Source organism: Pseudomonas sp. I2, from assembly GCF_040984075.1.
GTDB lineage: Bacteria > Pseudomonadota > Gammaproteobacteria > Pseudomonadales > Pseudomonadaceae > Aquipseudomonas > Aquipseudomonas guariconensis_B.
In genome coordinates this window covers 1-57,671 of record NZ_JBCGFQ010000033.1, presented here as the reverse complement: position 1 = coordinate 57,671, position 57,671 = coordinate 1, and the positions used below count along the sequence as shown (strand labels likewise).

Below are 57,671 nucleotides of genomic sequence, written 5' to 3'. Positions count from 1 at the left end.
TCCTTCACGCCGACCATTCGCTGGAGGTCTGCGACGACGGCCGTGGCATGCCGGTGGACATCCACCCCGAGGAGGGCGTGTCGGGGGTCGAGCTGATCCTCACCAAGCTGCATGCCGGCGGCAAGTTCTCCAACAAGAACTACCAGTTCTCCGGCGGCCTGCACGGTGTCGGTATCTCGGTGGTCAACGCCCTGTCGAAACAGGTGCGCGTGCGCGTCAAGCGCGACGGCAACGAGTACCAGATGACCTTCGCCGATGGCTACAAGTCCAGCGAGCTGGAGGTGGTCGGCACGGTCGGCCGGCGCAATACCGGCACCAGCGTGTTCTTTTCCCCCGATCCGAAGTACTTCGACTCGCCGAAGTTCTCCGTCAGCCGCCTCAAGCATGTGCTCAAGGCCAAGGCCGTGCTCTGCCCCGGCCTGCTGGTCAGCTTCGAGGACAAGGCTAGCGGCGAGAAGGTCGAGTGGCACTACGAAGACGGCCTGCGCTCCTACCTGGTCGACTCGGTCAGCGAGTTCCTGCGCCTGCCCGACGAGCCGTTCTGCGGCAGCCTGGCCGGCAACAAGGAAGCCGTGGACTGGGCCCTGCTGTGGCTGCCCGAAGGCGGCGACAGCGTCCAGGAGAGCTACGTCAACCTGATTCCTACCGCCCAGGGCGGTACCCACGTCAATGGCCTGCGCCAGGGCCTGCTGGATGCGATGCGCGAATTCTGCGAGTTCCGCAACCTGCTGCCGCGTGGCGTGAAGCTGGCGCCCGAGGATGTCTGGGAGCGCATCACCTTCGTGCTGTCGATGAAGATGCAGGAGCCGCAGTTCTCCGGGCAGACCAAGGAGCGCCTGTCGTCCCGCGAGGCGGCGGCGTTCGTCTCCGGTGTGGTCAAGGATGCCTTCAGCCTGTGGCTCAACGCCCACCCCGAGCTGGGCATGCAACTGGCCGAGCTTGCCATCAGCAACGCTGGCCGGCGCCTGAAGGCGAGCAAGAAGGTCGAGCGCAAGCGCATCACCCAGGGCCCGGCGCTGCCCGGCAAGCTGGCCGACTGCGCCGGCCAGGACCCGATGCGCGCCGAGCTGTTCCTGGTCGAGGGCGACTCGGCAGGCGGTTCGGCCAAACAGGCACGGGACAAGGAATTCCAGGCGATCCTGCCGTTGCGCGGCAAGATCCTCAACACCTGGGAGGTCGATGGCGGCGAGGTCCTGGCCAGCCAGGAAGTGCACAACATCGCCGTGGCCATTGGCGTCGACCCGGGGGCCACCGACCTGTCCCAGCTGCGCTACGGCAAGATCTGCATCCTCGCCGACGCCGACTCCGACGGCCTGCACATCGCCACCTTGCTGTGCGCCCTGTTCGTCCAGCATTTCCGCCCGCTGGTGGAGGCAGGCCATGTCTACGTGGCCATGCCGCCGCTGTATCGCATCGACCTGGGCAAGGAGATCTACTACGCCCTCGACGAGGCCGAGCGCGATGGCATCCTCGATCGGCTGGTGGCCGAGAAGAAGCGCGGCAAGCCGCAGGTCACCCGCTTCAAGGGGCTGGGTGAAATGAACCCGCCGCAGCTGCGTGAAACCACCATGGACCCGAACACCCGGCGCCTGGTCCAGCTGACCCTGGACGATCTGCAGGGCACCACCGAGATCATGGACATGCTGCTGGCCAAGAAGCGTGCGGGCGATCGCAAGAGCTGGCTGGAAACCAAGGGCAACCTGGCCGAGGTACTGGTTTGATCCGTCTGCTGCTCGCGGCGTGCCTGACGTTGCTCGCCATGCCGAGCCTTGCCGGCAACTGGCCGGAGCTCAAGCTTGTCGACGAGCACCCGGTCGAAGGCATGCGTGGCGCCAACCTGTCGGGCCTGGCCGAGTGCCGTGGCGCCCTGTGGGCCATCTCCGACCGGGACGACGATCGTATCTACCGCCTCGACCAGACGAACCGGGTCATGCGCGCCCAGCCATTGGTGTTCACGCCGCCACCGGCACCGGAGAGCGGTCTGCCCTGGGGCCTGAAGTCGCGTAACTGGGCGGTGTCCTTCCTGCGCGGTGGCGAGCTGGACTTCGAAGGCGTCAGCTGCGACCAGGCTGGCAATTTCTACCTGGTCAGCGAAGCCCATGCGGCGGTGCTGCAGGTGCCGGCCGAGGGCGAGCCGGAGTGGTTGAAGATCGACCAGGCCATGGTCCGCCAGGCGCGCGCCAGCGGCATGCTCCTGCATTTCAATGCGCTGTTCGAGGGCCTGGCGGTCAACCCGGCGGGTGACCGCTTGTGGCTGGCTGCCGAGCGTGAGCGGCGCGGGCTGGTGGCGATCCAGCGCCAGCAGTCGGTATGGACTTGCGGGCGCAGTTGCGTGCTGCTCAGCGAAGCCGGGGTCGAGATGCAGCCACCGCAGATGCCGTCGCCCCAGGCACGGTCGCGGGATTTTTCCGACCTGGCGCTGTACCAGGGCAAGCTGTTCACCCTCGAGCGCAACGCGTTTCGCGTCTGCCGGCGGGATGCCGACAGTGGCAAGGTCGAGCGCTGCTGGTCGTTCGCCGCCGATGCGCTGGTGGACTCGCGCCGCTACGACCAGCCGTTCGGCCTGGCCGAAGCCCTGGTGATCGACGCCAAGGGGGCCTGGATCGGCCTGGACAACAACGGCGGCGACCGTGCCGATGGCGAGACACGCCCGATCGTCTGGCGCTTCGCGGCGCCTGAAGGCGGCTGGAGCGCCAAGCCGTGAGCCAGCCGCCGGGCAAGCGTGCGGGCAAGGTGCTGCTGATCGTCGCCTGGGCGGCGGCGCTGTTCCTTGCCACGCGCTTTTTCGGGCAGTGGGAGGAGCGCCAGCAGAACCCCAACGCCCAGGTGCAGTCTTCGCACGGCGAAGGCTTCATCGAGGTCCGCCTGCTGAGCAATGGCCAGGGCCACTTCGTCGCTGACGGGGTGATCAACGGCCAAAGGGTGCGCTTGCTGCTCGACACCGGCGCAACCGACGTGGCGATCCCCGAGACGCTGGCCCGCGAGCTTGACCTGCAACGTGGCGCACCGGTGATGCTCAGTACCGCCAATGGCCGTACCCAGGGCTACCGGACCCGCCTGGACAGCCTGCAACTGGGCGACATCCACCTGCGCAACGTACGCGCCCTGGTGGTTCCCGGGCTGGACGGCGAGCAGGTGCTGCTGGGCATGAGCGCCCTGAAACAACTTGAATTTACCCAGCGCGGCGGTACCTTGCTGCTGCGCCAGAACCTGAAATGACGAGGCCCGCATGAGCGACTCACTGGAACTCAGTCTCGACGGCGTCGAACGCCGCTCACTGGCTGACTTCACCGAACAGGCCTACCTCAACTACTCCATGTACGTGATCATGGACCGCGCCCTGCCGCACATCGGCGACGGGCTCAAGCCGGTCCAGCGGCGCATCGTCTATGCCATGAGCGAGTTGGGCCTGGATGCCGACGCCAAGCACAAGAAGTCGGCGCGTACCGTCGGCGACGTGCTCGGCAAGTTCCATCCCCACGGCGACTCCGCCTGCTACGAGGCCATGGTGCTGATGGCCCAGCCATTCAGCTACCGCTACACCCTGGTCGACGGCCAGGGCAACTGGGGGGCTCCGGACGATCCCAAGTCGTTCGCCGCCATGCGCTACACCGAGGCGCGCCTGTCCCGCTATTCCGAGGTGCTGCTCAGCGAGCTGGGCCAGGGCACTGTCGACTGGGTCGCCAACTTCGACGGCACCCTGCAGGAGCCGGCGGTACTGCCCGCACGCCTGCCGAACATCCTGCTCAATGGCACCACCGGCATCGCCGTGGGTATGGCCACCGACGTGCCGCCACACAACCTGCGCGAAGTGGCCAGCGCCTGCGTGCGCCTGCTCGACGAGCCCAAGGCCACGGTCGAGCAGCTGTGCGAGCATATCCAGGGGCCGGACTATCCGACCGAGGCCGAGATCGTCACCCCACGTGCCGAGATCCTCAAGCTCTACGAGAGTGGCAGGGGCTCGATCCGCATGCGTGCCGTCTACCGGGTCGAGGATGGCGACATCGTCGTCACGGCGTTGCCGCACCAGGTCTCCGGCGCCAAGGTGCTGGAGCAGATCGCCGCACAGATGCAGGCCAAGAAGCTGCCGATGGTCGCCGACCTGCGTGACGAGTCGGACCATGAGCACCCCTGCCGTATCGTCATCATCCCGCGCTCGAACCGCGTGGATGCCGACGAGTTGATGCAGCACCTGTTCGCCACCACCGACCTGGAGAGCAGCTACCGGGTCAACGTCAACATCATCGGCCTGGACGGTCGCCCGCAGTTGAAGAACCTGCGCACCCTGCTGCAGGAGTGGCTGCAGTACCGCATCGGCACCGTCCGCCGCCGCCTGCAGTTCCGCCTGGACAAGGTGGAAAAGCGCCTGCACCTGCTCGAAGGCTTGCTCACCGCCTTCCTCAACCTGGACGAAGTGATCCACATCATTCGCACCGAGGACCACCCCAAGCAGGCACTGATCGCCCGCTTCGACCTCAGCGAAGTCCAGGCCGACTACATCCTCGAGACGCGCCTGCGCCAGTTGGCTCGCCTGGAAGAGATGAAGATCCGTGGCGAACAGGACGAGCTGCTCAAGGAACAGGCCAAGTTGCTTGCCCTGCTCGGCAGCGAGGCCAAGCTGCGCAAGCTGGTGCGCAGCGAACTGATCAAGGATGCCGAGACCTATGGCGACGAACGGCGCTCGCCGATCGTCGAGCGGGCCGAGGCCAAGGCCCTCTCGGAAAACGAGCTGATGCCGACCGAGCCGGTCACCGTGGTGCTCTCGGAGAAGGGCTGGGTGCGCTGCGCCAAGGGCCACGACATCGATGCCGGCGGCCTGTCGTACAAGGCCGGCGACAGCTTCAAGGGCGCGGCTGCCGGGCGTTCCAACCAGTTTGCGGTGTTCATCGACTCCACCGGGCGCAGCTACTCGGTGGCGGCGCATACCCTGCCGTCGGCCCGTGGCCAGGGCGAGCCGCTGACAGGACGCCTGACGCCACCGCCGGGAGCGAGCTTCGAGTGCGTGCTATTGCCCGATGACGATGCGCTCTATGTGGTAGCCTCCGATGCCGGTTACGGTTTTGTGGTCAAGGGCGAGGACCTGCAGGCCAAGAACAAGGCCGGCAAGGGCCTGCTCAGCCTGCCCAGCGGTGCCAAGGTCATGACCCCACGGCCGGTGGTCGACCGTGAGCAGGACTGGCTGGCGGCCGTCACCACCGAAGGGCGCCTGCTGGTGTTCAAGGTTGGCGACCTGCCGCAGTTGGGCAAGGGCAAGGGCAACAAGATCATCGGCGTGCCGGGCGATCGGGTGGCCAGCCGTGAAGAGTTCGTCACCGACCTGGCCGTGCTCGGCGAGGGCTCGACCCTTGTGTTGCAGGCTGGCAAGCGTACCCTGTCGCTCAAACCGGATGACCTGGAGCACTACAAGGGCGAGCGCGGGCGTCGCGGTAGCAAATTGCCACGTGGCTTCCAGCGGGTGGATGGCATGGCGGTAGAGCGCCCGGTGTGAACCGGCTGTCTGCCTGGAGCGGCATTTTCAGCGTCGTTCCAGGCAGAAATGCTGGAGTCGGACGCATATTTCGCGGATGATAGTGCCCTTGCGGTGCCGGCGTGGCCGTGTGCCCGTAAGAATCTACATGAGTATCACTGCGGTATGCCTGATGGCGACCGCTTGGATGGGATGAATGAAATTTCTGCGCCTTCCATTTGCGCTGTTGATCACTGGCCTGCTGGGCTTGAGCGGATGCAGCATGCATCAGCAGGTGGCCCTGTATCAGCTCGACAGCGGTGATCCTGGCCAGCCTTCGCAGAGTGCGGGCATGGCCGTGGTGCTTGGCCCGGTGTCGCTGGCCGACTACCTGCAACGCGAGACCTTCCTGCAGCGCCAGGCCGATGGCAGCCTGACGTCGGCGACCGACGGTCGCTGGGCGGGTAGCCTGTCGTCGGATATCGACCAACTGCTGGTGCGCCAGCTGGCCTGGCGCCTGGACAGCCAGCGCGTGGTCCTGGCCCCGGCCAGTGCCGGCTTCTCGCCGGACGTGCAGGTGCTGCTGTCGATCACCCGCCTGGACTCGGGCAAGAACCAGCCGGCGATCCTGGATGCCCAGTGGCGCCTGCTGGATCGTCGCGGCCAGGTGCGTGACAACCGCATCGTCCACCTGGAGCAGCCGCACGAGGGCTCCGAGGCGTCCCAGGTCCAGGCCCAGGGGCAATTGCTGCAAAAGCTGGCCGAACAGCTCAGCACTGCGGTCAAGCCGCTGGCCAACCAGCCGGCCCTCGCCGAGGAGACACGCAAGAAGCCAGCAGCGCCCACCCAGGTCAAGAAGGCGCCCGAGAAGCCGAAGATCCCCATGGCTTCGCCTATCCGTACCGATATGGAAGTCTATCGATTCTGATTGCCCAAGCATGAAAAGCCCGCAGCGATGCGGGCTTTTTCATGTCTGCTGGTTCTGAGGATCGGTGTCGGTTGTTGGGGCCGCTTCGCGCCCCATCGCCGGCAAGCCCCACAGGTACTCCGCTGGGCTCAAGGGCCGTGATGAACCTGCGGGAAGCCGGCTTGCCGGCGATGGGCTGCAAAGCAGCCCCAATCCACACGGTAAGGGCTGTGCCCTTGTTCTCGAGGCAAGCCCGTTCCCACAAGCCCGGCCAGCTCAGTGGGAGAGGGCGGGTATCAGGCCCGGCGCTCGTGCATCCGTGCCAGCTGGCGCTCGAGCATCGAAGGATAAGGCTCCATCAGTCGCTCGACACAGCAGGCCCCTTCGGGGCTGGCGATCGGCCGGATGCGTGCCCGCTGGCGAATCAGGGCGTCATCGCTGATCTGGCGTTCCACCAGCAGCAGGTTGCGGCTGTGCTGGGACAGCGCCAGGGCATCCTGGGCCTTCTCGGCCATCAGCAGGTCCACCTGTTCCAGGCCCTGCAGGTCATCGCCCAGGGCCAGGCCCAACTGCAGTTGCAAGGTGATGCCGCTGTCGGCCACCTCGATCTGCAAGGCATGGCCCAGGGCGCGCAGCAGCTCGCCGCAGCAGATGGCGTTGGTCAGGTAGTCCTCGCCACAGTCACGGCTGTGGAACAGCACCAGGGTGCTGCCGTCGTTAAGGGTGTGGGTCTCGCCTTCATACAGCGAGGCGGCCTGCTCCAGGCAGTCGCGGTAGCGCTCCAGCAGCTCGGTCAGGCGCGTGCGCGGCAGGCGGCGCAACTGCTCCTGGGAGCCCAGTTGCACGGCCAGCACAGCACTGTACTGCGGTTCGTCCGACTCGACGACGGCAGGCTTGGCTGCACTGTCTTCGGCATCGATCAGGCCGGCGAAGGCCTCATCGTCCTCGTCGTCCTGCAGCCGTGGCGTGGCCTTGGGGGCCTGGTCGTCGCCGAGCTCGTCGAAATCGTCCTCGTCTTCTTCCTCGGGCTCCGGTGGCGGTGGCGCCAGGCGCGCGTGCAACTGCCTGGCCAGGTCGCCGATCTCGTCCTGGCGATCGATCGCCGGGGTGTAGGGATGCGGGTCGCGCAGCCACACGCGCAGTTGCAGCAGCGGGGTGGAGATGAAGCGCCCCAGGCGCAGGCTCAGGGCCAGCGCCAGGGCCAGCAGGATGGCGGCAAGGATGCCCATGCTCTGCAGGCTGATCGTCATCGGTTGCTGGAACTGGTTCATGTCCAGGCTGATGCGCAACTGCCCGGCGGTGACGTCCTGGAAGGTGATCTTGGTCTGGTACAGGCCTTCGGCCTCGCCCAGCAGGCTGTTCTTCGGCCGTTGGCCGGCCTCGGCGAGGATGCGGTTGTCCACGCTGTAGATCGCCGCATGGGCCACCAGCGGGTTCTTCACCAGGTTGCCCAGTAGCACGTTGAGGCTGAGGATGTCGTTGGACACCAGCAGCTCGGTGGCCGAGGTGGCGGTCTGGATGGTCAGGCTCTGGCCAAGGGCATCGGCCTGGTCGTGCATGGCCTGCCTGAACTGCAGGCCCATCACGCAGGCATAGATCACCAGCGCCAGGGCCACCAGGAAAATGTTGTGGCTGGCGATGCGCAGTGCCAGGGGAATGCGACGCTGGCGCAGGGCACGGAAGATCATCAGGAAGAAATTATCGGGTTTGACTGGCGTGGGCCGGTTCACAGAGCGCGGCTCTTCATGGCGGAAAAGGTGTTGCGCAGTATAGCGAGCCGTGTTTTGTCGGCAAAGTATCGGCGGTGCCCGATGATCACGGAAAATCGGTAGAATGCGCATTTTTCATCGAAGTCGGAGCCCGGTCTTGCGCGAAATCGTCCTGATCAACATCACTGGTGAAGACCGTCCAGGTCTCACCGCGGCCATCACCGGCGTCCTGGTCCAGGGCGGAGTGAACATTCTCGACATCGGCCTGGCGGTGATGCACGGCACCCTGTCCTTCGGCATCCTGGTCGACATTCCGGACAACGAGGTGGCCACCGCCCTGTTGCAGAGCGTGCAGGCCAAGGCCCACGAGCTGAACCTGCAGGCGCGCTACACACCGATCTCCGAGGCCGACTACCAGCACTGGGCCGATAGCCAGGGCGAGGCACGCCATATCGTGACCCTGCTCAGCCGCAAGGTGACCCCCGAGCAACTGCAGCGGGTCAGCGCGGTCATCAGCCAGTACGGCCTGACCATCGAGCGGATCGAGCGGCTGTCTGCGCGCGTGGTGCTGGATGCCCCGCGGGAGAAGGGCAAGGCCAGCATCGAGATTTCCGTGCGTGGCGAGCCGAGCGACGCCCAGGCCCTGCGCGCGGACTTCTTCGCCCTGGCCGAGGAACTGAGCGTCGACATCGCCTTCCAGAAGGATGACCTGTTCCGCCGCAATCGCCGCCTGGCGGTGTTCGACATGGACTCGACCCTGATCGAGGCCGAGGTGATCGACGAACTGGCCAAGGCTGCCGGGGTTGGCGAGCAGGTGTCGGCGATCACCGAGCGGGCCATGCGCGGCGAGCTGGATTTTCGCGCCAGCTTCAAGGAGCGCATGGCGCTGCTCAAGGGCCTGGACGTCGGCGTGCTGGATGAGATCGGTGCTTCCCTGCGCCTGACCGAAGGCGCCGAGCGCCTGTTCGCCGAGCTCAAGCGCCTGGGCTACAAGACAGCGATTCTCTCCGGTGGCTTTTCCTACTTCGCCAAGCAGGTGCAGGCGCGCCTGGGTATCGACTACGTCTTCGCCAATGAACTGGAAGTGGTCGATGGCAAGGTCACCGGCGTTGCCGTCGAGCCGATCGTCGATGCCCAGCGCAAGGCCGAGCTGCTCCAGGAACTGGCGAGCCGGGAGGGCCTGCGACTGGAGCAGACCATCGCCGTGGGCGATGGCGCCAACGACCTGCCGATGTTGTCGCTGGCCGGGCTGGGCGTGGCCTTCCGGGCCAAGCCGCTGGTGCGCCAGTCGGCCAAGCAGGCGATCTCCACCTTGGGGCTGGATGGAGTGCTGTACCTGCTGGGCATCCGTGACCGCGACGCGCGCTGAGGTTACGGGGTAGCGGGCCGCAAGGCAGCCCCGACAGCCCATGAAAAAGGCCCTGCCTGACGCACGCCAGGCAGGGCCTTTTTGTATCAAGCGGCGATCACGCTTGCGCCGGCGCCGCCAACTGCTGCCCCATGCGCACTGCCGAGCCCGCACCCAGGCCCTCGGCCCATTTCACCTGCTCCGGCCCGAACAGCACGATGGCGGTCGAACCCAGCTTGAAACGTCCCAGCTCGGCGCCTTTTTCCAGGTGGATCGGCGTGCGGCTGGCTTCGTCGTAGCGGAAGGTCTTGAGCTCACGCTTCGGCGGGGTGACCAGGCCAGCCCAGACCGTCTCGATCGAGGCGACGATCATCGCGCCGACCAGCACCACGGCCATCGGCCCGCGCTCGGTGTCGAACAGGCACACCACCCGCTCGTTGCGAGCGAACAGCTCCGGTACGTTCTCGGCGGTGGTCTGGTTGACCGAGAACAGCCGCCCCGGCACATAGACCATCTCGCGCAGGGTGCCGGCCAGCGGCATGTGCACGCGGTGGTAGTCCTTGGGCGACAGGTAGATGGTGGCGAACTCGCCGCCCATGAACGGTGCGGCCAGGGCCGGGTCGCCACCGAGCAGCTCCAGGGCGCTGAAGCTGTGGCCCTTGGCCTGGAAGAGGCGGCCGTGCTCGATCGGGCCGAGCTGGCTGACCGCGCCGTCGGCCGGGCAGAGGATGGCGCCCGGGGTCTCGTCCAGCGGCCGCGCGCCTGGCTTGAGGGCGCGGGTGAAGAAGGCGTTGAAGTGCTCGTAGGCCGTCAGGTCCTCGACCAGCGCCTCGGACATGTTCACCTGGTAGCGCTTGGCGAACCAGGCGGTGAAGGCGTTCTTGAACCAGCGTGCGCGGCATTCGGCGATGCAGCCGGCCAGGCGCGACAGCAGATGGTGCGCCAGCAGGTACTGGCTGAGGATGAACAAGCGGGATTTCATTGGGTTTCCTTGGAGTTTCAGACTTCTACAGGCGTATCCGGGTGGTTGCCCCATTCGCCCCAGGAGCCGGCGTAGGCCTTGACCCGTGGGTAGCCCAGGGCCTTGGCCACCAGGTAGGTGAAGCCGGAACGGTGGTGGGTCTGGCAGTGGGTGATCACTTCCTTGTCGGGAGTGATGCCAAGCTGCTGGAGGATGTCGGCCATGTCCTGGCGGATGCGCAGGTGGTCGTTGAGGTCCATGCCGGCGGTCCACTCGAAGTTGACCGCGCCGGGGATGTGTCCACCCTTGGCCGCCAGGACCTTCTCGCCGCGGTACTCGCCGGGGCTGCGGGCGTCCCAGATGGCCAGGTCGGTCGCGCCCAGGCGGCTTTGCAGGTATTCGCGGGTGGCCGTGGGTTCCGGGTGCAGTTGCAGGTGGACCGGGCCGCCGGCGCTGGGTGGCACCTCGGTGGAGAGCTTGTCCGCCGGCCACGCCTGGATACCGCCATTGAGGTAGTGGTAGGCCTTGTGGCCGATGACATCGAGCATCCAGATGAAGCGCCCGGCCCAGCCGCCGCCTTCGTCGTCGTAGACCACATAGACCGCGTCGTCGCGGTGGCCGAGCTCGCCGAACAGCTTCTCCAGGTCGGCGCGCGCCGGCAGCAGGCCGGGGGCTGGCGGCTGGCCCAGCTGGGTGCGCTTGGGATCGACGAAGCGGGCGCCAGGGATATGCCCGCTGCCATAGCGGTTGGCGCAGGTCAAGTCGACCAGGATCAGCTGTGGCGAAGCCAGGCGTGGCAGCAGGTCGGCCGGTTCGATCACCAGAGGCAAGCCGGAAAAGTCAGTCATCCACGGTCTCCAGGGTGGAATAGAGGGGGCGATTGTAGCGCAAGGCTCAGGCGTTGCGGTTGGCAAAGGTGGCCAGGGCGCGCTCCAGGCATTGCGCGGTCTTGCCGAACGCCTGCACGCCGATATCGGCCAGCGGTTTGCCACCCTGGTCGGCGATCACCAGCATCAGCGGCTGGCCATCGACCGCCAGCGAACGCAGCAGCAGGTGCTCGCTGCGCCAGAAGGTGCGCAGCGGCGCTGGCATCAGCGCGCAGAACTGGGCGTGGTTCTCCGGCGTCAGACGTAACTGCGCCGCCTGGCTCATCAGGCGTTGCAACAGTTTGCTCTGGGCCAGCGGCAGCACCAGGGCAGAGGCCTCCTTGGGATGGCCGGCGGCCTGTTGCACGCGCAGGCACTCGTTGGGCTTGTCGAGCATCAACAGCATGACCCGTTGCATGCCGCAGGCCAGCAGGGCGTCGCTGCCTTGGGTGGCGAGGTGAATGGCGTTGCTGAACGGGCTGGGGGTCACCAGCAGTTCGCCGCACAGCCTGCGCCAGCGCTCCAGGTCCTGGCTGGGTGGTGGCGGCGGGGCGAGCATGTCCGGGTGTGGGCGGCGCTGCTGCCATGGCCAGATCAGTGCCTCGGCGGGATGGAATAGCGCGTGCCGGGCATGCTGGCGGGCACTGGCCGCAGCCTGCTGGTGGACTTGCTGCTGCACGTCGTCCAGGGACGTCTGCAGGTACAGGGCGGTCAGCAACTGCCAGCGCAGCAGGTGTGGGTGGTCCCAGCCGACCTGGGCCGCCAGGGCCAGGCCGTTGGCCAGCAGCACGGTGTTGGCCGGCTGGTTGAACCAACGCCGCAGCCCGGGCTCGTCGTCCAGGCGCTGTTGCTGGCTGAGGCGGTCCTGGTCACGGGCGATGTTCAGCACCTGGGCCAGTCGTTCGCGTTCGTCCATCAGCAGGCGGTAGCCCTGGGTCACCCATTCGGGTAGGCGCCAGTGCTCGGCCATGGCCTGGCACAGTTGCATGATGCGCACGCCGAACAACTCGTGCTCGACCTCGGCGGCCTCCTCGTCCTTGTGGATGACCCGCAGCTCCCAGGCGTCGAGCAGCCTGGGATAGGCCAGCGCCAGGGGCCAGAGCGGGGAGAGAAACAGCAGGCTGCCCCAGTGGATCTCTTGCCACAGCCGTGCCAGGCGGCTGGCGAACAAGCCGTTGGCCTGCTGGGTGGCGTGCTGGCTGATCAGCAGGAACTGGCGCAACACCGGTGGGATCTCCTCGCCCGGCACGGCGGGCAGGCGCGCCAGCAACTCGGCGCTGCGCGCCAGGCCCAGGCGGTTGAGGGCGATCTCGAGGCTTTCGGCGGGCTCGGCCAGGCTGGCATTGGCCGGATGGTTGGCCTCGCGCATGACCGACAGCACCAGGGCCGGGCTGTCCTGCATCAGTTCGGCGATATCGCGCAGGGAGCGGCGGCTGTCGTTGATGGCCGACAACACCTGGTCATGGCTCTGCTTCGGCACCGGCAGGCGGATGCCATCGAGCAGCTTTACCCAGGCCTGGAGCGTGCGCGGAGCCTGATTTGGCACCTTGGTTTCGATTGGCATTTTGATATCAGTCCGAACTGGCTTTTCACGTTTAGTGGCTATAGTCTGGCGCAGTTCTGCCGATAAGTAGAAGAGCGTTCCAATGCGCCCGCCCCTGACCCTGACTGCAAGTGCTTTGAACCTATGGCTAAAATTATCGGCATCATCGTCGTAATCGCGAGCGTGCTCGGCGGATACGTGCTTTCCCACGGCAAGATCGCGGCACTGATCCAGCCGTTCGAAGTGCTGATCATCGGTGGTGCCGCCTTCGGTGCGTTTCTTCAGGCCAACCCTGGCCACATGACCCTGCATGTGATGAAGAAGTCGCTGAAGATGTTCGGCACCCGCTTCACCCACACTTTCTACCTGGAGGTGCTGGGCCTGATCTACGAGATCCTCAACAAGAGCCGCCGCGAAGGTATGATGGCCATCGAGGGTGACATCGAAGACCCGGCCGCCAGCCCTATCTTCGCCAAGTACCCGACGGTGCTGGGCGACGAGCGCATGACCGCGTTCGTCTGCGACTACCTGCGCATCATGTCCACCGGCAACATGGCGCCGCACGAGCTCGAGGGCCTGTTCGACATGGAACTGATGAGCCTGAAGGAAGAGCTGGACCACCCTGCGCACGCGGTGAACAGTGTTGCCGACGGCATGCCGGGCTTCGGTATCGTCGCGGCGGTCCTGGGCATCGTGGTGACCATGGCGTCCCTGGGCGATGGCGACCAGACGTCCATCGGCCTGCATGTGGGCGCGGCGCTGGTGGGTACCTTCTTCGGTATTCTCGCCGCCTATGGCTTCTTCGGCCCGCTGTCCAACGCCTTGCGCCACGACGCCAAGGAAGAACTGAACGTCTACGAGGCGATCAAGGCCTCGCTGGTGGCCTCGGCTTCCGGCATGCCGCCGTCGTTGGCCGTGGAGTTCGGCCGCAAGGTGTTGTACCCGGCGCACCGTCCGAGCTTCGCCGAACTGGAACAAGCGGTCCGCGGTCGCTAAGCCATGGAGAACAATCAACCCATCATCGTCAAGCGCGTCAAGCGCTTTGGCGACGGCCACCACGGTGGTTCCTGGAAGATCGCCTTCGCTGACTTCGCCACGGCGATGATGGCATTCTTCCTGGTGCTCTGGTTGCTGTCCACGGCCACGCCCGAGCAGAAGATCGCCATCGCCGGCTACTTCAAGGACCCGATTGGCTTTTCCGAGAGCGGTACCCCCTACATCATCGACCTGGGCGGCTCGCCGAAACTGGCGCCGGAGAAGACCATCAACCCGGAGGCGGAGTCCGAGCCTATGCCCGACACCAGCATCCAGCTGGACAAGGACCGGGTCGAGAGCCTGGCCGAGCAGGTCGAGCAGGAACGCCTCCAGTTGCTGTTGCAGGAACTGCAGAACAAGGTCGAGGAAAATCCCCAGCTGCAGAAGTTCAAGGACCAGATCCTGTTCGAGATCACCCAGGATGGCCTGCGCATCCAAATCATGGACGCCGAGAACCGGCCGATGTTCGACCTGGGCAGTGCGCGCCTGCAGCCGTACTTCGAGGACATCCTGCTGGCCATGGCCGACACCATCAAGGCGGTGCCGAACAAGATCAGCATCAGCGGCCATACCGATGCCAAGCCCTATGCCGGCACTGGCGAGTTCGGCAACTGGGAGCTGTCGGCCAGCCGTGCCAACGCCGCGCGCCGGGCGCTGGTCGCCGGTGGCTATCCAGATGCGCAGGTGGCGCGGGTGGTCGGCTATGCCTCGTCGTCGCTGTTCGACCGCAAGGATCCGTTCAACCCGGTCAACCGGCGTATCGACATCATCGTCCTGACCAAGAAGGCCCAGCGCACCATCGAAGGCGAGCAGGGCACACAGCAAGCGCCGGAGATGCCCGCCGATGGCGCACCGGGTGCCTCGGCTTCGCCGGCGCCGGGCCAGGGCGATGCCGCCCAGGCTCCGATGCAGCCACGCGAGCTACGTCAGAAGCTGAATATCTTCGAGGATGGCGTGCTGAAGATGGATGACGCCCAGGAATAATTCCTGCTGTCAGTGCTGGCCCTTTTGCGGGCAAGCCCGTTCCCACACGGGGCTGCAACCCGCCTCATTCATGATCGACTCGGCCCTTGTGGGAGCGGGCTTGCCCGCGAAAAGGCCAACGCCGATGCCCGGGCTCAGTAGCTGTCCTGCGCCAAGCTGGCAATGATCGAGCGGTAGCTGCTCATCCGCTGCGGCTTGATGCGCCCTTCCTCCAGCGCCTGGAGCAGGGCGCAGCCAGGCTCGCGGTCGTGCTTGCAGTCGCGGAAGCGGCAATGGCCGAGCAGGTCGCGGAACTCGATGAAGCCTGCCTCGATGTCGTCGCGGCTGACATGGCCCAGGCCGAACTCGCGGATGCCGGGCGAGTCGATCAGGTCGCCGCCATTGGGGAAGTGATAGAGGCGGGCAGTGGTCGTGGTGTGGGTGCCCTGGCCGGACCACTCGGAGAGATCGCCCACGCGGGTCTGCGCCTGCGGCAGCAGGCTGTTGACCAGCGATGACTTGCCCACCCCGGACTGGCCGACGAAGACGCTGATATGCCCGTCCAGCGCCTGTTGCAGGCGCTGCATGCCATCGCCCTGGTGGGCCGAAACCTCCAGCAGCGGGTAGCCCAGCTCGCGGTACACCGCCAGCAGGGCCTCGAGCGTCGAGGCATTGCCCTCGTCGATCAGGTCGGCCTTGTTCAGCAGCAGCAGGGGGCGGATGCCCGCATGCTCGGCCGCCACCAGGTAGCGATCGATCAGGTTGGCCTGGGGCTCGGGGACCGGGGCGAAAACGATCACGATCAGATCGACGTTGGCCGCTACCGGCTTGAGCTGGCCATGGTTGTTCGGCCGGCACAGCTCGGCGCTGCGCGGCATCTGCGCGACGATCACGCCGTTGCCCTGGTTGCCGGCACGCCACACCACCCGGTCGCCGGTGACCAGCGCCGGCAGGTTGGCCCGCAGGTGGCAGCGGAACACCTGGCCTGCCGCCTCGCCGTCCTGGGCCTCGACCTCCACCTGCACGCCGAAGTGGGCGATCACCAGGCCCAGTTGCTCAGGCCCCAGGTCGCCACCTTCCAGTTCCTGCAGGGCATGCTGCTCGCGTTTGGCAGCGCGGGCGGCGCGTTCGCCCTGGATCTTTTCGATGCGCCAGTTCTGGCGGCGGTTGAGCTGGCGTTTGGCCATGGAGGTTCCGTGTCGGCGGGGCAGAAGAAAAACGGCAGGCAGTTTAGCACGCCCGGCTGGCGTGCCATTCCGTTACCTTTCCAGCGCGAATGCATCGGCAGCGACCGCTAGGCTAATATGACGGCCTATTCGAGGAGCTCTTTCATGCAGAACCCACAGAACCTGATCTGGATCGATCTGGAAATGACCGGCCTGGATCCGGACAACGACGTCATCATCGAGATGGCCACCATCGTCACCGACAGCGAGCTGAACACCCTGGCCGAGGGCCCGGTAATCGCGATCCATCACAGCGACGAGGTGCTGGCGCGCATGGACGAGTGGAACACCCGCACCCACGGTGCCTCGGGCCTGACCCAGCGCGTGCGCGAAAGCCGCATCGGCATGGCCGAGGCCGAGGCGCAGACCCTGGCGTTCCTCGAACAATGGGTGCCCAAGGGCAAGTCGCCGATCTGCGGCAACAGCATCTGCCAGGACCGGCGTTTCCTGTATCGCCACATGCCGGCGCTCGAAGGCTACTTCCACTATCGTAACCTCGACGTCTCCACCCTCAAGGAACTGGCCGCACGCTGGGCCCCGCAGGTGCGCGACAGCTTCAAGAAGGGCGGTACCCACCTGGCGCTGGACGATATCCGCGAGTCGATCGCCGAGCTGCGTCACTACCGCGAACATTTCATCAAACTCTAAGCTTCAAGCCCCGAGCTGCAAGCTTCAAGTTGAGCAACGGCGCGCTCGAGCGCGCGTATTGCTTTTGGCTTGGCGCTTGCCGCTTGTCGCTTCTTCTGGACCTGCACCATGCTGTTGATGCTTTACCTGATTGCGATTACCGCTGAAGCCATGACCGGAGCCTTGTCGGCAGGCCGGCGAGGCATGGACTGGTTCGGCGTGGTGTTGATCGCCTGCGTCACCGCCCTGGGCGGCGGCTCGGTGCGCGACGTGCTGTTGGGGCACTATCCGCTGACCTGGGTGAAACACCCGGAGTACCTGGTGCTGACCAGTTTCGCGGCCTTGTTGACGATTTTCATCGCACCGCTCATGCGCCATCTGCGCTCGCTGTTTCTGGTGCTCGATGCCCTGGGGCTGGTGGCCTTCACCCTCATCGGCTGCATGACCGCCCTGGAGATGGGGCAGGGCCTGCTGGTGGCTTCGATCAGCGGGGTCATTACCGGGGTGTTTGGCGGCATTCTGCGGGACATCTTCTGCAACGACATCCCCTTGGTATTCCGTCGCGAACTGTATGCCAGCGTGTCCTTCGCCGCGGCCTGGTTCTACCTGGGGTGCGTGCATTTCAAGGTGCCAGCCGAACAGGCCATGCTGCTGACCTTGTTCGGCGGGTTCCTGGTGCGCCTGCTGGCGATTCGCTTCCACTGGGAAATGCCCAAGTTCCACTACAACGATCAGCCGTGAATTTCGAGCTGCAGGCGGATTGGCGTTGGTGCCGAGGGCGTGCCCGGCTTGGTTGAGCGGCGCAAGTCAGCTGGAGGCTTGGCCATGCTGCGCCAGGGCCCAGGCCACGTGCTCGCGCACCAGATCCGAGGGGTGCTCGCGCCGCGCTCGCAAGGCCTCCAGCACCGGTATGGTCGTCGGCGCATTGCCCAGCCCCACCGCCAGGTTGCGTAGCCAGCGCTCGTAGCCTGCTCGGCGCAGCGGCGAACCCTCGGTATTGCTGAGGAAGGTGCTTTCGTCCCAGAGAAACAGCTCCGCCAGCTCGGCGTTGTCCAGACCGTGGCGCGGCTTGAAGTCGTTCTCCTGGGTCGGTCGGGCGAAGCGGTTCCACGGGCAGACGATCTGGCAGTCGTCGCAGCCGAACACCCGGTTGCCGATCAGCGGGCGCAGTTCCACCGGGATCGCTTGCTTGAGCTCGATGGTCAGGTAGGAAATGCAGCGCCGTGCATCGAGCACGTAGGGGCCGACGAAGGCCTTGGTCGGGCAGATGTCCAGGCATGCCTGGCAGCGGCCGCAGTGCTCGCTGGCCTGGGCCTCGTCCACCGGCAGCGGCAGGTCGACGAACAGCTCGGCGAGGAAGAAGTAGCTGCCGGCCTTGCGGTTGAGCAGCAAGGTGTTCTTGCCGATCCAGCCCAGGCCGGCCTGCTGGGCGATGGCCTTCTCCAGCACCGGGGCGCTGTCGACGAAGGCGCGAAAACCGAACGGGCCGATCGCCTGTTGCACGCGCTCGGCCAGGTGCTGCACACGCTTGCGTACCAGCTTGTGGTAGTCGCGGCCCAGGGCATAGCGCGAGACATAGGCCTTCTCGGGCTGGGCGAGCTGTTGCGCCATGCGCGTGTCGCCGGGCAGGTAGTCCATGCGCAGCGACACCACGCGCAAGGTGCCGGGTACCAGTTGCTCGGGGTGGGAGCGCTTGCTGCCATGGGCGGCCATGTAGTCCATCTCGCCCTGGTAGCCGGCCGCCAGCCAGCGTTGCAGGTGCTGTTCATGCTCGCCAAGGTCCACGCCGGCGATACCGACGTGGGCGAAACCGAGTTCCCGGCCCCAATCCTTGATCGATTGGGACAGCGCGGCGAGGTCAGGGGTGTGAGCGGACATGGATGGACAAGGCAATACAGGCTCAGGTGCGTATAATTCTGCCAGACATCGGAGCCTTTGACCCCATGCCCCAGACCAAACACCCTGCCAATGCCCCACAACTGCTCAGCAGCGTGAGCATCGCCAGCCTGCCGCCACGCCGTGCGCACGCCCACAAGGGCGATTTCGGCCATGTGCTCATCGTCGGTGGCGACCTGGGTACCGGCGGCGCGGTGCTGCTCAGCGCCGAGGCCGCGCTGCGCTGCGGGGCCGGCCTGGTGAGCGTGGCCACCCGCCCGGAGCACGTCGCCGCTGGCCTGACCCGCCTGCCCGAGACCATGTGGCTGGGGACGAACTCGGCCAACCAGTTGCAGGGCCTGCTCGAACGGGCTTCGGTGCTGGTGGTCGGCCCGGGCCTGGGCCAGGCCGCCTGGGGCCGCAGCTTGCTGTCGGCGGTGGCCAATGCCCACCTGCCGCAGGTATGGGACGCCGACGCGCTGAACCTGCTGGCTCATACGCCCCTGGCGTTGCCCAGTGGCAGTATCCTCACCCCTCATCCGGGTGAGGCGGCGCGTCTGTTGGGTATTTCCACCGAGGCCGTGCAGGCCGACCGGCCGGGCGCGGCCCGCAAGCTGGCTCGCAAGCATGCCAGCGTCTGCGTGCTCAAGGGGGCCGGTACGCTGGTGGCCGACCCGGCCGGGCAACTGGTGCTGTGCGGGCGCGGCCATCCGGCGATGGCCGGTGCCGGCCTTGGCGACGTGCTCACTGGCGTGCTGGCCGCCCTGCTGGCCCAGGGGCTGGACGCCTGGTCGGCGGCCGGCCTGGGGGTGTGGCTGCACGCCTGTGCCGGCGAGCGCCTGGGGGTGAAAGGAAGAGGGCTGGCAGCCAGCGACCTGGTGCCGGTCATTCGTGAATTGTTGGAGGAGCATTCAGCGTGTCAGGCATAACCCTGTTTCTGGCCGACGAGGCGGCCACCGTCGCCTTCGGCGCTCGTCTGGCCCAGCTGACGGGCGGTCATGGCGTGATCTTTCTCGAGGGTGACCTGGGTGCCGGCAAGACCACGCTGTCGCGTGGGTTGATCCGCGGCCTGGGCCATACGGGCCCGGTCAAGAGCCCCACGTTCACCGTGGTCGAGCCCTACGAGATCGGCGAGGTGCGCGCCTTCCATTTCGACCTGTACCGCCTGGTCGACCCTGAGGAACTGGAGTTCATGGGGATCCGCGACTACTTCGAGGGCGACCCGCTGTGCCTGTTCGAATGGCCGCAAAAGGGTGCGGGCGTTTTGCCAAAGCCCGACCTGACCATTACCATAAGCCCGCAGGCGGGCGGGCGCTCGCTGATCCTGTCACCGCAGGGGGCTCGCGGTGAGTCCTGGTGCGCCGCTCTGGCCGTAGAATTCAAACAGTAAATGGGGTTAGGTATGCGCATACGCGCACTGGTCGCCGTCGTTGGGCTGCTGCTGACAGCGGTGACCGTTGACGCTCTGGCCGTCACGCAAGTCAAGAGCATGCGCCTATGGCGCGCACCGGATAACACGCGGCTGGTCTTCGACCTGTCCGGTCCCGTGCAGCACAGCGTCTTCACCCTGACCGCGCCAGACCGCCTGGTCATCGACATCAATGGGGCGACCCTGGGCGGGCCGCTGAACGTCTCCACCTCCAACACGCCGATCAGCAACGTGCGTTCGGCCCAGCGCACGCCCACCGACCTGCGCGTGGTGGTCGACCTCAAGCAGGCGGTCACTCCCAAGAGCTTCACCCTGACCCCCAACGCCCAGTACGGTAATCGCCTGGTGGTCGACCTGTACGACCGAGAAGCCGACGCCATCGCCGCCAGTGCGCCGACGCCACCGCCGGCGCGTACGCCTGCCACCACCCCGGCGGTGCCGGTGACCCCCGCGCAGCCGGCGATCAAGTTGCCGCCGGTGTCCAGCGGCAAGCGCGATATCGTCATCGCCATCGACGCTGGCCACGGCGGCGAGGACCCGGGCGCCTCGGGCTCGCGTGGCCAGCATGAAAAAGACATCGTGCTGCAGATCGCCAAGGAACTGCAGCGCCAGATCAACACCGAGAAGGGCTACCGCGCCGAGCTGATCCGCACGGGCGACTACTTCATCCCGCTGCGCAAGCGCACCGAGATCGCCCGCAAGAAGGGCGCCGACCTGTTCATCTCGGTCCACGCCGATGCCGCGCCGTCCAAGGCCGCCTTCGGTGCTTCGGTATTCGCCCTGTCCGACCGTGGCGCCACGTCCGAGACCGCGCGCTGGCTGGCCGACACGGAGAACCGTTCCGACCTGATCGGCGGGGCTGGCAACGTCAGCCTGGACGACAAGGACCGCATGCTGGCCGGAGTACTGCTGGACCTGTCGATGACCGCTACCCTCAGCTCCAGCCTCGATGTCGGCCAGAAGGTGCTGGGCAACATGGGCCGTATCACTCCGCTGCACAAGCGGCGTGTGGAGCAGGCTGGCTTCATGGTGCTGAAGTCGCCGGACATCCCATCGATCCTTGTGGAAACCGGGTTCATCTCCAACGCCAACGAGGCCGCCAAGCTGGCCACCCGGAGCCACCAGCAGGCCCTGGCGCGTTCGATCCATACCGGCGTGCGCCAGTACTTCCAGCAGAACCCGCCGCCGGGCACCTACATCGCCTGGCTGCGTGACAGCGGCAAGATCGCCCAGGGGCCCCGCGAGCATACGGTACGCCCGGGCGAGACCCTGGCCATGATCGCCGTGCGCTACCAGGTCAGCGTGGCCAGCCTGCGCAGCGCCAACAGCCTCAAGAGCGATGAGCTGAAGGTCGGCCAGCACCTCGATATCCCCAGCACCACCCTGGCGTCCCAGCGATGAGTGGTGGTTCTCGTATCCAGTTGCTCAGCCCTCGGCTGGCCAACCAGATCGCCGCCGGCGAGGTGGTCGAGCGCCCGGCATCGGTGGCCAAGGAACTGCTGGAAAACAGCCTGGACTCCGGCGCCCGGCGTATCGACATCGATGTCGAGCAGGGCGGGGTCAAGCTGCTGCGCGTGCGTGACGACGGTGGTGGCATCGCCCCCGACGATCTGCCTTTGGCCCTGGCCCGCCATGCCACCAGCAAGATCCGCGAGCTGGAGGACCTCGAAGGGGTGCTCAGCCTGGGGTTCCGTGGCGAAGCGCTGGCCTCGATCAGTTCGGTGGCGCGCCTGACCCTGACCTCGCGCACGGCCAGTGCCGGCGAGGCCTGGCAGGTGGAGACCGAAGGCCGTGACATGACGCCGCGGGTGCAGCCGGCCGCGCACCCGGTCGGCACCTCGGTGGAGGTGCGCGACCTGTTCTTCAATACCCCGGCCCGGCGCAAGTTCCTCAAGTCGGAGAAGACCGAGTTCGACCACCTGCAGGAAGTCATCCGGCGTCTGGCCCTGGCGCGTTTCGACGTCGGCTTCCACCTGCGGCACAACGGCAAGAGCGTCCTCAGCCTGCACGAGGCGCCCGACGAGATCGCCCGGGCCAGGCGGGTCGGTGCCATCTGCGGGCCGGGCTTCCTCGAGCAGGCGTTGCCGATCGATGTCGAGCGCAACGGCCTGCGCCTGTGGGGCTGGGTCGGTTTGCCGACCTTCTCGCGCAGCCAGGCAGACCTGCAGTACTTCTTCGTCAATGGCCGCGCGGTGCGCGACAAGCTGGTGGCCCACGCCGTGCGCCAGGCATACCGCGACGTGCTGTTCAACGGCCGGCACCCGACCTTCGTGCTGTTCCTCGAGCTGGAGCCGAACGGGGTCGACGTCAACGTGCACCCGACCAAGCACGAAGTGCGCTTTCGCGAAGGGCGCATGGTCCACGACTTCCTCTACGGCACCCTGCACCGAGCCCTGGCGGACGTGCGTCCGGAGGACCAGGTGGCCGCGCCGGCGGCGGTGAGCGAGATCGTTCGCCCCACGGGCCAGCAGGCGGGCGAGTTCGGCCCCCAGGGCGAGATGCGACTGGCCTCGCCGGTGCTCGAGCAGCCCCAAGCCGAGCCACGCCAGGCGTTTTCCGGTGGTAGTGGGGCGGGCTATCAGTACAGCTACAGCCCGCGCCCCGCGCAGCCCGTGCCGGCCGCCGAGGCCCAGGCGGTCTACCGCGAGTTCTTCGCCCCGCTGGAGAGCGGCGTGGCCAGCCCCGTGGCGCTGCCGGAAAGCCAGGGCGACATACCGCCGCTGGGCTATGCGCTGGCCCAGCTCAAGGGCATCTATATCCTGGCCGAGAACGCCATCGGCCTGGTGCTGGTGGACATGCACGCGGCCCATGAGCGGATCATGTACGAACGGCTCAAGGTGGCCATGGCCAGCGAGGGCCTGAGCGGCCAGCCGCTGCTGGTGCCCGAGTCGCTGGCGCTCAGCCAGCGCGAGGCGGACTGTGCCGAGGAGCATGCGCAGTGGTTCCAGCGCCTGGGCTTCGAGCTCCAGCGCCTGGGCCCGGAAACCCTGGCGATTCGCCAGATCCCGGCGTTGCTCAAGCAGGCCGAGGCCAATCGCCTGGTCCAGGACGTGCTCGGCGACCTGATGGAGTACGGCACCAGCGATCGCATCCAGGCGCACCTGAACGAACTGCTCGGTACCATGGCCTGCCACGGCGCCGTGCGCGCCAATCGTCGCCTGGCCATCCCCGAGATGAACGCGCTGCTGCGCGACATGGAGAACACCGAGCGCAGCGGCCAATGCAACCATGGCCGGCCGACCTGGACCCAGCTTGGCCTGGACGACCTGGACAAACTCTTCCTGCGCGGTCGATGAGATGAGCGGCAAGCCCCCAGCGATATTCCTCATGGGCCCGACGGCGGCCGGCAAGACCGACCTGGCCATCGAGCTGACCAAGGTGCTGCCCTGCGAGCTGATCAGCGTCGACTCGGCGCTGGTCTACCGTGGCATGGACATCGGTACCGCCAAGCCGTCGAAGGAAGTACTGGCCGCCCACCCGCACCGGTTGATCGATATCCTCGACCCGGCCGAGAGCTATTCGGCCGCGCAATTCTGCACCGATGCCCTGCAGGCCATGGCCGAGATCACCGCGCGGGGCAGGGTCCCGCTGCTGGTCGGCGGCACCATGCTGTACTACAAGGCCCTGGTCGACGGCCTGGCGGATATGCCGGCGGCCGATGCCGCGGTACGCGCCGAGCTGGAGGCCCAAGCCCGGGAGCTGGGCCTGGCCGAGCTGCATCGGCAATTGGCCGAGGTCGATCCGGAGTCGGCGGCGCGTATCCACCCCAACGACCCGCAGCGGCTGATCCGTGCCCTGGAAGTCTACCGGGTCAGTGGGCAGAGCATGACCGCGCATCGGCGGCGTCAATTCGCGGAAAGTCGCGAGGCAGACGCAGGCGCGGGCGGGCATTTGCCCTATACTGTCGCCAGCCTGGCCATCGCGCCTACAGATCGTCACATTTTGCATCAGCGAATTGCGTTACGATTTTCGCAGATGCTGGAACAGGGTTTCGTCGACGAGGTCCGAAAGCTGCGAGCCAGAAGTGACTTGCACGCCGGGCTGCCGTCTATACGGGCAGTGGGGTATCGGCAGGTCTGGGATCATCTGGACGGCAAGCTGACGGCCGAAGAGATGCGCGAACGGGGTATCATTGCCACGCGCCAGCTGGCCAAGCGGCAATTCACCTGGTTGCGCGGCTGGTCCGGCGTGCATTGGCTGGATAGCCTGGCCTGCGACAATCTGTCCCGCACCTTGAAATACCTGGGGACCGTCTCCATATTGAGCTGAGTCCCTGCAAATGCCGTCTATTCTTGCGAAAGGGCGGCCGGAATTATCGAATTTTCTTGTTTTTCTACTATTGATCCTTACAGGAGTGCGGCATATGTCAAAAGGGCATTCGCTACAAGACCCTTACTTGAACACCTTGAGAAAAGAAAAGGTCCCGGTTTCGATCTACCTGGTCAACGGGATCAAGCTGCAGGGCTCGATCGAATCCTTCGACCAGTTCGTGGTGCTGCTGAAGAACACTGTCAGCCAGATGGTCTACAAGCACGCCATCTCGACCGTGGTACCTGCCCGTCCGGTTCGCCTGCCAAGCCCGTCCGATTCCGACCACGGCGACGCCGAGCCAGGCAACGCCTGATAGGAGCCTGCATTGTTCTTTGAGCGCCACGGTGGTGGTGAACGGGCCCTTCTCGTTCACTTGGAAGGTCAGAACCCTGAGGCGCGCGAAGATCCGCAGGAGTTTCGGGAACTGGCACTGTCGGCCGGAGCGGACATCGTTTCGCTGGCGACAGTGGCACGGCACCAACCTACAGCGAAATACCTGATTGGCAGCGGCAAGGTCGAGGAACTGCGCGACCTGGTCCACGCCGAGCAGGTAGACCTGGTGATTTTCAATCACACCCTCACGCCCAGCCAGGAGCGCAACCTCGAACGTGTCTTCGAGTGTCGCGTGCTCGACCGTACCGGGCTGATCCTCGACATCTTCGCCCAGCGGGCGCGTACCCATGAAGGCAAGCTGCAGGTCGAACTGGCCCAGCTCGAACACATGAGCACGCGGCTGGTGCGCGGCTGGACCCACCTGGAGCGGCAGAAGGGCGGTATCGGCCTGCGCGGTCCGGGCGAGACCCAGCTGGAAACCGACCGTCGCCTGCTGCGGGTGCGCCTGCGGCAGATCAAGGCACGTCTGGAGAAGGTGCGCAGCCAGCGCGAGCAGGCCAGGCGCGGGCGCCGGCGCGCGGACATCCCGTCGGTCTCGCTGGTGGGCTACACCAACGCCGGCAAGTCCACGCTGTTCAATGCCCTGACCGCTTCGCAGGTGTATGCCGCCGACCAGCTCTTCGCCACCCTCGACCCGACCCTGCGCCGGCTCGAGCTGGACGACCTGGGGCCGATCGTGCTGGCCGATACCGTGGGCTTCATCCGCCACCTGCCGCACAAGCTGGTCGAGGCATTTCGGGCTACGCTCGAGGAATCGAGCAACGCCGACCTGCTGCTGCACGTGATCGACGCCCATGAGCCCGAGCGCATGGAGCAGATCGAGCAGGTACTGGCGGTATTGGGCGAGATCGGTGCCGAAGGCTTGCCGATCCTCGAGGTCTATAACAAACTCGACCTGCTCGAAGATGTCGAGCCGCAGATCCAGCGCGATGCCGACGGCAAGCCGCAGCGGGTCTGGGTATCGGCACGTGATGGACGTGGCCTGGAATTGATCGGCCAGGCGATTGCCGAGTTGCTGGGGGATGATCTGTTTGTCGGAACCCTGCGCCTGGAGCAGCGATTTGCCCGCTTGCGCGCGCAATTCTTCGCTCTCGGCGCGGTGCAAGGCGAGGTGCATGATGAACACGGCAGCAGCCTGCTGAGCGTGCGACTGCCCCGGGTCGAACTCAATCGGCTGGTCAGCCGCGAGGGTATGGAGCCGCAGGTGTTCATCGAGCAACACACTTTGCAATAAATGCCCGTCGAGGTCGCCGGGCAGCCGTGACAGGCATTCTGTAGCATTGGACGGCGCGCCGTGGGCGCGTCTTTGCTTTATCAGATGGAGAGCGCTATGGCTTGGAACGAGCCGGGTGGCAACTCGAACAATCAGGATCCCTGGGGCGGCCGCCGTGGCGGTGGTGGTGGCGACAAGAAAGGTCCACCGGATCTCGACGAGGCCTTCCGCAAGCTGCAGGACAGCCTGAACGGCATGTTCGGCAGCGGCAAGAAACGCGGTGGTGGTGACAGGAACATCGGCAAGGGTGGCGGCTTCGGCTTGCTGGGCATTGGCCTGGCGGTGCTGGCTGCGATCTGGCTGTACAACGCCGTGTACGTGGTGGACGAGCAGGAGCAGGCCGTGGTGCTGCGCTTCGGCAAGTACTACGAGACGGTTGGCCCGGGCCTGAACATCTACTTCCCGCCGATCGATCGCAAGTACCTGGAGAACGTGACCCGCGAGCGGGCCTACACCAAGCAGGGGCAGATGCTCACCGAGGACGAGAACATCGTCGAGGTGCCGCTGACCGTGCAGTACAAGATCACCAACCTGCAGGACTTCGTGCTCAACGTCGACCAGCCGGAGGTCAGCCTGCAGCATGCGACCGACAGCGCCCTGCGCCACGTGGTGGGCTCCACCTCCATGGACCAGGTGCTGACCGAGGGTCGTGAGCAGATGGCCGTGGACATCCGCGAGCGCCTGCAGCGCTTCCTCGACAACTACCGCACCGGTATCACCGTCACCCAGGTCAACGTACAGAGCGCGGCAGCCCCGCGTGAGGTGCAGGAAGCCTTCGACGACGTGATCCGTGCCCGTGAGGACGAGCAGCGTGCGCGCAACCAGGCCGAGTCCTATGCCAACGGCGTGGTGCCGGAAGCCCGAGGCCAGGCCCAGCGCATCATCGAGGATGCCAACGGCTACCGCGACGAAGTGATCGCCCGCGCCAAGGGTGAGGCCGACCGCTTCACCAAGCTGGTCGCCGAGTACCGCAAGGCGCCCGACGTCACCCGTCAGCGTCTGTACCTGGAGACCATGCAGGAGGTCTACAGCAATTCGAGCAAGGTCCTGGTGGCGACCAAGGATGGGCAGAACAACCTGCTCTACCTGCCGCTGGACAAGATGGTCGAGGGCAGCCGCAGCAGCTCTGCCGCGTCGGGTGGCAGCGTACCGGCGTCGGTCAACGATGCGGCCGTGCGCGCAGCGCAGGACATGCAACAGCAACAACAGTCGCTGCGTTCTAGGGAGAGCCGCTGATGAGCAATAAATCGCTGATCGTCCTGATCGCCGCCGTGGTGCTGGCGATCGTGGCCTGGAACAGCTTCTACATCGTGGCCCAGACCGAACGTGCGGTATTGCTGCAGTTCGGCCGTGTGGTCCAGGCGGATGTCCAGCCGGGCCTGCATGTGAAGATTCCATACGTCAACCAGGTGCGCAAGTTCGACGCCCGCCTGATGACCCTGGATGCCCCGACCCAGCGCTTCCTGACCCTGGAGAAGAAAGCGGTGATGGTCGATGCCTACGCCAAGTGGCGCGTCCAGGACGCCGAGCGCTTCTATACCGCGACCTCGGGCCTCAAGCAGATCGCCGACGAGCGTCTGTCCCGTCGTCTGGAAAGCGGCCTGCGTGACCAGTTCGGTAAGCGTACCCTGCACGAGGTGGTCTCCGGTGAGCGTGACGCGCTGATGGCCGACATCACCGCTTCGCTGAACCGCATGGCCAGCAAGGAGCTGGGCATCGAGGTCATCGACGTGCGCGTCAAGGCCATCGACCTGCCGAAGGAAGTCAACCGCAGCGTGTTCGACCGGATGAGCACCGAGCGTGAACGGGAAGCCCGCGAGCACCGCGCCAAGGGTAACGAGTTGGCCGAAGGTATTCGCGCCGATGCCGACCGTCAGCGCCGGGTGCTGCTGGCCGAGGCCTATCGCGAGGCCGAGGAGACCCGTGGTGACGGCGACGCCCAGGCGGCCGCCATCTATGCCAAGGCCTACACCCAGGACGCCGAGTTCTATGCGTTCTACCGTAGCCTGCAGGCGTACCGCGAGAGCTTCGCCAGCAAGAGCGATGTACTGGTCCTGGATCCGAAGAACGAGTTCTTCCGCTTCCTGGACAAGAGCAAACCCTGATGCTCTGATTCGGGAGCGCCCCGCCTGGCAGCTAAAACACCAGTCGGGGTGCATCCTGAATGAAAAGGGGTGTATGATGAGGCAGCCGGGAAATTTCCCGGCTTTTTTGCGTCTGCAAGGTTGATTGGCAAACGGCCAGTTGACGGTTGGGTCAGGTCGCAAGGCAATTCGAGGGTATTGGGTACGGTGGTAGCGCTGGGATCGGTGCTGCCCGCTGCTGTGCGCCAATGCCTGCTTCACTGACGGCTCGCCTGCAGGCAAGCCGCCCGGACCAGAGGGGAAATGGCGTAATGGCAACGGTAGACCGCTGGCTGCTGCCAGATGGCATCGAGGAAGTACTGCCACCTGAGGCTGCGCGCATCGAGATCGCGCGCCGCCAGGTGTTGGACCTGTTCCAGAGTTGGGGTTACGAACTGGTCGTCACCCCGCATATCGAGTACCTGGAATCGCTGCTCACCGGTGCCGGCCAGGACCTGGACCTGCGGACCTTCAAGGTGGTCGACCCGCAGTCCGGTCGCCTGATGGGCTTTCGTGCCGACTTCACCCCCCAGGTGGCGCGCATCGATGCCCACACCCTGCGCCGCGAAGGCCCGAGCCGCCTGTGCTATGCCGGTAGCGTCCTGCATGCCCAGCCGCGTGCCCTGTCCACCTCGCGCAGCCCGATCCAGCTGGGTGCCGAGCTGTACGGCGATGCCAGCCCCACCAGCGACGTCGAAGTGATCAGCCTGATGCTGGCCATGCTGCAACTGGCCGATGTGCCGGACGTGCACATGGACCTGGGCCACGTCGGTATCTACCGCGGCCTGGCCCGTGCCGCCGGCCTCTCCGGTGCGGTCGAGCAGCAGCTGTTCGACGCCCTGCAGCGCAAGGCCAGCGACGAAGTGCATGCATTGACCGCTGACCTACCGGCGGACCTGGGCAACATGCTGCGCGCGCTGAGCGAACTGTGCGGCGGCCGTGAAGTGCTGGCCGAGGCCCGCGTGCGCCTGGGCCGGGCACCGGCCAGCGTGCTAGCGGCCCTGGACGACCTGCTGGCGATCGCCGATCGCCTGGCCACGCGCTACCCGGACCTGCCGTTGTACTTCGACCTGGGCGAGCTGCGCGGCTACCACTACCACACCGGCGTGGTGTTCGCCGTGTTCGTCCCAGGCGTCGGCCAGTCGATCGCCCAGGGTGGGCGCTATGACGACATCGGTGCCGACTTCGGCCGGGCGCGCCCGGCCACTGGTTTCTCCACGGATTTGAAGACCCTGGTCACACTGGGGCGAGCGGAGGTCGTGCTGCCCTCTGGCGGGATCTGGATGCCCGACAGCGGCGACACGGCCCTCTGGCAGATGGTCTGCCAGTTGCGCAACGAGGGCCAGCGTGTGGTCCAGGCCCTGCCTGGCCAGCCGCTGAGTGCTGCCTTCGAGGCGGATTGTGATCGTCAATTGATTCAGCAGGACGGGCGCTGGCAGGTACTGCCGCTGACCCATTGAGATTCTTCGCCGGCAGCAGGCCGGCAACCAAGTTTGCGTGAATGAGGACAAGTGTTATGGGTAAGAATGTCGTCGTCCTGGGCACCCAGTGGGGTGATGAGGGCAAAGGCAAGATCGTCGATCTGCTGACCGAACATGCTGCCGCCGTCGTGCGTTACCAGGGCGGCCACAACGCAGGTCACACCCTGGTGATCAATGGTGAGAAGACCGTGCTGCACCTGATCCCCTCCGGCATCCTGCGTGAAGGCGTGCAGTGCCTGATCGGCAACGGCGTGGTCGTTGCCCCGGATGCCCTGATGCGTGAAATCACCAAGCTGGAAGAGAAGGGCGTACCGGTGCGCGAGCGCCTGCGTATCAGCCCGGCTGCCCCGTTGATCCTGTCCTACCACGTGGCCCTCGACCAGGCCCGCGAGAAGGCCCGTGGCGAAGCCAAGATCGGCACCACCGGCCGTGGCATCGGCCCAGCCTACGAAGACAAGGTGGCCCGTCGTGGCCTGCGCGTGGGCGACCTGTTCCACCGCGAGCGTTTTGCCGCCAAGCTCGGCGAGCTGCTGGATTACCACAACTTCCAGCTGGTGAACTACTACAAGGAACCGGCCATCGACTTCCAGCAGACCCTGGACGAGTGCATGGCCTACGCCGAGCAGCTCAAGCCGCTGATGCTCGACGTCACCGCCGAGCTGCACAACCTGCGTCGTGCCGGCAAGGACATCATGTTCGAAGGCGCCCAGGGCTCGCTGCTGGATATCGACCACGGCACCTACCCGTATGTCACCAGCTCCAACACCACCGCCGGCGGTATCTCCACCGGCTCCGGCGTTGGCCCGATGTACCTGGACTACATCCTCGGCATCACCAAGGCCTACACCACTCGTGTGGGTTCGGGCCCGTTCCCGACCGAACTGTTCGACGAGACCGGTGCCACCCTGGCCAAGCGCGGCCATGAGTTCGGTTCCACCACCGGCCGTGCCCGTCGCTGCGGCTGGTTCGATGCCGTCATCCTACGCCGTGCCATCGACGTCAACAGCATCTCCGGCCTGTGCCTGACCAAGCTGGACGTCCTGGACGGCCTGGAAACCATCAGCATCTGCGTGGGCTACGAGGATGAAAACGGTGCGGTCATCGACGCCCCGACCGACGCCGACAGCTACATCGGCCTGAAGCCGGTGTACGAAGAGATGCCAGGCTGGAGCGAGTCGACCGTGGGCGCCAAGACCCTGGAAGAACTGCCCGCTAACGCTCGCGCCTACATCAAGCGCATCGAAGAGCTGGTCGGCGCGCCGATCGACATCATCTCCACCGGCCCGGACCGCAACGAGACCATCGTCCTGCGTCACCCGTTTGCCTGATCCGCTGCCTCGCAAGCTGATCGAACGCCGCGTTCCCGCAAGGGGCGCGGCGTTTTTCATAGCCCCCGAAAGTCTTGCTACGCAAAAAAGCCGACCCTGACAAACACAGTCAGTACATTTGGCGTTTATGCCTGCTGCCTGCGGCACAACCCTTGCTGTAAGAAATGTCTGTAGTTGCCATCAAAATAGTGGCGCCAGAAACACGAGGGTTACAACGTGTCTGCCATCCTTTCACTGTTACGAAGCCGCCTCCTGCGGCCTGTGTTTGTTGCGCTCGGTATCGCTCTTCTGGTGCAGGTGCTGGTTGCCGTTGCACTGACCCGGAGCACGGTCACGGCCCTGGAAGCCGACCTGGGGGAGCGTCTGGGCAACGACAGCCGCAAGCTCGCCACGGAGCTGGAGCAGGCTGGCCAGGACGTGCGTTCGGGCCTCGACAGCCTTTCCGCCAGCACCCGCCAGCGCCTGAGCGCCGGGTTGTCGTCGCGCCTGGAGAGCGAGCAGCAGCAACTGCGCGCCACCCTGGAGAAGAACCTGAAGGACTCGGCCAACGACATGGCCGAATTGCTCGCCTCGGTCGCACCCCGGGCCATCTGGGACAATGACGTGCCGATGCTCTCGGACTTCGCCCGTCGTGCCCAGCGCAATCCCAACGTACTGTTCGTCATTTACGACGACGCCCAGGGCCAGCACCTGACGCGCTACCTCAACCGGCAGAACCCGATCAACCAGGCGCTGATCGAGAAGGGCCAGGGCGAGCGGGCATTGGACAAGGTGCTGGATGCCGCGCGCAAGGATCCATCCGTCTATTACGTCGAGGCCTCGATCAACCCCAATGGTGCCGAGATCGGCAAGGTGCTGATGGGGGTGTCCACCGCCGGTGTCGAGCAGGAACTCAAGGCCCTGGACCAGCGTTTCACCGCCTTGATCGCCAGCGGCGAGCAATTGGTGGGCGACAGCCTGGTAGCGGCGGCTGCCGATAGCGGCAAGGCCTTGCGCGCACGCCTGGAGACCGCACAGAACAGCGCCACGGCCATGCAGGCCAACACCGCGCAGGCCGTCCGCGATGCCGCCGCCGAACTGCGCTGGCGCATCGGCCTGGGGTTGGTGCTGGTGGGCCTGGGTGTGCTGCTGGTGGTGGCGGTGGTCCTGGGGCGGCGAGTGGTCAGCAAGCTGCGCCTGCTGATCGCGGCCCTCGATGACCTGGCCGCTGGCGATGGAGACCTGACCCGGCGCGTGCCCCTCGACAGCCGTGACGAGATCGGCGACATGGCCTCGGCGGTCAACCGTTTCGTCGACAAGCTGCAGCCCATCGTCCGTGAGGCCGGTGAGGTGGCCCAGCGCACCGGCGTGGAAATCGGTGCCATGGCCCAGCGCAATGCCGGTGCCGATGCCGCCGCCGCGTTGCAGCGTGACGAGGTCGCGGCCAGCCTGCGCGATCTGTCGAGCATGGCTGACGAGGCCCAGGCCGAGAGCCAGGCCATGCAGGCCGCGTTGCAGCAGGTGGTCGACATCCGCCAGGCCACCGATGACAACAGCCGCGCCTCGACCCAGTTGGCAGGGTTGATCGAGAACCTCGCCGGGCAGGTAGAGACCGGCTCCGAGGTGATCGAGCGGCTGGCCAGGCAGAGCGAGCAGATCGAGGTGGTGCTGACGGTGATCCACGGTATTGCCGAGCAGACCAACCTGCTGGCGCTCAATGCGGCCATCGAGGCGGCCCGGGCTGGCGAGACCGGTCGTGGTTTCGCCGTGGTGGCCGACGAGGTGCGGGCCCTGGCGAGCAAGACACAAAGCTCCACCGGGGATATCCAGGCGCATATCGCTGCGCTGCAGCAAGGGGCGAAGGAGGCTGTGGCGACCATCAGCCAGGCGGGGCGCCAGGCCAGCGAGGGCTTGCTGGTACTGCGCGAGAACGAGCGTCGCCAGCAATCGGTGCAGGCCGCGGTGGAGCAGGTGCATGCGGCCATCGGCCTGGCCACCCGGGCCGCCGAGCAGCAGGCCCATGGCGCCCAGGCGGTGCGCGGGCGGGTGGAGAATATCCATGCCCAGGCCGAACGCTCGGCCGAGGTGGTGATGCAGACGACGGCCAGCAGCAAGGTACTGGATGACCTGGCGGCACAGTTACGGGCCAGCCTGGGGCAGTTCCGCGCCTGAGGACCGAAGGCGGGGCTGCAAAGCAGCCCCAATATCGCTCGACCGAAAACCGCATCATCCATGATCGGCTCGGCCCCCGTGGGAACGGGCTTGTCCGCGAAGAGGCCTACGCCTTGTTCAGGTACATCCGTGTGGTCAGCAGGTATACCGGCAGTCCCGACACCACGATCAACAGCGCCGCATAGGGCGCTGCCGCGGCGAACTCGACATTGGCCGTATGCGCCCACACTTCGGTGGCCAGGGTCGTCATGCCCGTGGGGCTGAGCAGCAGGGTGGCGGTCAGCTCCTTCATGGCATCGAGGAACACCAGGGCGAAGGCGGCGGCCAGGGCCGGGAAGATGATCGGCAAGGTCACCCGGCAGAAGGCACCAAAGCTGCTGGCACCGAGGGTGCGCGCGGCTTCCTCCAGCGTCGGCGAGGCCTTGTTCAGCGCCGTGCGCACCGGCGCCTGGGCCAATGGCAGGAACAACAGGGCATAGGCCAGCAGCAACAGCGCGGTGGTCTGGTACAGCACCGGCACATAGTGCAGGGCGAAGAACACCAGGGTCAGGGCGATCACCAGGCCCGGCAGGGCATGCAGCAGGTACGGCAGGCGCTCGGCCCAGAGTGCCAGTCGCCCCTTGTAGCGCACCACCAGGAAGCTGACCGGCAGCGCCAGCAGCACGCAGAAGCCTGCGCCACCGAGGGATACCGACAGCGACGTGAGCAGCGCCTTGCCGATTTCCGCGACCGGGAAGGCGGCCGAGGAACCGACGCTCAGCCAGTAGCCGAGCATGGCCAGGGGGATGCCGCTACCCAGCACCGCCAAGCCCAGGCAGAACGCCTGCGCCAATGGCATCCAGCCCCGCAGGCGCAGCGGTTGGGCACGGCGCGCCACGCCCTGGCCAATGCGCACGTGGCGGGCCTTGCCGCGTACCCGCAGCTCCAGCCAGAGCATCGCCAGGCACAGCGCCAGCAGCACCGCCGAGAGCATGGCGGCGTTGGCGTTGCTGAATTCCAGCTCGAACTGCTGGTAGATCGCCGTGGTGAAGGTCTGCAGGCCGAGGATCGACAGGGCGCCGAACTCCACCAGCATGTGCAGGGCGATCAGCAGTGCGCCGCCGAGGATCGAGGGCCACAGCAGCGGCAGGGTGACCTTGAGGAAGACGCCCCAGCGCCCGCAGCCCAGGGTGCGCGCCGACTCCTCCAGGGAAGTGTCGAGGTTGCGCAGGGTCGCCGCCACCGGCAGGAACACCAGCGGGTACTTGGACAATGCCATGACCAGGATCGCCCCGCCCAGGCCCTCGAAGTCGGAGCTCAGCGAGACCCAGGTGAAGCTGCTGACGAACGCCGGCACGGCGAACGGCAGGCACAGCACCACACCCCACAGGCGCCGGCCGGGCAGGTCGCTGCGTTCCAGCAGCCAGGCCAGGGCCAGGCCGACCACCATGCAGGCCAGCGTGACCCCGACCATCAGCATCAGGGTGTTGCGCAGCAAGCCCCAGACGAAAGGGCGCCAGAGCAGGCGCAGGGCTTCGTGCCAGCCGGCCTGCCAGGCCTTGAGGGCGACGTACAGCAGCGGCAGCAAGCTCATCGCCACCAGGAACAGGACAGGCAGCACCACCCAGATCGAGGGGCGCTTGCGGCGTGGCACGAAACGCGCCAAGGCCGGCTGGGGCAGGGCGGCAGTCATCAGAGCAGGCCGACCTCGCGCTCGAGCTCCAGGGCTTCCTCGGCATTGCCCAGGTCGGCGGGAGTGATCTTCGGCGGGCGCAGTTCCTCGAACGGCTTCAGGCCCTGGTCGGAGACCATGCCTTTGTGCAGCGGGTATTCGGCGGTGGTCTGGGTGATCACCCGTTGGCCTTCTTCGCTGGCCATCCAGTTGAGCAGGGCCTGGGCCTCTTTCGGGTGCTTGCTGGCCTTGACCGCGGCGGCGCCGGAAATGGTCACCAGGCCGCCAGCGTCGCCGTCGGCCAGGTAGTAGAGCCTGGAGTCCAGTTGCCCGCGTTCGCGCTTGAGGGCATACCAATAGTAGTTGTTCACCAGCACAGCATCGACTTCACCCTTTTCCACGGCTTTCAGCGCGACCATGTTGTTGGTGTAGGTCTTGCCGAAGGCCTTCAGGCCGGTGAGCCAGTCCTCGGCTGCGTCACGCCCGTGCAGTTTGAGGATGGCCACGGCCTGCTCCTGGAACGCGCCGCTGGTCGGCACGAAACCGACCCGGCCGTCCCATTCGGGGTTGGCGAAGTCCATGACCGATTGCGGCAGGTCCTTTTCATCGATCTTCTTGGGGTTGAAGACGACCACGCGGGTGCGGGCGGTGACGCCCATCCAGGTACCGTTGGCGGCGACGTACTCCTTGGGCAGCATGTCCAGGGTGGCATCGTCGATCTTCGCCAGCAGGCCCAGCTCGCCCAGGTTGTTCAGGGGCGGCGATTCCTCGGTATAGATGACATCGGCTGGCGAGCGATCACCTTCCTCGATGATCTGGCTGGCCAGCTGGTTGCTGCTGCCCTTGCGGATATTGATGTGGATGCCGGTCTTGGCCTCGTAGGCCTTGGCGATGGCTTCGCCGATTTCCTTGTGCTGGCCGTTGTACAGGGTCAGGGTGACCGGTTCGTCTGCCAAGGCGGCCGGAGCGCCGATCGCCAGGCCCAGGATAGCGGCGGCCAGGATGCGCATCAGCGGTTGCGGGCGGATCGTCATGCGGGTACTTCCTCGCTTACGGCTACATATTTGGAAACAATGGTAAACGAAATCGTTTCTCAAGTGGCCGTGTGAGGGAAAATTCATGAGCAGACTATCGAATGAGATGGACTGCGGGGCCGCTAGGAGATCGCCCCGTGGTCTGGACGATCTTTTTCATGGGGCTGATTAAATCGCGGGCAAGAAAAAACCCACTAGCAAGCTAGTGGGTTTTTATATGGTGCCCAGGAGAAGACTCGAACTTCCACGGCCGTTAAGCCACTGATACCTGAAACCAGCGCGTCTACCAATTCCGCCACCTGGGCAAATCTTTTACGTCTACAGCATGCAAGATGCATCACTTGCTGAGTGACAGACAAACCTGTTATCTATCGCTCGAAAATTTTGGTGCCCAGGAGAAGACTCGAACTTCCACGGCCGTTAAGCCACTGATACCTGAAACCAGCGCGTCTACCAATTCCGCCACCTGGGCACATCGTCGAGATCACATGATGCTTTACAACATCGCTTCTCTCAACTACAACGTCGGGGGTGTCCGTCGTCGTGGTGCGCACTATACGGATGCCCCGGTGGGCTGTAAAGCCCCGGATCGAAAAAAATTTCAAAAAATTCAACTTGTTGATTCCGCAGGCCTTCTACCGACCCCCGGGACTCCGACGGGGCTGTCCAAGGCTGACATTTCCGGTTTCAATACGCCTATGCCAAACTTCTTCTCTATATATACCAAGGTGAACCCCTCCTGATGGCCGATTGGCAATCCCTCGACCCCGAGGCCGCCCGTGAAGCGGAAAAATACGAGAATCCCATCCCCAGCCGTGAGCTGATCCTGCAACACCTTGCCGACCGCGGCGAACCGGCTGCGCGCGAGCAGCTGGCGGCGGAGTTCGGCCTCTACGAGGAAGACCAGATCGAAGCCCTGCGCCGTCGCCTGCGGGCGATGGAGCGCGATGGCCAGCTGATCTACACCCGGCGCGGCACCTATGCCCCGGTGGACAAGCTGGACCTGATCTGCGGCCGCATCTCCGGCCACCGCGACGGTTTTGGTTTCCTCATCCCCGATGATGGCAGCGACGACCTGTTCCTCAGCCCGGCGCAGATGCGCCTGGTGTTCGACGGCGACCGCGCCCTGGCCCGGGTTTCCGGCGTCGACCGCCGTGGCCGCCGCGAAGGTGTGCTGGTGGAGGTCATCTCCCGTGCCCACGAGAGCGTGGTCGGCCGCTACTTCGAGGAAGGCGGCATCGGCTACGTCACCCCCGACAACCCGAAGATCCAGCAGGAAGTGCTGGTCACCGCCGGGCGCAACGGTGGCGCCAAGATCGGCCAGTTCGTCGAGATCAAGATCACCCACTGGCCAACCCCGCGCTTCCAGCCCCAGGGCGACGTGGTCGAGGTGATCGGCAACTACATGGCGCCGGGCATGGAGATCGATGTCGCCCTGCGCAGCTACGACATCCCGCATGTCTGGCCCAAGGAGGTGATCAAGGAAGCGCGCAAGTTCCGCTCCGAAGTCGAAGAGAAGGACAAGGAAAAGCGCATCGACCTGCGCCACCTGCCGTTCGTCACCATCGATGGCGAGGACGCCCGCGACTTCGACGACGCCGTCTACTGCGAGCCACTGGGCAAGCTGCGCCTGTTCTCGGGCGGCTGGCGCCTGTACGTGGCGATCGCCGACGTGTCCAGCTACGTACGCCTGGGCTCGGCCCTGGACACCGAGGCGCAGCAGCGCGGCAACTCGGTGTACTTCCCCGAGCGGGTGGTGCCGATGCTGCCGGAGGAGCTGTCCAACGGCCTGTGCTCGCTGAACCCGCACGTCGATCGCCTGGCCATGGTCTGCGAGATGACCATCAACAAGGCCGGCCAGATGGTCGACTACCAGTTCTACGAGGCGGTGATCCACTCCCATGCCCGGCTGACCTACAACAAGGTCAGCAGCATGCTCGAGCACGCCCGCACCCGCGAGGGCAAGGCGCTGCGCGAGGAGTACAGCGCGGTGCTGCCAGACCTCAAGCACCTCTACGCCTTGTACAAGGCGCTGGTGGCGGCCCGTCATACCCGGGGTGCGATCGACTTCGAGACCCAGGAAACCCGCATCATCTTCGGCGAAGAGCGCAAGATCGCGGAAATCCGCCCGACCGTGCGCAACGATGCCCACAAGCTGATCGAGGAATGCATGCTGGCGGCCAACGTGGCCACCGCCGAGTTCCTGCAGAAGCACGGCGTGCCGGCCCTGTACCGGGTGCATGACGGCCCGCCGCCGGAGCGCCTGGAAAAACTGCGCGCCTTCCTTGGCGAACTGGGCCTGTCGTTGCACAAGGGCAAGGAGCCGTCGCCGAAGGACTACCAAGCGCTGCTGGCGAGCATCGCCGAGCGCCCGGACTTCCACCTGATCCAGACCGTCATGCTGCGCTCGCTCAGCCAGGCGGTGTACAGCGTCGAGAACAATGGCCACTTCGGCCTGAACTACGAGGCCTACACCCACTTCACCTCGCCGATTCGCCGCTATCCGGACCTGCTGGTGCACCGCGCCATCCGCAGCGTGATCCGCTCGCGGGTCGACACCCCGCACGTCAAGCGTGCCGGCGCCATGAGCATCCCCAAGGCGCGCATCTACCCGTACGACGAGCATGCCCTGGAGCAGATGGGCGAACAGTGCTCGATGACCGAACGGCGTGCCGACGAAGCCACCCGCGACGTGGTCAACTGGCTCAAGTGCGAGTACATGCGCGACCGCGTCGGCGAGACCTTCCCGGGCGTGATCACCGCGGTGACCGGTTTCGGCCTGTTCGTCGAGCTGACCGACATCTACGTCGAAGGCCTGGTGCATGTCAGCGCCTTGCCGGGTGACTACTACCACTTCGACCCGGTGCACCATCGCTTGTCCGGCGAGCGCAGCGGGCGCAGTTTCCGCTTGGGCGACACGATCGAGGTCAAGGTCATGCGGGTCGACCTGGACGAGCGCAAGATCGACTTCGAACTGTCGGAGAAGGCAGCCACCGCACCGGTCGGGCGCAAGTCGCGCAGCCCTTCGCCCGAGCCTGCGGCAGAGCCGGCGCCTGAGCCCAAGGCCACACCCAAGCCGCGCAGCGGCAAGCGCGAGTCCGCCGAGGCGTACTTCCCCAAGGATGCCGTGCAGCGTAACGCCGAAGTGCGCAAGAGCCGCGAAATGAAGAAGGCGCTGATGAGCGAGGCCCGCCACGGCCAGGCTGGCGCCAAGGCCGAGAAGGGCGCCAAGGCCTCCGGCAAGACCAAGCATCGCAAGGGGCCGTCGAAGTCCGGCGCGCCACGTAAAGGCAAGAACAAGTCATGAGCCAGCTGGAAAAGATCTACGGCGTGCACGCCGTACAGGCGTTGCTGCAGCATCATCCCAAGCGGGTCAAGCAGATCTGGTTGTCCGAGGGGCGTAGCGAGCCACGCATCCAGGCCTTGCTGGCGCTGGCGGCGGAGTACCGCGTGCCGGTCGGCCAGGCCGAGCGGCGCGAGCTCGATGCCTGGGTCGAAGGCGTGCACCAGGGCGTGGTCGCCGAGGTCAGCCCCAGCCAAGTCTGGGGCGAGGCCATGCTCGACGAACTGCTCGAGCGCACCGAGCAGCCGCCGCTGATCCTGGTGCTCGATGGGGTCACCGACCCGCACAACCTCGGCGCCTGCCTGCGCACGGCCGATGCCGCCGGCGCCACGGCGGTGGTGATCCCCAAGGACAAGTCGGCGACCCTCACTGGCGTGGTGCGCAAGGTCGCCTGCGGCGCCGCCGAGGTGATCCCGCTGGTGGCCGTGACCAACCTCGCCCGCACCCTGGAGAAGCTCCAGCAGCGCGGCCTGTGGGTGGTCGGCACCGCCGGCGAGGCTGAGCAGGAGCTGTACCAGCAGGACCTGACCGGGCCGCTGGTCATGGTCATGGGCGCCGAAGGCAAGGGCATGCGCCGGCTGACCCGCGAGCACTGCGACTTTTTGGTCAAGCTGCCGATGGCCGGCAGCGTCAGCAGCCTGAACGTCTCGGTGGCCACCGGGGTGTGCCTGTTCGAGGCTGTCAGGCAGCGCCGCCAGCAGCCTTGAGCTGCGGGCGCCAAGGGGCAGGAGAAAGCAGAACCGTGGTGGATCTGCTTTCAACGTGCCGCTTGCCGCTTGTAACTTGAAGCTTCCGGCGCCTTGCTTGTCCGCCCCGCCTTCTCTACAATTGCGCCCCTTGCCGTGCAGGCAGGCGCGCATGTGCCTTCTTTCCAAGGCAAGACATACAGTGTCATTCACTCCTTGTCTGACCAGATCGCTGGCAGACTACTAACCCGTAAGGAGCATTCATGCGTCATTACGAAATCATCTTCCTGGTCCACCCTGACCAGAGCGAGCAAGTCGGCGGCATGGTCGAGCGTTACACCAAGCTGATCGAAGAAGACGGCGGCAAGATCCACCGCCTGGAAGACTGGGGCCGTCGTCAGCTGGCCTACGCCATCAACAACGTTCACAAGGCTCACTACGTGATGCTGAACGTCGAGTGCACCGGCAAGGCCCTGGCCGAGCTGGAAGACAACTTCCGCTACAACGATGCCGTGATCCGTAACCTGATCATCCGTCGCGACGAAGCCATCACCGGCCCGTCCGAGATGCTGAAGGCCGAAGAGAACCGCAGCGAGCGCCGTGAGCGTCGTGAGCGTCCTGAAGCTGCTGATGGCGCCGAAGGCGACGACAGCAACGACAGCGACAACAGCGATAACGCTGACGAGTAATCCACGGACCTTTTTGAGGAGCCTATTACATGGCACGTTTCTTCCGTCGTCGTAAATTCTGCCGCTTCACTGCCGAAGACGTGAAAGAGATCGACTACAAAGATCTCAACACCCTGAAAGCTTACGTATCCGAAACCGGCAAAATCGTTCCAAGCCGTATCACCGGTACCAAAGCTCGTTATCAGCGTCAGCTGGCTACCGCTATCAAGCGCGCCCGCTTCCTGGCCCTGCTGCCCTACACCGACAGCCACGGCCGCTGAGACCGGGTCGTCGACAAGTAGCAAGGGATAAGCATGCGAGCGTTGGCTGATTTCATCATGCGCGGTCGCGTGCAGGCCTCCATCGTGGTGGCCGGTTGTGCGGCATTGCCGCTGTTGTTCTGGTTGAGTGCCGCTGCCGGGAGCCTGGTGTTCCTGCGGCGCGGTTTCAAGGACGCTTCCTCGGTGATCGTCTGGGGCATCCTGCCGGCATTGGCCTGGTGGATCTTCGGCGAGCCGCGCACCTTGATGGTGCTGCTGGGGACGCTGGGGCTGGCTGCGCTGTTGCGCGCCGGGCATTCCTGGAGCCGGGTGCTGTTGTCCAGCATCGCCTTGGGCCTGTTGTACGGTGTCATCCTGGGTTCGGTGTTCCGCGAACCGATCGAAGCTCTGGCGCGAGCGCTTGAAAAAGCCCTGCCGCAGATGCTCGGCGGTCTCTACCAGCAGTTGTCGGTGGAGGAGCAGGCACACCTCGGGAGCCTCATCGTACCGGTGCTCAACGGCCTGATCGCGGCGTTGCTGCAGGTGGTCAGTGTGCTGGCCCTGATGTTGGGGCGCTACTGGCAGGCCGCGTTGTACAACCCGGGAGGTTTCGGCCGCGAGTTTCAAGCGGTGCGGATTCCCCTGGTGCCGGCACTGGTGCTGCTGGCGTGCATGCTGTTCGGGCCGAACTTCGGTTCTGCCCTGGCATTGCTGACGCCGCTGTGCAGCGTGCCGCTCATGTTCGCGGGGATCGCCCTGCTGCATGGGCTGGTGGCCCAGAAACGCCTGGCCAGGTTCTGGCTGGTGGGGTTGTACGTGACGCTGGTGCTGTTCATGCAGCTGACCTATCCGTTGCTCGTGGTCTTGGCCATTGTCGATAGCCTGATTGATTTTCGCGGTCGCAAGTCCCCTCACCAGGGTGACGATTCCGCGAACGGTGAAGGTTAAAAGTTAAGAGGTTTTACCAAATGGAACTGATCCTGCTGGAAAAAGTCGCCAACCTGGGCAACCTGGGCGACAAAGTAAAAGTAAAAGGTGGTTACGGCCGTAACTTCCTGCTGCCTTTCGGCAAGGCCGTCGTTGCCAACGCCGCCAACCTGGCCGCGTTCGAAGAGCGCCGCGCCGAGCTGGAAAAAGCTGCTGCCGACCGTAAGGCTTCGGCTGAAAGCCGCGCTGCCCAACTGGCCGAGCTGGAAGTGACCATCACTGCCACCGCCGGTGACGAAGGCAAGCTGTTCGGTTCGATCGGCACCCACGACATCGCTGACGCCCTGACCGCCTCCGGCGTCGAAGTGGCCAAGGCTGAAGTTCGTCTGCCGAACGGCACCATCCGTAACGTCGGCGAATACGACGTTGCCGTGCACCTGCACAGCGACGTCGAAGCCACCGTACGCGTGGTTGTCGTCGCAGCCTAAGCTGCAGCGATCGGTTGGCTCCTCGTGGGCCAGCCGGTAACATCGGGCACGGTCCTGCTTCATGCAGGTCGTGCCCTTTGTCTTTTTCATCACCCAGATTTTTCGCGTGGACATGAACGAGATCAGCAACCCCGAGCAACTCGACCTGCAGACCGCCGCCCTCAAGGTGCCGCCGCATTCCATCGAGGCCGAACAGGCCGTGCTCGGTGGCCTGATGCTGGACAACAACGCCTGGGAACGGGTGCTGGACCAGGTCTCGGACGGTGATTTCTATCGGCATGACCATCGCCTGATCTTCCGCGCCATCCACAAGCTGGTGGACCAGAACCAGCCGTTCGACGTGGTGACCCTGCACGAGCAGTTGGACAAGGAAGGCCTGTCGTCCCAGGTCGGTGGCCTGGCCTACCTCGCCGAGCTGGCCAAGAACACCCCGTCGGTGGCCAACATCAAGGCCTATGCGGCGATCATCCGCGAGCGGGCCACGCTGCGCCAGTTGATCAGCATCAGTACCGACATCGCCGACAACGCCTTCAACCCGCAGGGGCGCAACGCCGAGGAAATCCTCGACGATGCCGAGCGGCAGATCTTCCAGATCGCCGAGGCGCGGCCAAAGACCGGCGGCCCGGTGGGCGTCAACGAGCTGCTGACCAAGGCCATCGACCGCATCGACACGCTGTTCAACTCCGACAGCGACATCACCGGCCTGTCCACCGGCTACACCGACCTGGACGAGAAGACCAGCGGCCTGCAGCCGGCCGACCTGATCATCGTTGCCGGTCGTCCGTCGATGGGCAAGACCACCTTCGCCATGAACCTGGTGGAGAACGCCGTGCTGCGCAGCGACAAGGCGGTGCTGGTGTTCTCCCTGGAGATGCCCGGCGAGGCGCTGATCATGCGTATGTTGTCGTCGCTGGGGCGGATCGACCAGACCAAGGTCCGCTCCGGCCAACTGGACGACGACGACTGGCCGAGGCTGACCTCGGCGGTCAACCTGCTCAACGATCGCAAGCTGTTCATCGACGATACCGCCGGCATCAGCCCCTCGGAAATGCGCGCCCGTACCCGTCGCCTGGTGCGTGAGCACGGCGATGTCGCCCTGATCATGGTCGACTACCTGCAGCTGATGCAGATCCCCGGCTCCAGCGGCGACAACCGCACCAACGAGATCTCCGAGATCTCCCGCTCGCTCAAGGCCCTGGCCAAGGAGTTCAACTGCCCGGTGATCGCCCTGTCGCAGCTCAACCGCTCCCTGGAGCAGCGGCCGAACAAGCGCCCGGTGAACTCCGACCTGCGTGAATCCGGGGCGATCGAGCAGGACGCCGACGTGATCATGTTCGTCTACCGTGACGAGGTGTATCACCCGGAGACCGAGCACAAGGGCATCGCCGAGATCATCATCGGCAAGCAGCGTAACGGCCCCATCGGCTTCATCCGCCTGGCGTTCATCGGCAAGTACACCCGCTTCGAGAACCTTGCGCCGGGCATGTACAACTTCGACGACGACGAATAACCGCGGAAGGCCCCCTGGGGAGCGCTTGCCCTGCGGCCCCACAGGGTTCTGTGTCTTTCATGAATCCGACCCCTGTCGTCGGATTTGATCAAAATTTGTGCTATATTCCGCGCCCGCGATTTCCCTGCACACCAGAACCGGTCACTGACATGCAAGCAGCCAAGCCACTCTACGACTATCCCAAGTACTGGGCCGAATGCTTCGGACCAGCGCCGTTCCTGCCCATGAGCAGGGAGGAGATGGATCAGCTCGGCTGGGATTCCTGCGACATCATCATCGTGACCGGTGATGCCTACGTCGACCATCCCTCCTTCGGCATGGCCATCATCGGCCGCCTGCTGGAAGCCCAGGGCTTTCGCGTGGGCATCATCGCCCAGCCGAACTGGCAGTCGAAGGACGACTTCATGAAGCTCGGCGAGCCGAACCTGTTCTTCGGCGTCGCGGCCGGCAACATGGACTCGATGATCAACCGCTACACCGCGGACAAGAAAATCCGCTCCGATGACGCCTACACTCCCGGTGGCATGGCCGGCAAGCGGCCCGATCGCGCCAGCCTGGTGTACAGCCAGCGTTGCAAGGAAGCCTACAAGCACGTGCCGATCGTCCTCGGTGGCATCGAGGCCTCCCTGCGCCGCATCGCCCACTACGACTACTGGCAGGACAAGGTCCGTCATTCGATCCTGGTCGATGCCAGCGCCGACATCCTGCTGTTCGGCAACGCCGAACGCGCGGTGGTCGAGGTGGCCCAGCGCCTGGCCAATGGCGAGAAGATCGAGAGCATCACCGACGTGCGCGGCACGGCGTTCATCCGTCGCGACACGCCCCAGGGCTGGTACGAGATCGATTCGACCCGCATCGATCGCCCTGGCAAGGTCGACAAGATCATCAACCCCTACGTCAACACCCAGGACATGGACGCCTGCGCCATCGAGCAGGCCAAGGGCGAGGTCGAGGACCCGAACGAGGCCAAGGTGGTGCAGATCCTCGACAGCCCGCGCATGACCCGCGACAAGACGGTGATCCGCCTGCCGTCGTTCGAGAAGGTGCGCAACGACCCAGTGCTCTACGCCCATGCCAACCGCGTGCTGCACCTGGAGACCAACCCGGGTAACGCCCGTGCCCTGGTGCAGAAGCATGGCGAGGTGGACGTCTGGTTCAATCCTCCGCCCATTCCCATGAGCACCGAGGAAATGGACTACGTGTTCGACATGCCCTATGCGCGCGTGCCGCACCCGGTGTATGGCAAGGAGCGCATCCCGGCCTACGAGATGATCCGCTTCTCGGTGAACATCATGCGGGGCTGCTTCGGTGGCTGTACCTTCTGCTCGATCACCGAGCACGAGGGGCGGATCATCCAGAACCGCTCCCACGAATCGATCATCCGCGAGATCGAGGAAATGCGCGACAAGGTGCCGGGTTTCACCGGGGTCATCTCCGACCTCGGTGGGCCGACCGCCAACATGTACCGCATCGCCTGCAAGAGCCACGACATCGAGAAGCACTGCCGCAAGCCGTCGTGCGTGTTCCCTGGCATCTGCGAGAACCTCAACACCGACCACAGTTCGCTGATCGAGTTGTACCGCAAGGCTCGTGCCTTGCCGGGGGTGAAGAAGATCCTGATCGCCTCGGGCCTGCGCTACGACCTGGCCGTGGAATCGCCGGAGTACGTCAAGGAACTGGTGACCCACCACGTCGGCGGCTACCTCAAGATCGCCCCGGAGCACACCGAACGTGGCCCGCTGGACAAGATGATGAAGCCGGGCATCGGTACCTACGACCGCTTCAAGCGCATGTTCGAGAAGTTCTCCAAAGAGGCGGGCAAGGAGCAGTACCTGATCCCGTACTTCATCGCTGCGCACCCGGGCACCACCGACGAGGACATGATGAACCTCGCCCTGTGGCTGAAGAACAACGGCTTCCGCGCCGACCAGGTGCAGGCGTTCTATCCCTCGCCGATGGCCTCGGCCACGGCCATGTACCACTCGGGCAAGAACCCGCTGCGCAAGGTCACCTACAAGAGCGAAGGGGTGGACATCGTCAAGAGCGAGGAGCAGCGCCGGTTGCACAAGGCGTTTTTGCGCTACCACGATCCGAAGAACTGGCCGCTGCTGCGCGAGGCCCTGCAGCGCATGGGCCGTGCCGACCTGATCGGGCCTGGCAAGCACCAGTTGATCCCGCTGCACCAGCCGCAGACCGACCACTACCAGAGTGCCCGGCGCAAGAATTCGACGCCGGCGGGTAGCCACAAGGTGGGCAAGGAGCAGAAGATCCTGACCCAGCACACCGGCCTGCCTCCGCGCGCCAGCGATGGCAGCAAGCCGTGGGACAAGCGTGAGAAGGCCAAGGCCGAGGCGTTCGCCCGCAACCAGCAGGCGGCCAAGGAGCGCAAGGAAGCGGCCAAGGGCGGCAAGGGCAAGAAGAAGCCGCGCCAGCCAGTCATTCCGCGCTGAAGGGGGGCATGTGGGGCTGCGAAGCAGCCCCCGGGTATCAGTCAGGCTTGCGGTCGACCCATTTCGGCAACACCGGCGCCTCGAACGCTTCCATCCCGTCCAGCAGCTCATCCGGCTGCTTGCCGAGCAACAGCATCGCCCGGTGCTGCGGTCGCACGAAGCCTTCCTCGACGATATGGTCGAGGAACCCACCAAGCTTTTCATAGAAGCCATTGACGTCCAGCAGCCCCAGCGGCTTGGCGTGATAGCCCAACTGCCCCCAGGTCCACACCTCGAACAGCTCCTCCAGCGTGCCCAGGCCACCGGGCAGGGCGATGAAGGCATCGCTGAGCTCTGCCATGCGCGCCTTGCGGGCATGCATGCCGTCGACCACCTCCAGGCGGGTCAGGCCGGTGTGGCCGATCTCGGCATTCATCAGGCTCTGCGGGATGATGCCGATGACCTCGCCACCAGCGGCCATGGCCGCGTCGGCCACGGTGCCCATCAGGCCGACCGCGCCGCCGCCGTAGACCAGGGTCAGGCCACGGCGGGCGATGGCCTGGCCGAGTGCGATGGCCGCCTCGCGATAGGCTGGGTTGGCGCCGATGCTGGCACCGCAGAAGACACAAACGGAACGTACAGGCATTGCTTATCTCCAGTTACATGCGTAAACAGGGTAAGGCGCATGCCTGCCGCTTCCAAGGCCAGTTTCACTCCGGGCGCGAGAATTCGTGGACGGCACCGCTCGCACCATGGGCGTAGGCGGCCAACAGACTGTTCATCAAGCTACCGAGGGACATGTTCATTGCTCCTTAATGAGAGGTTGTCTCATCGTCCGCTAAGAAGGCATGATGTGCACTTAGATTGGTTGTATACAATCCATTGAACAAATCAACTGGCTGACCACTTGACGCCCCTTGACGCACATCAGGAAGGGGCATGGCGGTTTCAGGCAGTCTCGCAATTGATAAAACCCTGCCAAGGAGATTCACGATGTTTGCGAAAGCTGTAGCGGTATCCCTGCTGACCCTCGCCAGCGCCTCTGTCTTCGCAGCCGAGTGTTCGGTGACTGTCGACTCGACCGACCAGATGTCTTACAACACCAAGGAATTCACCGTCGACAAGAGCTGCAAGGAGTTCACCGTCAAGCTGACCCACTCCGGCAACCTGCCGAAGAACGTCATGGGCCACAACCTGGTGATCAGCAAGACCGCCGACATGCAGGGCATTGCCACCGAAGGCATGACCCAGGGCATCGACAAGGGCTACCTGAAGGAAGACAACGCCGCGATCATCGCCCACACCGCGATGATCGGTGCGCCAGAGAAGGAAACCGAGGTGAAGTTCGACACCTCCAAGCTGGAAGCGGGCGGTGACTACAGCTTCTTCTGCACCTTCCCGGGCCATATCTCGATGATGAAGGGCAAGGTTATCGTCAAGTAAGTAAAGCCATGTAGGGCTTACTGGCCTCTTCGCGGGCAAGCACGCTCCCACAGGTTGACCACTGGTCTCGAGGACAGTGATGACCCTGTGGAGCGGGCTTGCCCGCGAAGCTTTTCAGGGGGCGAACGGCAGCTCGCGCTTGTGCTGGGTCTTGCGGTAGGTGGCGACGATGATGTCGAACGCCTCCTGGCTGACCGGCTCGCCATGCAGGAAGGCATCGATCTGCTGGTAGGTCACGCCATGGGATGCTTCGTCCGGCTTGCCCGGCGCCAGGTCTTCCAGGTCCGCCGTCGGCACCTTTTCCACCAGCGACTCCGGTGCGCCGAAGCTACGGGCGATGGCGCGCACCTGGTTTTTCACCAGGCCGCTCAGCGGCGCCAGGTCGCAGGCTCCGTCACCGAACTTGGTGAAGAAGCCCATCACCGCCTCGGCGGCATGGTCGGTGCCGATCACCAGGCCCTGGCGGGCGCCGGCGATGCTGTATTGGGCAACCATGCGCATGCGCGCCTTGACGTTGCCGACGACGAAGTCGACCAAGGTCGGCGAACCGCCTTCCAGGGCCTTCACCTCTCCCGCCAGGGCGCGCACAGCCGGCGCGATGTCGACGGTATGGACTTCGTCGGCCTTGATGACATCCAGGCAGGCCTGGGCGTCGTGCTCGTCGTGCTGCACCTGGTAGGGCAGGCGCACGGCGATGAAGCGGTAGCCGTCATCGCCGGTCTCGGCGCGCAATTCGTTGACGGCGCGCTGGGCGAGCAGGGCGGCGGTCAGCGAGTCGACTCCGCCACTGATACCCAGGACCAGGGTCTTGAGCCGGGCATTGGCCAGGCAGTCCTTGATGAAGGCCACGCGCCGGGCGACTTCGGCCTCGAGCGCCGCGGCGTCGGCGAACGGCGGCTGCACCTTGAGCGCTTGCGCAATCTCTCGCTGGACGGCTTGCATGGGTTACTCCTTGCTGGGGACTTTGAATACGTGACGCAAGTAGGCGACGAAATTCTCGTCGCGGCATTGGGTCTTGGCGGCCTCGTCGGAGATCTTCGCCACCGGCGAGCCATTGCAGTCGGTCATTTTAAGCACGATGCTCATCGGTGCCACACCGGGGATATCGCAGGTCAGGTTGGTGCCGATGCCGAAGCTGACGTTGATGCGACCGCGCAGGGCACGGAAGATTTCCAGCGAACGGGTGAGGTTGAGGCCGTCGGAAAACACCAGTGTCTTGGTCATGGGGTCGATACCCAGTCTCTGGTAGTGGGCGATGGCCTTCTCGGCCCAGGCCACCGGCTCGCCCGAGTCGTGGCGCAGGCCATCGAACAGCTTGGCGAAGTACAGGTCGAAATCGCCCAGGAACGCATCCATGGTGATGCAGTCGGTCAGGGCGATGCCCAGTAGCCCGCGGTACTCGCGGACCCAGCAGTCCAGGGCGGCGATCTGGCTGTCGATCAGCCGCGGGCCGAGCTGCTGGTGGGCCATGATCCATTCATGAGCCATGGTGCCCAGTGGCTTGATATCCAGTTTCCATGCCAGGTCGACATTGCTGGTGCCGACGAAGCGCGCCGGGAAGTCGTCGCGCAGGACCCGCACCACCTCCTCCTGGACCCGGCTGGAGAAGCGCCGGCGTGTGCCGAAGTCGGCGACTTGCAGTTCGGCCAGCTCGTCGTCGCTGGCGTGGGCGCGCAGCCAGTCGAACTTGCGGTACAACTGGTCACGGGCCTCGGCCAGGCGCATGCGCGGATGCAGGTGGCGGTTGCGCACCTCGCTGATGATCGCCAGCAACGGCACCTCGAACAGGATCACATGCAGCCAGGGGCCGCGCAGGCGCAGGCACAACTGGTCGTTCTCGATCCCCAGGTGCAGGTAGCGCAGGTTGAAGCGGAACAGGCCGAGAAAGCGCAGGAAGTCTGGCTTGAGGAAGCTGATGCGTTCGAGAAAGGCCAGTTGGCCGTCGTCCAGGGTCAGCTCGCCGAGCCGTTCGACCTGGGTGCGGATCTCGTCCAGGTAAGGGCGCAGGTCCTCGCCGTTGCGGCAGCGAAACTCCCATTCCACGTCGGCGTCCGGGTAGTTGTGCAGCACCGCCTGCATCATCGTCAGCTTGTAGAAGTCGGTGTCGAGCAGGTTATGCACGATGCGCTCGGCGAATGCGCTCACGCTCATGGGCAGGCTCCAGGTCGGTGGCGCTCGCTGGAACGGCGCAAGCGCGGGGTTGGCAGCCATTGTGCCAGCCTTTTGCGTGGAGCGTGCAGATGAGCCCTTTGCGCTGGCTGGGCTGGCCCATTCGCGGGCAGGCCCGCTCCCACATACCCGTTGCGCGACAGCGCAGCCCAGGTCGTTTCGCCATGCACCAGCTAGGCTCTAAACGGTGCCGCCTGTAGCAGTTGCGCACCAGTTGTGTGCAGTTCGGTGACGTCGGCTGTTACAGGTTGGTTGCACGTTAACACTTGCCAGGGTTGCAATGATGGCACTCGATGGTTGCTCCTTTCCTCCTTGCTGGGTGGCGCCTGCTGTGTGGCAGACGGTTGCACGCTCAATAAAGAAAAGGCCGTCGGTCGCCTTTTGCCTGCCTTTCCCTGGCGTTTTCCTACAAGACAAAACCAATGGCACGGCCCTTGCTCGGAGCACAGGGCTGAGAAGTTGTAGTGCCAATCAAAAAAACTCTAGGAGCACCACCTCATGTCGCAGACGTTTTACAAGAAAGGTTTCCTGGCTCTGGCCGTAGCTTCGGCACTGGGTGTTTCTGCGTATGTTCAGGCCGACGTCAAGATCGGCGTCGCAGGCCCCATGACCGGGGCCAACGCAGCGTTTGGCGAGCAATACATGAAAGGTGCCCAGGCGGCGGCCGACAAGATCAACGCCGCCGGTGGGGTCAACGGCGAGAAAATCGTCCTGGTGAGGGGGGACGATGCCTGTGAGCCGAAGCAGGCCGTGGCGGTGGCCAACCGCTTGGTCGATCAGGAGAAGGTCGTCGGGGTGATCGGCCACTTCTGTTCCTCGTCCACCATCCCGGCCTCGGAGGTCTACGATGAAGCCGGCATCATCGCCGTCACCCCCGGCTCCACCAACCCGCAGGTGACCGAGCGCGGCCTGTCGGCGATGTTCCGCATGTGCGGCCGCGACGACCAGCAGGGCATTGTCGCCGGCGACTACATCGTCGACGTGCTCAAGGGCAAGAAGGTCGTCGTGCTGCACGACAAGGACACCTACGGCCAGGGCCTTGCCGACGCGACCAAGGCCCAGCTGGAGAAACGCGGCGTCAAGCCGGTGCTGTATGAAGGCCTGACCCGTGGCGAGAAAGACTTCAGCGCCGTGGTCACCAAGATCCGCGCTGCCGGTGCCGATGTCGTCTACTTCGGTGGCCTGCACCCGGAAGCCGGCCCGCTGGTGCGCCAGCTGCGCGAGCAGGGCCTGAAGGACATTCCGTTCATGTCCGACGATGGCATCGTCACCGACGAACTGGTGGCCACTGCCGGCGGCCCACAATACACCAACGGTGTGTACATGACCTTCGGCGCCGACCCACGCCTGCTGCCGGACAGCAAGGCGGTGGTCGACGAGTTCCGCAAGGGCGGCACCGAGCCTGAGGGCTACACCCTGTATGCCTACGCTTCCCTGCAGGTGCTGGCTGCAGCCTTCAACGGCGCCAAGTCGAACAATGGCGAGGATGCCGCCAAGTGGCTCAAGGCCAACTCGGTCAAGACCGTCATGGGCGAGAAGAAATTCGATAGCAAGGGCGACCTGACCGTCTCCGACTACGTGGTCTACCAGTGGGATGCCAACGGCAAGTACCACCAACTGGAAAAACAAAAATAACAAAGGCACAAGCCCGGGCAGGTGCCCGGGCCGCTGCCCCTGCGGTACCCGTTCCTACTCGTAGATCTGCACCAGTTCTGCGCTGCGAGGGCCGCGTCATTCCAGGCCCGCCGTGGTCAGCGCTCGTGCAATCTCAATCAGGTGAGATTGCGTTATGGATGGTATTTTCCTGCAGCAACTGATCAATGGGCTGACCCTCGGGTCGGTCTATGGTCTGATCGCCATCGGCTACACAATGGTCTATGGCATCATCGGCATGATCAACTTCGCGCACGGCGAGGTGTATATGATCTCCGCGTACCTCGCGGCGATCAGCCTGGCATTGCTGGCTTATTTCGGTATCGAGTCGTTTCCGCTGCTGATGCTGGGAACCTTGTTGTTCACCATCGTCATCACCGGCGTCTATGGCTTCACCATCGAACGCATCGCCTACAAGCCCCTGCGTAACTCCACCCGCCTGGCGCCGCTGATCAGCGCCATCGGCATCTCGCTGATCTTGCAGAACTACGCGCAGATCAGCCAGGGCGCCCGCCAGCAAGGCGTGCCGACCCTGCTCGAAGGCGCCTGGCGCGTCGAGGTGGGCACAGGCTTCGTGCAACTGACCTACACCAAGATTTTCATCCTGGTCGCGGCCTTCGTCGGCATGGCCCTGCTCACCTACGTGATCAAGTACACCAAGCTCGGACGCATGTGCCGTGCCACCCAGCAGGACCGCAAGATGGCCTCGATCCTGGGGATCAACACCGACCGGGTGATCTCCTACGTGTTCGTCATCGGCGCGGTGATGGCCGCCCTGGCTGGCGTGCTGATCACCATGAACTACGGCACTTTCGACTTCTATGCCGGCTTCATCATCGGTATCAAGGCGTTCACCGCCGCGGTGCTCGGCGGTATCGGCTCGCTCCCTGGCGCCATGCTGGGCGGGATCGTCCTGGGGATTTCCGAGTCGCTGTTCTCCGGTTTGATCAACTCCGACTACAAGGATGTGTTCAGCTTCTCGCTGCTGGTGCTGATCCTGATCTTCCGTCCCCAAGGCCTGCTGGGTCGCCCGCTCGTGGCTAAGGTGTGAACATGTCCGCTGCCAATATTGCTTCTTCCGGTTTCGACATCAAACGCAGCCTGCTGGAAACCGTCGTCGCGGGCTTGCTGGCCCTGATCGTGTTCGGCCCCGTGGTCGGGGTGGTGCTCGATGGCTACAGCTTCAATGCCGAACCCACCCGTGTGGCCTGGCTGGTCGGCGGGGTGATGGTGGGGCGCTTCTTGCTCAGCCTGTTCTTCCAGAGCGGCACTGGCCGGCACATCCTGCACGGCTTCGAGAGTGGCGGTTCGGGCGTGCACGTGCGGGCGCCGGACTACAAGTCGCGACTGCGTTACATCATCCCCCTGCTGATCGTGGTCGCCATCGTCTTCCCGGTTTTCGCCAACAAGTACCTGCTGACCGTGGTCATCCTCGGCCTGATCTACGTGCTGCTGGGCTTGGGCCTGAACATCGTGGTCGGCCTGGCCGGGCTGCTCGACCTGGGCTACGTGGCCTTCTACGCCATCGGCGCCTACGGCCTGGCGCTGGGCTACCAGTACCTGGGGCTCGGCTTCTGGAGCGTGCTGCCGCTGGCGGCGATCGCGGCGGCGCTGGCGGGGTGCATCCTCGGGTTCCCGGTGTTGCGCATGCACGGCGACTACCTGGCCATCGTGACCTTGGGCTTCGGCGAGATCATCCGCCTGGTGCTGAACAACTGGCTGTCGTTCACCGGCGGCCCCAACGGCATGCCGGCGCCATCGCCGACCTTCCTGGGCCTGGAGTTCGGCCGTCGGGCCAAGGATGGCGGGGTGCCGTTCCATGAGTTCTTCGGCATCGACTACAACCCCAACCTGAAATTCCTGTTCATCTACGTCGTGCTGTTCCTGGTGGTGCTGGCGGTGCTGTACATCAAGCACCGGCTGACCCGCATGCCGGTGGGGCGCGCCTGGGAAGCCCTGCGCGAGGACGAGATCGCCTGCCGTTCCATGGGCCTGAACCATGTGCTGGTCAAGCTCTCGGCCTTCACCATCGGTGCTTCCACCGCAGGCCTGGCCGGGGTGTTCTTCGCCACGTACCAGGGCTTCGTCAACCCGTCGTCGTTCACCTTCTTCGAGTCGGCGCTGATCCTGGCCATCGTCGTACTCGGCGGCATGGGCTCGACCGTGGGCGTGGTGATCGCGGCGTTCGTGCTGACCGTGGCGCCGGAGCTGCTGCGCAGCTTCTCCGAGTACCGGGTGCTGCTGTTCGGCGTGCTGATGGTGCTGATGATGATCTGGCGACCGCGTGGGCTGATCCGCATCAGCCGCACCGGTGTGGTCCCGCGTAAAGGAGTGGCGCCATGAACGACGAAGTCATTCTCTCGGTCGACAACCTGATGATGCAGTTCGGCGGCATCAAGGCGCTCAGCGATGTCAGCCTCAAGGTCCGGCGCAACCAGATCTTTGCCCTGATCGGCCCCAACGGTGCCGGCAAGACCACGGTGTTCAACTGCTTGACCGGCTTCTACAAGGCCAGTGGCGGGCGCATCGAGCTGAATGTGCGCGGTACCCGTACCGACGTCATCCAGTTGCTCGGCGAGCGCTTCCAGGTGGCGGACTTCGTGTCGCCGGCGCGTTTCGCCAACCGCTTGTACTACAAGATGTTCGGCGGTACTCACCTGGTCAACCGCGCGGGGCTGGCACGCACCTTCCAGAACATCCGCCTGTTCAAGGAAATGTCGGTGGTGGAGAACCTGCTGGTGGCCCAGCACATGTGGGTCAACCGCAACCTGCTGGCCGGCGTGCTCAACACCAAGGCCTACCGCAAGGCCGAGAGCGATGCCCTGGACCACGCGTTCTACTGGCTGGAGGTGGTGGACCTGGTCGACTGCGCCAACCGCCTGGCCGGCGAACTCTCCTACGGCCAGCAGCGCCGCCTGGAGATCGCCAGGGCCATGTGCACGCGGCCGAAGATCATCTGCCTGGACGAGCCGGCCGCCGGCCTCAACCCCCAGGAAACCGAGGCCCTGAGCCGCATGATCCGCGTGCTGCGCGACGAGCACGACATCACCGTGGTGCTGATCGAGCACGACATGGGCATGGTCATGAGCATCTCCGACCATATCGTCGTGCTCGACCACGGCAAGCTGATCGCCGAGGGCGCGCCACAGGAGATCCGCAACAACCCGACGGTGATCGCCGCCTACCTGGGTGCCGACGAAGAGGAACTGGTATGAGTGCACCCATTCTCGAACTGAAGGACCTGGACGTGTTCTACGGGCCGATCCAGGCATTGAAGAAAGTCAGCCTGCACATCAACGAAGGCGAGACGGTGAGCCTGATCGGCGCCAACGGCGCCGGCAAGTCGACCCTGCTGATGTCGATCTTCGGCCAGCCACGCGCGGCGTCCGGGCAGATCGTCTATCGCGGCACCGACATCACCCGCAAGTCGTCGCACTTCATCGCCTCCAACGGCATCGCCCAGTCGCCGGAAGGGCGCCGGGTGTTCCCCGACATGACCGTCGAGGAAAACCTGATGATGGGCACCATCCCTATCGGCGACAAGCACGCCGACGAGGACATGCAGCGCATGTACGAGCTGTTCCCGAGGCTCAAGGAGCGGCGTAACCAGCGTGCCATGACCATGTCCGGCGGCGAGCAGCAGATGCTCGCCATCGCCCGTGCGCTGATGAGCCGGCCCAAGCTGCTGCTGCTCGACGAGCCCTCGCTGGGGCTGGCGCCGATCGTGGTCAAGCAGATCTTCGCCACCCTGCGCGAACTGGCCAAGACCGGTATGACCATCTTCCTGGTGGAGCAGAACGCCAACCATGCGCTGAAGCTGTCCGACCGGGCCTACGTGATGGTCAACGGGCAGATCCGCATGACCGGGACGGGGCATGAACTGCTGGTCAACGAGGAGGTGCGTAACGCCTATCTGGGCGGGCATTGATTGCGTTCGATACGGGGGCCGCTTCGCGCCCCCCGGCTGCTCATGGCCATGTGGACAACTTGTCGCACAACTCACACGAAGCACACTAGGATCGCCTCGCAAGTCATTGTTTCCACAGGCCCGAATTTTCCACGGAAAATGTGGAACCGGCTGTGGAAAACATGGTGGCATATCGCTCTAGCCCTTGATATACCTGCCCTGTAGCCTGCTGCTCATCTTTTGATCAAAGTTCCCATGTGGATGATTTCACTGCGTTTTCCGGATCGCGCGCACGTATTTCCAGCGCCGTCGATTCCTGTGGATAACTCTGTGTGAAAGCCTTGGACAGACCGCTGCAGGCGGCATCCTTGAAAGCGTTGCGCCATCACTCGACCATCGTTGCCCCAGCGCTCCGATGAAAAAGGGTTCCAGCGACCCGACGAGTTGCCCCCAATCCGTGGGGAAAGCCCTGTGGATAAGATGCGTATAGCACGCGCCAGCCCCTCTACCACAAGGGTTCCGCCATGCTGTTCATTTATTGGGCAGTACCATCGACGACTTGCTGGCAACGCCGGTGGCGGGCATGCTTCAAGACCTGCCGAGGCAATCCACAGCACAGCGAAGGAGAACAGCATGACGTCCACCGTATTCATCACTGGCGCGACTTCCGGGTTCGGCGAGGCCGCCGCCCGCCGTTTCGCCGAGGCGGGCTGGAAGCTGGTGCTCACCGGCCGGCGCAAGGAGCGCCTGGACGCCCTGTGCGCCGAGCTGTCGGCCAAGACCGAGGTGCATGGCCTGGTGGTCGATGTGCGCGACCGCAAGGCCATGGAGCAGGCCATCGCCAACCTGCCGCCGGCCTTCGACACGCTGCGCGGCCTGGTCAACAACGCCGGCCTCGCCCTGGGCGCGGAACCGGCGCAGAACTGCGACCTGGACGATTGGGAAACCATGGTCGACACCAACATCAAGGGCCTGATGTACACCACCCGCCTGCTGCTGCCACGGCTGATCGCCCATGGCCGTGGCGCGACCATCCTCAATGTCGGTTCGGTGGCGGGCATCTACCCCTATCCGGGCAGCCATGTGTACGGCGGCACCAAGGCCTTCGTCGGCCAGTTCTCCCTGAGCCTGCGTTGCGACCTGCGCGGCACGGGCGTACGGGTCAGCAATATCGAGCCTGGGATGTGCGAGAGCGAGTTCTCCCTGGTGCGCTTCGGCGGCGACCAGGCGCGCTACGACGCGACCTATGCCGGTATCGAGCCGATCCAGCCGCAGGATATCGCCGAGACCATCTTCTGGATCCTCAACCAGCCGGCGCATATCAACATCAACAGCCTCGAGCTGATGCCGGTGAGCCAGGATTGGGCGGGGTTTGCGATCGATCGGTCGGCCAAGGGGTGAATTCAGGGGGCGCGTCGCGAATGCTTCAGCCCAGCTGCCGCAAGCCTTCCAGGCAGGTCGCCAGGTGATAGGGCGTGGTCGACGGCATGTCATGCCGGCTGACCGCGCCGTTGCCATCGCGGCACTCGTGCCAGCCGCCTGGATGCAGGAAGCGCGTTTCCAGCGCCTGCAACTGGCGTAGCAACCTTTCCTCGCTACCCGGCCGCAGCGCCAGTGCCCGCAAGTACTCGGCCTGGGCCCAGATGCGCTGGGTCGGATCGGTCACATTGCCCTGCACATCCAGCATCGCCAGCACCGCCGAATCCGTCACGCCCTGTTGTTCGGCGTATGCGAAGGCGCGGGCAAGGGAGCCGTGCAACGGGCCGCCACGCAGCAGTGGCGAGGTATCGAGCAGGTAGAACCACTCGAATTGATGCCCAGGCTCGAACCAGTTATCCACAGCACCGCGGGGTTTCTCCAGCATCAGGCCGTGGGCCGGGTCGATGAAATGCACCTGCAGGGCTTCGCACAGCTGCAACAGCGCCTGTCGTACCTGCTCGTCCTCGCGTACTGCCAGCGTTTGCAGGAAGGCTTCGGCCAGATGCATCTGCGGGTTCTGCAAAGGGCCGCTGCCCAGTGCCGACCAGTCTTCGTCCAGGTTTGCCTCGTACAACCCATCATCCCGGGCGAAACGCTCGGCGACGATGCTCAGCGCCGCATTCAGCTTGGCCTCGACCAGTGGCTCGCGCACCTTGCCCCAGTAATGGGCGCAGGCGAAGACGATGAAGGCATGGGTGTAGAGGTCCTTGCGCCGGTCGAGGGGCCGGCCTTCGGCATCGATGCTGTAGAACCAGCCGCCGTGCTCGGCATCATGGAAATGCCGTTGCAGCGAGCGGAACAGCGCTGCGGCCCGCTCGGCCGCGCCCGGCTGCTCGATGCGACTGCTGAACAGGTACAGTTGGCGGGCGCAGGCCATGGCCCGGTAGCGCTGCACTGGCAGTGGCCGGTGCTGACCGTCGAGCGCCTCATAGGGCAGGGCCATCTCGGCATTCCAGCCAGGGCCTTGCCACAAGGGCACGATACGCTCGGCGAAATGCTGGCGGAAACGGGCCACGTAGGGGCGTAGCT

Annotated in this window: 50 protein-coding genes and 2 tRNA genes (1 of these 52 running past the window's edge); 38 read left to right on the top strand and 14 right to left on the bottom strand. The window is 65.0% G+C overall.

Annotated elements, in window-relative coordinates; translation table 11 throughout:
* From parE to WCE05_RS17510, 5 genes are all read left to right on the top strand, one after another.
* Positions 1-1,721, top strand: the 3' portion of a protein-coding gene (parE, locus tag WCE05_RS17530; RefSeq protein ID WP_225788928.1) for a DNA topoisomerase IV subunit B. It extends 184 nt beyond the left edge of the window; 1,721 of the gene's 1,905 nt are visible here — the last part of the coding sequence; its start codon lies off the left edge, out of view; the stop codon is at positions 1,719-1,721.
* Positions 1,718-2,704 carry an esterase-like activity of phytase family protein gene (locus tag WCE05_RS17525; protein ID WP_368816230.1) on the top strand — a complete coding sequence of 329 codons (987 nt, stop codon included), beginning with the start codon at positions 1,718-1,720 and terminating at the stop codon, positions 2,702-2,704. The genes parE and WCE05_RS17525 overlap by 4 nt, the downstream gene beginning before the upstream one ends.
* The gene (locus WCE05_RS17520; RefSeq protein WP_368816229.1) at positions 2,701-3,219 is read left to right on the top strand and encodes a TIGR02281 family clan AA aspartic protease; all 519 of its coding nucleotides are present in this window, start codon (positions 2,701-2,703) and stop codon (positions 3,217-3,219) included. Before WCE05_RS17525 ends, WCE05_RS17520 begins: the two co-directional genes overlap by 4 nt.
* A gap of 10 nt (positions 3,220-3,229) precedes the next feature.
* Entirely contained in the window at positions 3,230-5,488 is a 2,259-nt protein-coding gene (gene parC / locus WCE05_RS17515) for a DNA topoisomerase IV subunit A (RefSeq protein WP_225788931.1), read from the top strand.
* Between the two features lie 175 nt (positions 5,489-5,663).
* On the top strand, positions 5,664-6,374 hold the full coding sequence (locus tag WCE05_RS17510) for a membrane integrity-associated transporter subunit PqiC (RefSeq protein ID WP_225788932.1): 711 nt from the start codon (positions 5,664-5,666) through the stop codon (positions 6,372-6,374).
* Between the two features lie 275 nt (positions 6,375-6,649).
* On the opposite strand, the gene WCE05_RS17505 is transcribed toward WCE05_RS17510, so the two are convergent.
* Positions 6,650-8,083 carry a histidine kinase gene (locus WCE05_RS17505; protein ID WP_225788933.1) on the bottom strand — a complete coding sequence of 478 codons (1,434 nt, stop codon included), beginning with the start codon at positions 8,081-8,083 and terminating at the stop codon, positions 6,650-6,652.
* A 136-nt stretch (positions 8,084-8,219) separates the two neighbouring features.
* On the opposite strand from WCE05_RS17505, the gene serB reads away from it, so the two are divergent.
* Positions 8,220-9,431, top strand: coding sequence for a phosphoserine phosphatase SerB (gene serB, locus WCE05_RS17500; RefSeq protein WP_225788934.1), 1,212 nt, complete (start codon positions 8,220-8,222; stop codon positions 9,429-9,431).
* 97 nt (positions 9,432-9,528) lie between these two features.
* On the opposite strand, the gene asd is transcribed toward serB, so the two are convergent.
* The 3 genes from asd to WCE05_RS17485 are packed head-to-tail and all read right to left on the bottom strand — an operon-like array spanning position 9,529 to position 12,801.
* Positions 9,529-10,392 carry an archaetidylserine decarboxylase gene (gene asd / locus WCE05_RS17495; protein ID WP_225788935.1) on the bottom strand — a complete coding sequence of 288 codons (864 nt, stop codon included), beginning with the start codon at positions 10,390-10,392 and terminating at the stop codon, positions 9,529-9,531.
* 17 nt (positions 10,393-10,409) lie between these two features.
* Positions 10,410-11,219, bottom strand: coding sequence for a rhodanese-like domain-containing protein (locus tag WCE05_RS17490; RefSeq protein ID WP_225788936.1), 810 nt, complete (start codon positions 11,217-11,219; stop codon positions 10,410-10,412).
* Positions 11,220-11,265: 46 nt separating this feature from the next.
* Positions 11,266-12,801, bottom strand: a complete 1,536-nt coding sequence (locus WCE05_RS17485; protein ID WP_225788937.1) for an HDOD domain-containing protein — start codon at positions 12,799-12,801, stop codon at positions 11,266-11,268.
* 123 nt (positions 12,802-12,924) lie between these two features.
* Between WCE05_RS17485 and motA the strand changes: the two genes are divergently transcribed.
* Complete coding sequence (motA, locus tag WCE05_RS17480) at positions 12,925-13,776, top strand: flagellar motor stator protein MotA (RefSeq protein WP_253081062.1); 852 nt, start codon at positions 12,925-12,927, stop codon at positions 13,774-13,776.
* Positions 13,777-13,779: 3 nt separating this feature from the next.
* Positions 13,780-14,799, top strand: a complete 1,020-nt coding sequence (gene motB / locus WCE05_RS17475; protein ID WP_368816228.1) for a flagellar motor protein MotB — start codon at positions 13,780-13,782, stop codon at positions 14,797-14,799.
* Positions 14,800-14,933: 134 nt separating this feature from the next.
* On the opposite strand, the gene rsgA is transcribed toward motB, so the two are convergent.
* Positions 14,934-15,965, bottom strand: a complete 1,032-nt coding sequence (gene rsgA / locus WCE05_RS17470) for a small ribosomal subunit biogenesis GTPase RsgA (protein WP_368816227.1) — start codon at positions 15,963-15,965, stop codon at positions 14,934-14,936.
* Positions 15,966-16,109: 144 nt separating this feature from the next.
* On the opposite strand from rsgA, the gene orn reads away from it, so the two are divergent.
* Together orn and WCE05_RS17460 are read left to right on the top strand one after the other, a co-directional pair.
* Positions 16,110-16,652, top strand: a complete 543-nt coding sequence (gene orn / locus WCE05_RS17465) for an oligoribonuclease (RefSeq protein ID WP_225788941.1) — start codon at positions 16,110-16,112, stop codon at positions 16,650-16,652.
* Between the two features lie 108 nt (positions 16,653-16,760).
* Positions 16,761-17,372, top strand: coding sequence for a trimeric intracellular cation channel family protein (locus WCE05_RS17460; protein ID WP_225788942.1), 612 nt, complete (start codon positions 16,761-16,763; stop codon positions 17,370-17,372).
* Between the two features lie 66 nt (positions 17,373-17,438).
* Here the strand turns inward: WCE05_RS17460 and queG are convergent, their stop codons facing one another.
* Entirely contained in the window at positions 17,439-18,509 is a 1,071-nt protein-coding gene (gene queG / locus WCE05_RS17455; RefSeq protein ID WP_225788943.1) for a tRNA epoxyqueuosine(34) reductase QueG, read from the bottom strand.
* Positions 18,510-18,574: 65 nt separating this feature from the next.
* Here queG and WCE05_RS17450 point away from each other — a divergent pair, with 65 nt between their 5' ends.
* The 12 genes from WCE05_RS17450 (at position 18,575) to WCE05_RS17395 (ending at position 32,995) form a co-directional block, all read left to right on the top strand.
* Entirely contained in the window at positions 18,575-19,435 is an 861-nt protein-coding gene (locus WCE05_RS17450; RefSeq protein ID WP_225788944.1) for an NAD(P)H-hydrate dehydratase, read from the top strand.
* Complete coding sequence (tsaE, locus tag WCE05_RS17445; RefSeq protein WP_225788945.1) at positions 19,423-19,896, top strand: tRNA (adenosine(37)-N6)-threonylcarbamoyltransferase complex ATPase subunit type 1 TsaE; 474 nt, start codon at positions 19,423-19,425, stop codon at positions 19,894-19,896. Before WCE05_RS17450 ends, tsaE begins: the two co-directional genes overlap by 13 nt.
* On the top strand, positions 19,897-21,336 hold the full coding sequence (locus WCE05_RS17440) for an N-acetylmuramoyl-L-alanine amidase (protein ID WP_368816226.1): 1,440 nt from the start codon (positions 19,897-19,899) through the stop codon (positions 21,334-21,336).
* A complete protein-coding gene (mutL, locus tag WCE05_RS17435) occupies positions 21,333-23,231 on the top strand; it encodes a DNA mismatch repair endonuclease MutL (RefSeq protein ID WP_225788947.1) in 1,899 nt (632 codons plus the stop codon). The genes WCE05_RS17440 and mutL overlap by 4 nt, the downstream gene beginning before the upstream one ends.
* A gap of 1 nt (position 23,232) precedes the next feature.
* A complete protein-coding gene (gene miaA / locus WCE05_RS17430; protein ID WP_225788948.1) occupies positions 23,233-24,204 on the top strand; it encodes a tRNA (adenosine(37)-N6)-dimethylallyltransferase MiaA in 972 nt (323 codons plus the stop codon).
* 94 nt (positions 24,205-24,298) lie between these two features.
* A complete protein-coding gene (gene hfq, locus WCE05_RS17425) occupies positions 24,299-24,559 on the top strand; it encodes an RNA chaperone Hfq (RefSeq protein WP_196176002.1) in 261 nt (86 codons plus the stop codon).
* A 12-nt stretch (positions 24,560-24,571) separates the two neighbouring features.
* The gene (hflX, locus tag WCE05_RS17420; protein WP_225788949.1) at positions 24,572-25,873 is read left to right on the top strand and encodes a ribosome rescue GTPase HflX; all 1,302 of its coding nucleotides are present in this window, start codon (positions 24,572-24,574) and stop codon (positions 25,871-25,873) included.
* Positions 25,874-25,969: 96 nt separating this feature from the next.
* Entirely contained in the window at positions 25,970-27,148 is a 1,179-nt protein-coding gene (hflK, locus tag WCE05_RS17415; protein WP_225788950.1) for an FtsH protease activity modulator HflK, read from the top strand.
* Positions 27,148-28,017, top strand: a complete 870-nt coding sequence (hflC, locus tag WCE05_RS17410; RefSeq protein WP_225788951.1) for a protease modulator HflC — start codon at positions 27,148-27,150, stop codon at positions 28,015-28,017. The genes hflK and hflC overlap by 1 nt, the downstream gene beginning before the upstream one ends.
* Before the next feature lie 290 nt (positions 28,018-28,307).
* Positions 28,308-29,495, top strand: coding sequence for an ATP phosphoribosyltransferase regulatory subunit (locus WCE05_RS17405; RefSeq protein WP_225788952.1), 1,188 nt, complete (start codon positions 28,308-28,310; stop codon positions 29,493-29,495).
* A 56-nt stretch (positions 29,496-29,551) separates the two neighbouring features.
* A complete protein-coding gene (locus WCE05_RS17400; RefSeq protein WP_225788953.1) occupies positions 29,552-30,844 on the top strand; it encodes an adenylosuccinate synthase in 1,293 nt (430 codons plus the stop codon).
* 216 nt (positions 30,845-31,060) lie between these two features.
* Positions 31,061-32,995: a methyl-accepting chemotaxis protein gene (locus tag WCE05_RS17395; RefSeq protein ID WP_368816225.1), complete on the top strand. Its 1,935-nt coding sequence runs from the start codon at positions 31,061-31,063 to the stop codon at positions 32,993-32,995.
* Positions 32,996-33,101: 106 nt separating this feature from the next.
* Here WCE05_RS17395 and WCE05_RS17390 read toward each other — a convergent pair whose 3' ends face one another.
* The 4 genes from WCE05_RS17390 to WCE05_RS17375 all read right to left on the bottom strand — a co-directional run bounded on the left by WCE05_RS17390 (position 33,102) and on the right by WCE05_RS17375 (position 36,152).
* Positions 33,102-34,667, bottom strand: a complete 1,566-nt coding sequence (locus WCE05_RS17390) for an iron ABC transporter permease (protein WP_225788955.1) — start codon at positions 34,665-34,667, stop codon at positions 33,102-33,104.
* Positions 34,667-35,680 carry an extracellular solute-binding protein gene (locus tag WCE05_RS17385; protein WP_368816224.1) on the bottom strand — a complete coding sequence of 338 codons (1,014 nt, stop codon included), beginning with the start codon at positions 35,678-35,680 and terminating at the stop codon, positions 34,667-34,669. Before WCE05_RS17385 ends, WCE05_RS17390 begins: the two co-directional genes overlap by 1 nt.
* Positions 35,681-35,898: 218 nt before the next feature.
* A tRNA-Leu gene (locus WCE05_RS17380) sits at positions 35,899-35,985 on the bottom strand.
* A gap of 80 nt (positions 35,986-36,065) precedes the next feature.
* Positions 36,066-36,152: transfer RNA gene (locus tag WCE05_RS17375), tRNA-Leu, on the bottom strand.
* A gap of 16 nt (positions 36,153-36,168) precedes the next feature.
* Between WCE05_RS17375 and WCE05_RS17370 the strand changes: the two genes are divergently transcribed.
* The 9 genes from WCE05_RS17370 (at position 36,169) to WCE05_RS17330 (ending at position 46,012) form a co-directional block, all read left to right on the top strand.
* A complete protein-coding gene (locus WCE05_RS17370) occupies positions 36,169-36,423 on the top strand; it encodes a hypothetical protein (RefSeq protein WP_225788957.1) in 255 nt (84 codons plus the stop codon).
* Entirely contained in the window at positions 36,423-38,987 is a 2,565-nt protein-coding gene (rnr, locus tag WCE05_RS17365; protein ID WP_253081067.1) for a ribonuclease R, read from the top strand. Before WCE05_RS17370 ends, rnr begins: the two co-directional genes overlap by 1 nt.
* Complete coding sequence (gene rlmB / locus WCE05_RS17360; RefSeq protein ID WP_253081068.1) at positions 38,984-39,730, top strand: 23S rRNA (guanosine(2251)-2'-O)-methyltransferase RlmB; 747 nt, start codon at positions 38,984-38,986, stop codon at positions 39,728-39,730. Before rnr ends, rlmB begins: the two co-directional genes overlap by 4 nt.
* Before the next feature lie 242 nt (positions 39,731-39,972).
* Positions 39,973-40,398 carry a 30S ribosomal protein S6 gene (gene rpsF, locus WCE05_RS17355; RefSeq protein ID WP_225788960.1) on the top strand — a complete coding sequence of 142 codons (426 nt, stop codon included), beginning with the start codon at positions 39,973-39,975 and terminating at the stop codon, positions 40,396-40,398.
* A gap of 29 nt (positions 40,399-40,427) precedes the next feature.
* Positions 40,428-40,658: a 30S ribosomal protein S18 gene (rpsR, locus tag WCE05_RS17350; RefSeq protein WP_009403887.1), complete on the top strand. Its 231-nt coding sequence runs from the start codon at positions 40,428-40,430 to the stop codon at positions 40,656-40,658.
* Positions 40,659-40,691: 33 nt separating this feature from the next.
* Positions 40,692-41,585 (top strand): hypothetical protein, encoded by an 894-nt coding sequence (locus tag WCE05_RS17345; protein ID WP_253081069.1) that lies wholly within the window; start codon positions 40,692-40,694, stop codon positions 41,583-41,585.
* A gap of 20 nt (positions 41,586-41,605) precedes the next feature.
* Positions 41,606-42,052 carry a 50S ribosomal protein L9 gene (gene rplI, locus WCE05_RS17340; RefSeq protein WP_225788962.1) on the top strand — a complete coding sequence of 149 codons (447 nt, stop codon included), beginning with the start codon at positions 41,606-41,608 and terminating at the stop codon, positions 42,050-42,052.
* 112 nt (positions 42,053-42,164) lie between these two features.
* Entirely contained in the window at positions 42,165-43,562 is a 1,398-nt protein-coding gene (gene dnaB / locus WCE05_RS17335) for a replicative DNA helicase (RefSeq protein WP_225788963.1), read from the top strand.
* Positions 43,563-43,711: 149 nt separating this feature from the next.
* Positions 43,712-46,012 (top strand): YgiQ family radical SAM protein, encoded by a 2,301-nt coding sequence (locus tag WCE05_RS17330; RefSeq protein WP_225788964.1) that lies wholly within the window; start codon positions 43,712-43,714, stop codon positions 46,010-46,012.
* A 37-nt stretch (positions 46,013-46,049) separates the two neighbouring features.
* Here the strand turns inward: WCE05_RS17330 and WCE05_RS17325 are convergent, their stop codons facing one another.
* Positions 46,050-46,637: a TIGR00730 family Rossman fold protein gene (locus WCE05_RS17325; protein WP_225788965.1), complete on the bottom strand. Its 588-nt coding sequence runs from the start codon at positions 46,635-46,637 to the stop codon at positions 46,050-46,052.
* 347 nt (positions 46,638-46,984) lie between these two features.
* Here WCE05_RS17325 and azu point away from each other — a divergent pair, with 347 nt between their 5' ends.
* Entirely contained in the window at positions 46,985-47,434 is a 450-nt protein-coding gene (azu, locus tag WCE05_RS17320) for an azurin (RefSeq protein WP_225788966.1), read from the top strand.
* A 114-nt stretch (positions 47,435-47,548) separates the two neighbouring features.
* Here the strand turns inward: azu and nadE are convergent, their stop codons facing one another.
* Positions 47,549-48,376 (bottom strand): ammonia-dependent NAD(+) synthetase, encoded by an 828-nt coding sequence (gene nadE, locus WCE05_RS17315; protein WP_225788967.1) that lies wholly within the window; start codon positions 48,374-48,376, stop codon positions 47,549-47,551.
* A 3-nt stretch (positions 48,377-48,379) separates the two neighbouring features.
* Positions 48,380-49,585, bottom strand: a complete 1,206-nt coding sequence (gene pncB / locus WCE05_RS17310) for a nicotinate phosphoribosyltransferase (RefSeq protein WP_225788968.1) — start codon at positions 49,583-49,585, stop codon at positions 48,380-48,382.
* 516 nt (positions 49,586-50,101) lie between these two features.
* On the opposite strand from pncB, the gene WCE05_RS17305 reads away from it, so the two are divergent.
* From WCE05_RS17305 to WCE05_RS17280, 6 genes are all read left to right on the top strand, one after another.
* Entirely contained in the window at positions 50,102-51,238 is a 1,137-nt protein-coding gene (locus WCE05_RS17305) for a branched-chain amino acid ABC transporter substrate-binding protein (RefSeq protein ID WP_225788969.1), read from the top strand.
* A 154-nt stretch (positions 51,239-51,392) separates the two neighbouring features.
* Complete coding sequence (locus WCE05_RS17300) at positions 51,393-52,307, top strand: branched-chain amino acid ABC transporter permease LivH (protein ID WP_225788970.1); 915 nt, start codon at positions 51,393-51,395, stop codon at positions 52,305-52,307.
* A 2-nt stretch (positions 52,308-52,309) separates the two neighbouring features.
* Complete coding sequence (livM, locus tag WCE05_RS17295; protein ID WP_225788971.1) at positions 52,310-53,599, top strand: high-affinity branched-chain amino acid ABC transporter permease LivM; 1,290 nt, start codon at positions 52,310-52,312, stop codon at positions 53,597-53,599.
* Positions 53,596-54,471, top strand: a complete 876-nt coding sequence (locus WCE05_RS17290; protein WP_225788972.1) for an ABC transporter ATP-binding protein — start codon at positions 53,596-53,598, stop codon at positions 54,469-54,471. Before livM ends, WCE05_RS17290 begins: the two co-directional genes overlap by 4 nt.
* Positions 54,468-55,184, top strand: a complete 717-nt coding sequence (locus WCE05_RS17285) for an ABC transporter ATP-binding protein (RefSeq protein WP_225788973.1) — start codon at positions 54,468-54,470, stop codon at positions 55,182-55,184. Before WCE05_RS17290 ends, WCE05_RS17285 begins: the two co-directional genes overlap by 4 nt.
* A gap of 612 nt (positions 55,185-55,796) precedes the next feature.
* Positions 55,797-56,564, top strand: a complete 768-nt coding sequence (locus tag WCE05_RS17280) for an SDR family oxidoreductase (protein WP_225788974.1) — start codon at positions 55,797-55,799, stop codon at positions 56,562-56,564.
* A gap of 25 nt (positions 56,565-56,589) precedes the next feature.
* Here WCE05_RS17280 and WCE05_RS17275 read toward each other — a convergent pair whose 3' ends face one another.
* Positions 56,590-57,657 (bottom strand): AGE family epimerase/isomerase, encoded by a 1,068-nt coding sequence (locus WCE05_RS17275; protein WP_368816232.1) that lies wholly within the window; start codon positions 57,655-57,657, stop codon positions 56,590-56,592.
* Positions 57,658-57,671 lie beyond the last annotated feature (14 nt).

Coding starts and splice junctions, on each gene's coding strand:
- motB (WP_368816228.1), top strand. CDS start 13,780: ATGGAGAACAATCAACCCATCATCGTCAAGCGCGTCAAGCGCTTTGGC.
- motA (WP_253081062.1), top strand. CDS start 12,925: ATGGCTAAAATTATCGGCATCATCGTCGTAATCGCGAGCGTGCTCGGC.
- azu (WP_225788966.1), top strand. CDS start 46,985: ATGTTTGCGAAAGCTGTAGCGGTATCCCTGCTGACCCTCGCCAGCGCC.
- hflK (WP_225788950.1), top strand. CDS start 25,970: ATGGCTTGGAACGAGCCGGGTGGCAACTCGAACAATCAGGATCCCTGG.
- WCE05_RS17345 (WP_253081069.1), top strand. CDS start 40,692: ATGCGAGCGTTGGCTGATTTCATCATGCGCGGTCGCGTGCAGGCCTCC.
- WCE05_RS17300 (WP_225788970.1), top strand. CDS start 51,393: ATGGATGGTATTTTCCTGCAGCAACTGATCAATGGGCTGACCCTCGGG.
- WCE05_RS17405 (WP_225788952.1), top strand. CDS start 28,308: ATGGCAACGGTAGACCGCTGGCTGCTGCCAGATGGCATCGAGGAAGTA.
- WCE05_RS17325 (WP_225788965.1), bottom strand. CDS start 46,637: ATGCCTGTACGTTCCGTTTGTGTCTTCTGCGGTGCCAGCATCGGCGCC.
- pncB (WP_225788968.1), bottom strand. CDS start 49,585: ATGAGCGTGAGCGCATTCGCCGAGCGCATCGTGCATAACCTGCTCGAC.
- WCE05_RS17510 (WP_225788932.1), top strand. CDS start 5,664: ATGAAATTTCTGCGCCTTCCATTTGCGCTGTTGATCACTGGCCTGCTG.
- hflC (WP_225788951.1), top strand. CDS start 27,148: ATGAGCAATAAATCGCTGATCGTCCTGATCGCCGCCGTGGTGCTGGCG.
- livM (WP_225788971.1), top strand. CDS start 52,310: ATGTCCGCTGCCAATATTGCTTCTTCCGGTTTCGACATCAAACGCAGC.
- rsgA (WP_368816227.1), bottom strand. CDS start 15,965: ATGGCCAAACGCCAGCTCAACCGCCGCCAGAACTGGCGCATCGAAAAG.
- hfq (WP_196176002.1), top strand. CDS start 24,299: ATGTCAAAAGGGCATTCGCTACAAGACCCTTACTTGAACACCTTGAGA.
- rpsF (WP_225788960.1), top strand. CDS start 39,973: ATGCGTCATTACGAAATCATCTTCCTGGTCCACCCTGACCAGAGCGAG.
- WCE05_RS17390 (WP_225788955.1), bottom strand. CDS start 34,667: ATGACTGCCGCCCTGCCCCAGCCGGCCTTGGCGCGTTTCGTGCCACGC.
- mutL (WP_225788947.1), top strand. CDS start 21,333: ATGAGTGGTGGTTCTCGTATCCAGTTGCTCAGCCCTCGGCTGGCCAAC.
- queG (WP_225788943.1), bottom strand. CDS start 18,509: ATGTCCGCTCACACCCCTGACCTCGCCGCGCTGTCCCAATCGATCAAG.
- WCE05_RS17290 (WP_225788972.1), top strand. CDS start 53,596: ATGAACGACGAAGTCATTCTCTCGGTCGACAACCTGATGATGCAGTTC.
- WCE05_RS17305 (WP_225788969.1), top strand. CDS start 50,102: ATGTCGCAGACGTTTTACAAGAAAGGTTTCCTGGCTCTGGCCGTAGCT.
- WCE05_RS17285 (WP_225788973.1), top strand. CDS start 54,468: ATGAGTGCACCCATTCTCGAACTGAAGGACCTGGACGTGTTCTACGGG.
- WCE05_RS17400 (WP_225788953.1), top strand. CDS start 29,552: ATGGGTAAGAATGTCGTCGTCCTGGGCACCCAGTGGGGTGATGAGGGC.
- WCE05_RS17490 (WP_225788936.1), bottom strand. CDS start 11,219: ATGACTGACTTTTCCGGCTTGCCTCTGGTGATCGAACCGGCCGACCTG.
- WCE05_RS17460 (WP_225788942.1), top strand. CDS start 16,761: ATGCTGTTGATGCTTTACCTGATTGCGATTACCGCTGAAGCCATGACC.
- WCE05_RS17370 (WP_225788957.1), top strand. CDS start 36,169: ATGATGCTTTACAACATCGCTTCTCTCAACTACAACGTCGGGGGTGTC.
- WCE05_RS17280 (WP_225788974.1), top strand. CDS start 55,797: ATGACGTCCACCGTATTCATCACTGGCGCGACTTCCGGGTTCGGCGAG.
- rpsR (WP_009403887.1), top strand. CDS start 40,428: ATGGCACGTTTCTTCCGTCGTCGTAAATTCTGCCGCTTCACTGCCGAA.
- miaA (WP_225788948.1), top strand. CDS start 23,233: ATGAGCGGCAAGCCCCCAGCGATATTCCTCATGGGCCCGACGGCGGCC.
- WCE05_RS17440 (WP_368816226.1), top strand. CDS start 19,897: ATGGGGTTAGGTATGCGCATACGCGCACTGGTCGCCGTCGTTGGGCTG.
- rplI (WP_225788962.1), top strand. CDS start 41,606: ATGGAACTGATCCTGCTGGAAAAAGTCGCCAACCTGGGCAACCTGGGC.
- asd (WP_225788935.1), bottom strand. CDS start 10,392: ATGAAATCCCGCTTGTTCATCCTCAGCCAGTACCTGCTGGCGCACCAT.
- WCE05_RS17450 (WP_225788944.1), top strand. CDS start 18,575: ATGCCCCAGACCAAACACCCTGCCAATGCCCCACAACTGCTCAGCAGC.
- rlmB (WP_253081068.1), top strand. CDS start 38,984: ATGAGCCAGCTGGAAAAGATCTACGGCGTGCACGCCGTACAGGCGTTG.
- nadE (WP_225788967.1), bottom strand. CDS start 48,376: ATGCAAGCCGTCCAGCGAGAGATTGCGCAAGCGCTCAAGGTGCAGCCG.
- WCE05_RS17385 (WP_368816224.1), bottom strand. CDS start 35,680: ATGACGATCCGCCCGCAACCGCTGATGCGCATCCTGGCCGCCGCTATC.
- rnr (WP_253081067.1), top strand. CDS start 36,423: ATGGCCGATTGGCAATCCCTCGACCCCGAGGCCGCCCGTGAAGCGGAA.
- parC (WP_225788931.1), top strand. CDS start 3,230: ATGAGCGACTCACTGGAACTCAGTCTCGACGGCGTCGAACGCCGCTCA.
- dnaB (WP_225788963.1), top strand. CDS start 42,165: ATGAACGAGATCAGCAACCCCGAGCAACTCGACCTGCAGACCGCCGCC.
- orn (WP_225788941.1), top strand. CDS start 16,110: ATGCAGAACCCACAGAACCTGATCTGGATCGATCTGGAAATGACCGGC.
- WCE05_RS17485 (WP_225788937.1), bottom strand. CDS start 12,801: ATGCCAATCGAAACCAAGGTGCCAAATCAGGCTCCGCGCACGCTCCAG.
- WCE05_RS17330 (WP_225788964.1), top strand. CDS start 43,712: ATGCAAGCAGCCAAGCCACTCTACGACTATCCCAAGTACTGGGCCGAA.